This window comes from Alphaproteobacteria bacterium 33-17 (assembly GCA_001897445.1).
Lineage (GTDB): Bacteria > Pseudomonadota > Alphaproteobacteria > Rickettsiales > 33-17 > 33-17.
On record MKSX01000015.1, the window covers coordinates 1 to 57671 of the forward strand.

Annotated in this window: 54 protein-coding genes (1 of these 54 running past the window's edge); 26 read left to right on the forward strand and 28 right to left on the reverse strand. The window is 33.0% G+C overall.

Features of this window, described 5'->3' with window-relative positions:
* Positions 1 to 112 precede the first annotated feature (112 nt).
* Genes BGO27_01495 through BGO27_01510 form a run of 4 tightly spaced genes read right to left on the reverse strand, consistent with a single transcriptional unit; the run spans position 113 to position 4323 of the window.
* Positions 113 to 622, reverse strand: a complete 510-nt coding sequence (locus BGO27_01495) for a translation initiation factor IF-3 (GenBank protein OJV14155.1) — start codon at positions 620 to 622, stop codon at positions 113 to 115.
* Positions 623 to 642: 20 nt separating this feature from the next.
* Positions 643 to 2559, reverse strand: a complete 1917-nt coding sequence (locus tag BGO27_01500) for a threonine--tRNA ligase (protein OJV14156.1) — start codon at positions 2557 to 2559, stop codon at positions 643 to 645.
* The gene (locus tag BGO27_01505) at positions 2559 to 3365 is read right to left on the reverse strand and encodes a hypothetical protein (GenBank protein ID OJV14157.1); all 807 of its coding nucleotides are present in this window, start codon (positions 3363 to 3365) and stop codon (positions 2559 to 2561) included. Before BGO27_01505 ends, BGO27_01500 begins: the two co-directional genes overlap by 1 nt.
* The gene (locus tag BGO27_01510; protein OJV14158.1) at positions 3355 to 4323 is read right to left on the reverse strand and encodes a dTDP-glucose 4,6-dehydratase; all 969 of its coding nucleotides are present in this window, start codon (positions 4321 to 4323) and stop codon (positions 3355 to 3357) included. The genes BGO27_01505 and BGO27_01510 overlap by 11 nt, the downstream gene beginning before the upstream one ends.
* Positions 4324 to 4337: 14 nt before the next feature.
* Between BGO27_01510 and BGO27_01515 the strand changes: the two genes are divergently transcribed.
* Positions 4338 to 4973, forward strand: a complete 636-nt coding sequence (locus BGO27_01515) for a hypothetical protein (GenBank protein OJV14159.1) — start codon at positions 4338 to 4340, stop codon at positions 4971 to 4973.
* Between the two features lie 53 nt (positions 4974 to 5026).
* On the forward strand, positions 5027 to 7036 hold the full coding sequence (locus BGO27_01520; GenBank protein ID OJV14160.1) for a hypothetical protein: 2010 nt from the start codon (positions 5027 to 5029) through the stop codon (positions 7034 to 7036).
* A 59-nt stretch (positions 7037 to 7095) separates the two neighbouring features.
* Here BGO27_01520 and BGO27_01525 read toward each other — a convergent pair whose 3' ends face one another.
* The 4 genes from BGO27_01525 to ubiE are packed head-to-tail and all read right to left on the reverse strand — an operon-like array spanning position 7096 to position 11584.
* Positions 7096 to 8811 (reverse strand): 30S ribosomal protein S1, encoded by a 1716-nt coding sequence (locus BGO27_01525; GenBank protein OJV14161.1) that lies wholly within the window; start codon positions 8809 to 8811, stop codon positions 7096 to 7098.
* Positions 8812 to 8869: 58 nt separating this feature from the next.
* Complete coding sequence (locus BGO27_01530; protein OJV14162.1) at positions 8870 to 9505, reverse strand: cytidylate kinase; 636 nt, start codon at positions 9503 to 9505, stop codon at positions 8870 to 8872.
* Complete coding sequence (locus BGO27_01535) at positions 9492 to 10832, reverse strand: 2-polyprenylphenol 6-hydroxylase (protein ID OJV14163.1); 1341 nt, start codon at positions 10830 to 10832, stop codon at positions 9492 to 9494. Before BGO27_01535 ends, BGO27_01530 begins: the two co-directional genes overlap by 14 nt.
* Positions 10829 to 11584: a bifunctional demethylmenaquinone methyltransferase/2-methoxy-6-polyprenyl-1,4-benzoquinol methylase gene (gene ubiE / locus BGO27_01540; GenBank protein OJV14164.1), complete on the reverse strand. Its 756-nt coding sequence runs from the start codon at positions 11582 to 11584 to the stop codon at positions 10829 to 10831. The genes BGO27_01535 and ubiE overlap by 4 nt, the downstream gene beginning before the upstream one ends.
* Positions 11585 to 11592: 8 nt before the next feature.
* Between ubiE and BGO27_01545 the strand changes: the two genes are divergently transcribed.
* Positions 11593 to 12411: a DNA-formamidopyrimidine glycosylase gene (locus BGO27_01545; GenBank protein ID OJV14165.1), complete on the forward strand. Its 819-nt coding sequence runs from the start codon at positions 11593 to 11595 to the stop codon at positions 12409 to 12411.
* 8 nt (positions 12412 to 12419) lie between these two features.
* Here BGO27_01545 and BGO27_01550 read toward each other — a convergent pair whose 3' ends face one another.
* The 6 genes from BGO27_01550 to BGO27_01575 all read right to left on the reverse strand — a co-directional run bounded on the left by BGO27_01550 (position 12420) and on the right by BGO27_01575 (position 18156).
* Positions 12420 to 13343: a hypothetical protein gene (locus BGO27_01550; GenBank protein ID OJV14166.1), complete on the reverse strand. Its 924-nt coding sequence runs from the start codon at positions 13341 to 13343 to the stop codon at positions 12420 to 12422.
* Between the two features lie 69 nt (positions 13344 to 13412).
* Positions 13413 to 13889: a cytoplasmic protein gene (locus BGO27_01555; GenBank protein OJV14167.1), complete on the reverse strand. Its 477-nt coding sequence runs from the start codon at positions 13887 to 13889 to the stop codon at positions 13413 to 13415.
* A gap of 67 nt (positions 13890 to 13956) precedes the next feature.
* Positions 13957 to 14445: a hypothetical protein gene (locus BGO27_01560; protein OJV14168.1), complete on the reverse strand. Its 489-nt coding sequence runs from the start codon at positions 14443 to 14445 to the stop codon at positions 13957 to 13959.
* A gap of 207 nt (positions 14446 to 14652) precedes the next feature.
* Positions 14653 to 15675, reverse strand: coding sequence for a hypothetical protein (locus tag BGO27_01565; protein ID OJV14169.1), 1023 nt, complete (start codon positions 15673 to 15675; stop codon positions 14653 to 14655).
* Positions 15676 to 15806: 131 nt separating this feature from the next.
* Positions 15807 to 16763: a hypothetical protein gene (locus tag BGO27_01570; protein OJV14170.1), complete on the reverse strand. Its 957-nt coding sequence runs from the start codon at positions 16761 to 16763 to the stop codon at positions 15807 to 15809.
* Positions 16741 to 18156: a hypothetical protein gene (locus BGO27_01575; protein ID OJV14171.1), complete on the reverse strand. Its 1416-nt coding sequence runs from the start codon at positions 18154 to 18156 to the stop codon at positions 16741 to 16743. The genes BGO27_01570 and BGO27_01575 overlap by 23 nt, the downstream gene beginning before the upstream one ends.
* A 181-nt stretch (positions 18157 to 18337) precedes the next feature.
* Here BGO27_01575 and BGO27_01580 point away from each other — a divergent pair, with 181 nt between their 5' ends.
* The 9 genes from BGO27_01580 (at position 18338) to BGO27_01620 (ending at position 27567) form a co-directional block, all read left to right on the forward strand.
* Positions 18338 to 19261, forward strand: coding sequence for a hydroxymethylbilane synthase (locus BGO27_01580; GenBank protein ID OJV14172.1), 924 nt, complete (start codon positions 18338 to 18340; stop codon positions 19259 to 19261).
* An 88-nt stretch (positions 19262 to 19349) separates the two neighbouring features.
* Complete coding sequence (locus BGO27_01585; GenBank protein OJV14173.1) at positions 19350 to 19877, forward strand: ubiquinol-cytochrome c reductase iron-sulfur subunit; 528 nt, start codon at positions 19350 to 19352, stop codon at positions 19875 to 19877.
* Between the two features lie 3 nt (positions 19878 to 19880).
* Entirely contained in the window at positions 19881 to 21101 is a 1221-nt protein-coding gene (locus BGO27_01590; protein OJV14174.1) for a cytochrome b, read from the forward strand.
* Between the two features lies 1 nt (position 21102).
* Positions 21103 to 21861 (forward strand): cytochrome c1, encoded by a 759-nt coding sequence (locus tag BGO27_01595; protein OJV14175.1) that lies wholly within the window; start codon positions 21103 to 21105, stop codon positions 21859 to 21861.
* A 537-nt stretch (positions 21862 to 22398) separates the two neighbouring features.
* Entirely contained in the window at positions 22399 to 23967 is a 1569-nt protein-coding gene (locus BGO27_01600) for a hypothetical protein (GenBank protein ID OJV14176.1), read from the forward strand.
* A 19-nt stretch (positions 23968 to 23986) separates the two neighbouring features.
* A complete protein-coding gene (locus BGO27_01605; protein ID OJV14177.1) occupies positions 23987 to 24190 on the forward strand; it encodes a hypothetical protein in 204 nt (67 codons plus the stop codon).
* A 284-nt stretch (positions 24191 to 24474) separates the two neighbouring features.
* Positions 24475 to 25662, forward strand: a complete 1188-nt coding sequence (locus tag BGO27_01610; protein ID OJV14178.1) for a hypothetical protein — start codon at positions 24475 to 24477, stop codon at positions 25660 to 25662.
* Positions 25663 to 25811: 149 nt separating this feature from the next.
* Positions 25812 to 27095, forward strand: a complete 1284-nt coding sequence (locus tag BGO27_01615; protein ID OJV14179.1) for a hypothetical protein — start codon at positions 25812 to 25814, stop codon at positions 27093 to 27095.
* Positions 27067 to 27567, forward strand: coding sequence for a hypothetical protein (locus BGO27_01620; GenBank protein ID OJV14180.1), 501 nt, complete (start codon positions 27067 to 27069; stop codon positions 27565 to 27567). Before BGO27_01615 ends, BGO27_01620 begins: the two co-directional genes overlap by 29 nt.
* 120 nt (positions 27568 to 27687) lie before the next feature.
* On the opposite strand, the gene BGO27_01625 is transcribed toward BGO27_01620, so the two are convergent.
* The 6 genes from BGO27_01625 to BGO27_01650 all read right to left on the reverse strand — a co-directional run bounded on the left by BGO27_01625 (position 27688) and on the right by BGO27_01650 (position 35115).
* On the reverse strand, positions 27688 to 29457 hold the full coding sequence (locus tag BGO27_01625; GenBank protein ID OJV14181.1) for a multidrug ABC transporter: 1770 nt from the start codon (positions 29455 to 29457) through the stop codon (positions 27688 to 27690).
* Between the two features lie 123 nt (positions 29458 to 29580).
* Positions 29581 to 31026 carry a hypothetical protein gene (locus BGO27_01630; GenBank protein OJV14182.1) on the reverse strand — a complete coding sequence of 482 codons (1446 nt, stop codon included), beginning with the start codon at positions 31024 to 31026 and terminating at the stop codon, positions 29581 to 29583.
* 9 nt (positions 31027 to 31035) lie between these two features.
* Complete coding sequence (locus BGO27_01635) at positions 31036 to 31890, reverse strand: hypothetical protein (protein ID OJV14183.1); 855 nt, start codon at positions 31888 to 31890, stop codon at positions 31036 to 31038.
* A 9-nt stretch (positions 31891 to 31899) separates the two neighbouring features.
* Complete coding sequence (locus BGO27_01640) at positions 31900 to 33027, reverse strand: HflK protein (protein ID OJV14184.1); 1128 nt, start codon at positions 33025 to 33027, stop codon at positions 31900 to 31902.
* A 94-nt stretch (positions 33028 to 33121) separates the two neighbouring features.
* On the reverse strand, positions 33122 to 34132 hold the full coding sequence (locus BGO27_01645) for a ferrochelatase (protein OJV14185.1): 1011 nt from the start codon (positions 34130 to 34132) through the stop codon (positions 33122 to 33124).
* Complete coding sequence (locus BGO27_01650; protein ID OJV14186.1) at positions 34129 to 35115, reverse strand: uroporphyrinogen decarboxylase; 987 nt, start codon at positions 35113 to 35115, stop codon at positions 34129 to 34131. The genes BGO27_01645 and BGO27_01650 overlap by 4 nt, the downstream gene beginning before the upstream one ends.
* 337 nt (positions 35116 to 35452) lie before the next feature.
* On the opposite strand from BGO27_01650, the gene BGO27_01655 reads away from it, so the two are divergent.
* From BGO27_01655 to BGO27_01695, 9 genes are all read left to right on the forward strand, one after another.
* Entirely contained in the window at positions 35453 to 36280 is an 828-nt protein-coding gene (locus tag BGO27_01655; protein ID OJV14187.1) for a hypothetical protein, read from the forward strand.
* Positions 36261 to 37103 carry a hypothetical protein gene (locus BGO27_01660; GenBank protein OJV14188.1) on the forward strand — a complete coding sequence of 281 codons (843 nt, stop codon included), beginning with the start codon at positions 36261 to 36263 and terminating at the stop codon, positions 37101 to 37103. Before BGO27_01655 ends, BGO27_01660 begins: the two co-directional genes overlap by 20 nt.
* A gap of 76 nt (positions 37104 to 37179) precedes the next feature.
* A complete protein-coding gene (locus tag BGO27_01665) occupies positions 37180 to 38301 on the forward strand; it encodes a hypothetical protein (GenBank protein ID OJV14189.1) in 1122 nt (373 codons plus the stop codon).
* Positions 38301 to 40088, forward strand: a complete 1788-nt coding sequence (locus tag BGO27_01670) for a glutamine--fructose-6-phosphate transaminase (isomerizing) (GenBank protein OJV14190.1) — start codon at positions 38301 to 38303, stop codon at positions 40086 to 40088. The genes BGO27_01665 and BGO27_01670 overlap by 1 nt, the downstream gene beginning before the upstream one ends.
* Positions 40089 to 40091: 3 nt before the next feature.
* Entirely contained in the window at positions 40092 to 40658 is a 567-nt protein-coding gene (locus BGO27_01675; GenBank protein ID OJV14191.1) for a hypothetical protein, read from the forward strand.
* A complete protein-coding gene (locus BGO27_01680; protein ID OJV14192.1) occupies positions 40648 to 41463 on the forward strand; it encodes a chromosome partitioning protein ParA in 816 nt (271 codons plus the stop codon). Before BGO27_01675 ends, BGO27_01680 begins: the two co-directional genes overlap by 11 nt.
* Complete coding sequence (locus BGO27_01685; protein ID OJV14193.1) at positions 41447 to 42364, forward strand: hypothetical protein; 918 nt, start codon at positions 41447 to 41449, stop codon at positions 42362 to 42364. The genes BGO27_01680 and BGO27_01685 overlap by 17 nt, the downstream gene beginning before the upstream one ends.
* A gap of 1 nt (position 42365) precedes the next feature.
* The gene (locus BGO27_01690; GenBank protein OJV14194.1) at positions 42366 to 42752 is read left to right on the forward strand and encodes a holo-[acyl-carrier-protein] synthase; all 387 of its coding nucleotides are present in this window, start codon (positions 42366 to 42368) and stop codon (positions 42750 to 42752) included.
* Positions 42753 to 42879: 127 nt separating this feature from the next.
* On the forward strand, positions 42880 to 43950 hold the full coding sequence (locus BGO27_01695) for a hypothetical protein (protein ID OJV14195.1): 1071 nt from the start codon (positions 42880 to 42882) through the stop codon (positions 43948 to 43950).
* Positions 43951 to 43994: 44 nt separating this feature from the next.
* Here the strand turns inward: BGO27_01695 and BGO27_01700 are convergent, their stop codons facing one another.
* From BGO27_01700 to BGO27_01735, 8 genes are all read right to left on the reverse strand, one after another.
* Positions 43995 to 45020 carry a hypothetical protein gene (locus tag BGO27_01700; GenBank protein ID OJV14196.1) on the reverse strand — a complete coding sequence of 342 codons (1026 nt, stop codon included), beginning with the start codon at positions 45018 to 45020 and terminating at the stop codon, positions 43995 to 43997.
* 244 nt (positions 45021 to 45264) lie between these two features.
* Positions 45265 to 45621 carry a hypothetical protein gene (locus BGO27_01705; protein ID OJV14197.1) on the reverse strand — a complete coding sequence of 119 codons (357 nt, stop codon included), beginning with the start codon at positions 45619 to 45621 and terminating at the stop codon, positions 45265 to 45267.
* A gap of 14 nt (positions 45622 to 45635) precedes the next feature.
* Entirely contained in the window at positions 45636 to 46193 is a 558-nt protein-coding gene (locus BGO27_01710; protein OJV14198.1) for a hypothetical protein, read from the reverse strand.
* Position 46194: 1 nt separating this feature from the next.
* Positions 46195 to 46977 (reverse strand): succinate dehydrogenase iron-sulfur subunit, encoded by a 783-nt coding sequence (locus BGO27_01715; GenBank protein OJV14199.1) that lies wholly within the window; start codon positions 46975 to 46977, stop codon positions 46195 to 46197.
* 55 nt (positions 46978 to 47032) lie between these two features.
* Complete coding sequence (locus BGO27_01720; GenBank protein ID OJV14200.1) at positions 47033 to 48826, reverse strand: succinate dehydrogenase flavoprotein subunit; 1794 nt, start codon at positions 48824 to 48826, stop codon at positions 47033 to 47035.
* Positions 48827 to 48830: 4 nt separating this feature from the next.
* Complete coding sequence (locus BGO27_01725; protein OJV14201.1) at positions 48831 to 49244, reverse strand: succinate dehydrogenase, hydrophobic membrane anchor protein; 414 nt, start codon at positions 49242 to 49244, stop codon at positions 48831 to 48833.
* 9 nt (positions 49245 to 49253) lie between these two features.
* Positions 49254 to 49655 (reverse strand): succinate dehydrogenase, cytochrome b556 subunit, encoded by a 402-nt coding sequence (locus BGO27_01730; protein ID OJV14202.1) that lies wholly within the window; start codon positions 49653 to 49655, stop codon positions 49254 to 49256.
* A gap of 108 nt (positions 49656 to 49763) precedes the next feature.
* Positions 49764 to 51041, reverse strand: coding sequence for a hypothetical protein (locus BGO27_01735; GenBank protein OJV14203.1), 1278 nt, complete (start codon positions 51039 to 51041; stop codon positions 49764 to 49766).
* Positions 51042 to 51061: 20 nt separating this feature from the next.
* Between BGO27_01735 and BGO27_01740 the strand changes: the two genes are divergently transcribed.
* The 5 genes from BGO27_01740 to BGO27_01760 all read left to right on the forward strand — a co-directional run.
* Positions 51062 to 51862, forward strand: coding sequence for a hypothetical protein (locus BGO27_01740; protein OJV14204.1), 801 nt, complete (start codon positions 51062 to 51064; stop codon positions 51860 to 51862).
* An 85-nt stretch (positions 51863 to 51947) separates the two neighbouring features.
* Entirely contained in the window at positions 51948 to 52244 is a 297-nt protein-coding gene (locus tag BGO27_01745) for a hypothetical protein (GenBank protein OJV14205.1), read from the forward strand.
* 6 nt (positions 52245 to 52250) lie between these two features.
* Complete coding sequence (locus BGO27_01750; GenBank protein OJV14206.1) at positions 52251 to 54683, forward strand: type IV secretion system protein VirB4; 2433 nt, start codon at positions 52251 to 52253, stop codon at positions 54681 to 54683.
* Between the two features lie 2 nt (positions 54684 to 54685).
* The gene (locus BGO27_01755) at positions 54686 to 56596 is read left to right on the forward strand and encodes a hypothetical protein (protein ID OJV14207.1); all 1911 of its coding nucleotides are present in this window, start codon (positions 54686 to 54688) and stop codon (positions 56594 to 56596) included.
* 26 nt (positions 56597 to 56622) lie between these two features.
* Positions 56623 to 57671: the beginning of a hypothetical protein gene (locus BGO27_01760; GenBank protein ID OJV14208.1), read on the forward strand. Its footprint extends 2593 nt past the window's final position; 1049 of the gene's 3642 nt are visible here — the first part of the coding sequence; it begins with the start codon at positions 56623 to 56625; its stop codon lies off the right edge, out of view.

Genomic DNA, 57671 nt, shown 5'->3' on the forward strand with positions numbered 1-57671 from the left:
AAATTAATCCCTAACTTATTAATAAATCGTTGCACTACTATCTAGAATGTACCAAGTTTTACAATAGGGACACACTACTTAGGCGAGTCCCTATTTTTAATAATAATAGACACTAAACTGGGACTAAAACCATAAGTATCTGTTTTCCTTCCATTTTTGGCTCGATCTCTGCTTTTGCAAATTCAGCAGTATCTTCTTTTAGCTTACGCATAAGATCCATGCCGATATCGTCATGGGCGATCTCTCTACCTCTAAATTTTAAAGTAACTTTTACCTTATCACCATCTTCTATAAAGCCTTTAATGCTACGAAGTTTAACGTCATAATCACCCTTACCAATATTTGGTCTAAGTTTGATTTCTTTGATTTCAATAACTTTTTGCTTTTTCTTAGCTTCATTTGCTTTCTTTTGGATTTCGTATTTGTACTTACCAAAATCAATAACTTTACATACTGGTGGCTCTGCATTTGGTGAAACTTCCACCAAATCAAGCCCTCTATCTGTCGCTATTTTCAAAGCCTCATGAAGGCTAACAACCCCAACCATTGATCCATCTGCATCAATAAGTCTTACTTCTTTAGCTTTAATTTCTTTATTAGCTTTAGGGAAAGATGTTTTCATATTACTTATGTTAAGTCTCCTTATCTATAATTATTTTGTTCCTCTGAAATAAATGAAACAAGTTCATCTATTGTCATTGTTTTTTGCTCTGGGTCGTTTCCAATTCTCACCGAAACCGTACCATTTTCTGCTTCGCTTTTACCAGCAACCACTAAAAATGGAATTTTCTCCAGTACATATTTCCTAATTTTATAATTAATTTTATCATTTAGTAAATCCAATTTTACACGGATACCATTTCTTTCAAGTATTTCAGATACTTGCTGGGTATATTCATCAACTTCATTAGTTATGCTCATCACAACTGCCTGAATAGGAGAAAGCCAAACCGGCATTCTGCCGCTATGGTTTTCAATTAAAATACCAATGAACCTTTCAAGGGAGCCTAATATTGCTCTGTGAAGCATTACAGGGCGTTGTTTTGAACCATCAGCAGCAATATAGCTTGCATCTAACCTTTCGGGAAGAACAAAATCTGCCTGAAGTGTTCCGCACTGCCAGTCTCTTCCGATAGCATCTTTTAACACAAATTCAAGCTTAGGACCATAAAACGCGCCTTCACCTGGATTTAATGTATATTCTAATCCTGCTTCTTCAACAGCTTCTTTAAGCGCAGCTTCTGCTTTATCCCAAATTTCATCGCTTCCTGCTCTTTTTTCAGGTCTGTCGGAGAATTTTACTCTAATTTCAGTAAATCCAAAGTCTTTATATACTTCTTTGAGAAGCCTACAAAATTCTACAGTTTCGCTGGTGATTTGGTCTTCAGTACAGAAAATGTGGGCATCATCTTGTGTAAAACCCCTAACCCTCATAAGACCATGAAGTGATCCTGTAGGCTCATTTCTATGGCATGTTCCAAATTCTGCCATACGAAGCGGCAGATCTTTATAAGACTTAAGTCCATGGTTAAAAATCTGAATATGACATGGACAGTTCATAGGCTTAAGCGCTAAAACAGAATCTTCGTCATCCTGACTTACAAACATATTCTCACGGAATTTTTCCCAATGTCCTGATTTTTCCCATAAAATACGGTCTACTAAAATAGGTGTTTTAACTTCAGTATAGCCATTTTGCCTAATTTTATTGCGTACATATTCTTCGACTAAGCGGTAAATTGTCCAGCCTTTATCATGCCAGAACACCATTCCTTGAGCTTCTTCCTGAATATGAAACAGATTTAGCTCTTTTCCAAGTTTTCTGTGATCTCTTTTTTCAGCTTCCTCAAGCATTTTGATATAATTATCAAGGTCTTGCTTATTGGTCCATGCTGTTGCATAAATCCTTTGCAGCATCTTATTTTTAGAATCACCTCTCCAGTAAGCACCTGCAACTTTCATTAGTTTGAAAGCCTTAACTTTGCTTGTAGATGGTGAGTGAGGACCACGGCATAGATCAATAAAGTCACCTTGTCTATAAAGCGATATATCTTCGCTTGCTGGCAGGTCTGCAATAATTTCAGCTTTATAATGCTCACCAATTGATTTAAAAAACTCTACAGCTTTATCACGCTCCCAGACTTCCCTTGTAATGGGATAGTTTTTGCGGACAATTTCTTCCATTTTAGACTCAATTTTTCTAAAATCATCTGTTGAAATTTTATAATCTAAATCAATATCATAATAAAAGCCGTTTTCAATAACAGGACCAATTGTAATTTGCGCACTTGGATAAAGCTCTTTTATCGCCTGAGCTAATATATGAGCTGCATCGTGCCTGATAATTTCAAGTCCTTCTGGACTTTCTGGCGTGATAATTTCTATAGAATTATTAGTACCCGTAAGTATAATGGACAGATCTTTTGCTTCACCATTGACTTTAATAGCTATGGCAGCTTTTGCTAAGCTTTTGCTAATTGACTCGGCTATTTCCATTCCAGAAATGCTGCTTTGTTCATAAGATCTGACGCTACCGTCAGGTAAGCTAACTTTAACCATTAGAAACCTTTAATAATATAATTTGTTATTCCTACTGCTCTATAAAATACCAGTTTAAAAAGCATATTAATCTTGATCAAAATATCTTTAAGTCTATGTATTTTAGAGCTTTTTTGGTGCGCATTTTGAGACCCGTAAATCTCTTTTACTCTTTGCGCTGCCTTAGTATAATGAATTTTAATAATTTTTCTACGTGAAAAATACTTTTTTAATGAAAAAGGAACATAATATATTGCGCTTCCTATATTTGAATAGGCTAAATTTATATGTTTCAAATATTTAGCCCACAGCACCCAATCTTCCAGCGCATCTAGATCGGTATCAAAACCACCATAATTTGTAAACAGCGACTTAGGGAACAAAACAGCATTTATCGGCAGGATATTTTTATATAGAATATCCTGTTTATTATACTTACCGTACAAAGTATAGCGTGGAGTTTTTATTTTGCCCCTTTCAGACTCACCCACTTCATAAACTAGACTTGCAGCAATAGTGGTTTCGTTTACAATATTGCACAAGCTTTCCAGGTGATTTGGTAAAAACTCATCATCATCATCTAAAAATATTAGGTACTTCCCATTTGCCATAGCCATACCTAAATTTCCTGCAGCTGATCTGCCTATTTTTTCACTACTAGAAAAATACCTGATATTTAAATTTGTATGAATTTTATCCTGTAATATATCAGAACCATCTTCAACAACTATTATTTCGAAATCTTTAAATGTTTGGTTCTCCAGGCTTTTAATTGCCCTAAATATTACATCCCTGCCGATACTTCTGATAATAACACTAATTAGCATATGCTCTCATATACCATTTTATGGTGCTAGCTATACCTTCCTGGAAAGATACCGATGGCTTAAATCCAAGTTTTAGCTGTGACTCTGTATTATCAATTGCATATCTTAAATCATGACCTGGTCTGTCTGTAACGTAAGTTATAAGGCTATGATAATCAAAACCAGAATTTTCCTGTTTTATTATATCTAAAATAATGTTTACAACCTCAATATTTGAGATCTCGTTATTTCCGCCAAATAAATAGCTATTGCCTTTTATACCTCTATTAAGCGCAAGCATAATACCGCGACAATGATCTTCTACATATATCCAGTCTCTAACATTCTTTCCATTACCATATACTGTAATAGGTTTTTTTTCTAAAGCATTAGTGATGGTTTTCGGGATAAGTTTTTCTATATGCTGGTTAGCGCCGTAATTATTACTACAGTTTGTTATAATAGCATCAATGCCGTATGTATGAACCCAAGCTCTAACTAAATGATCGCTTGCAGCTTTACTTGCGGAATATGGAGAACTCGGCTTATAAGATGAGCTATTAGAGAATTTGTCATTTGTATCAAGCTCTAAGCTTCCAAATACCTCATCTGTAGATACATGCACCAGTCTAATACTGGGATAGTAATTTTTAATCACATCTAAAATTGTGTATGTGCCAATGATATTAGTATCTATAAACGCTTTAGGTGAATTAATAGAATTATCTACGTGCGATTCAGCTGCAAAATTAACAATTGCGTCTATCTTATGTTGCTCGATAATGTTTTTGATTAAATTAGCATCACAAATATCACCTATAACTACTTCACATTTAGTATCAGGTAATATATTGCTACGTGATGCAGCATAAGTAAGCTTATCTAGAATAATAATATTGAATTCTGAATGGAAAAGGTTTACAAAGTTACTACCGATAAATCCAAGTCCACCAGTGACTAAAATATTTTGATATTTCATGTTGAGAGGGTACCATGCAAATTGTTTTGCTTATAATATCTATTTTTTTATTTTCATGTCAAAGTCTAAGTAGCCTTAATTCAACAAAAAATCAGGAAAAGTTAAATATAGCAAGAGAAGCAGCAATAAAATCTAACTTTGATCTAGCAATTGAAAACTACAAAAAAGCTATAAACGCGAATAGCAGTCTAGATGAAGTTTTAGAATTTGCCAAAGTTCTTCGTGCTGCTAAGAAAACAGATGAAGCTATAATATTATTAGAATCCCACTATAATAAATCTGATGAAGCAAAAATTAATAGCGAAATTAACCAAGAACTTGGCAACAGCTATATGGAAATAGGCAACCTTAAAAAAGCAGAAGAGTACCTAAACAGAACTTTAGACATAGATGCAACTAACTGGAAAGCAGCAGCAAGCTTAGGGCTAATAAATGGTCTTCAGGAAGATTTCAAAGAATCCCGCCATTATTTTGAAATCGCCCTATCACTAGGCGGCGAAAACTACAGTATTCTTAATAACTATGCTAACATTGAAAGATTAAGTGGAAATAATAAAAAAGCCAAAAAACTTTATAAAAGAGCTCTCAAACAAAATCTGCCTCGCAGCATCAAACAATCTATTGAAAAGCAAATTAAAGAAATTAAGTAAAAATTTTAAAAATTTGTGTATAATAAATATTTGAAACTATTTCGGTATTTACTATGTCCAAGTCTAATTTTTCAAGCTTTGCAAAAGATAAACAAGATTTAATTGATTCTATAAATAATTACACTAAGAAAAATTTTGAACTTAGTGAGCCCAACTGGAATATTGAAATCGCTGAAAAAATTTCTACTTTACAAAATATGTTAGAAAATGAAAACATCGATTACACAAGATTTATTGAAAACCTAGAAGTTTTACATGATTTAAAACAGCACATAAAGCAAACACTGGATAGCGACAGAAACATGCTCATAAGAGATGCAAGATTTGCTATTCCTTATGATTCTAAAACAGGTGATATCAGCAGCTACATAGAAAATTTTGCTAACCATACTGAGGCTGCCAAAGAGATTTTAAGAATTGAAAATAGGCTAACTCCTGACCTAGAGAAAGAACTTGATAGCGAGTTTAAAAACTTTGCAAGACAGATGCTACTAAACCAGGAAGGTAAAAAATTATCTGAACTTGACTTAAGAGAAATTTCAGATAGTAAATTACTGATTCTTACAGACAAACTTGCTGAATATGGTGTTGAAAATATTCACCCAAAAATGGCTGCTGCAAGGGATTTTCAGAATTTCAATCATCGTCAGTATAATTTTGCGACCATCACAAAAGTTGAAGGCAATTTATATGTTGAAGCTGAAACAGGCTTAAGACAAATGACAGACGAGCAAAAAAAGCTTTATGAAAATCGTAAAAATGAGACATGGTATAAAGCTAACCCGCCTTTTACCCAATCTCTTATTGACTTATACACTGATAAGCTTACATCTGGGCAGTTTGTTCTTCCTACGCAGCTTAGAGGTCTTGTTGGCGTTAGGAACGCTGCCGAAACCATGGTTGCTAATATCGATGCTGCAGGCAGTATGAAAATACTTACTACATCAAAGCATACTGGAGGGGTTGCTACTAATTTAAAAGATAAAAAAGCGCAGGAACAAATTACTCCAAGTAATATAAGGCAAGTTAAGGAATGGGTAGGAACAAATAAAAAACTCCATATAAACTCTTTAAACTCTCCTAATAATGTATTTAATAAGTTTGATAGAATGTTAGTTGCCCAGACTAAAAAAGAAACCAAAGAAATGGGGATAGCTTATACAAACACTGCCTTTAACGTTATGAGAAAAATACCGAATGCCAGCTTTGTTAGCGGCATTGATCAGGTATTCGATAATTTCTCTCAAAAATTATCTGAAAAATTTGGCAGCAACCCTGATAATCAAGAACATTTAGATACTATAAACAATCATTTACAAGCCAAGCTTAGCTTTTTTCAAATTTTATTGTCAGTAATTGCCGCTCCATTTTTTATGGGAGATAAAGTTAGAAACTATTTTCACGGTAAGAATACCGAAAAGGCTTTAGCGGCAAGTACCAAACTAGGCGCAAATCCCGATGAACTAAAAGCCATTCAGGATATGATCATAGCAGGTAAACGCTCCCACAACTTAAGAGGATCTTTCTTAAATGCCGCACTTTCTAGTCGCAACCATAGCCTTGATACTTCAACAGCATTATCTACGGCTCTACATAGCTGTAATCAGGTGGGGCTTACAGACTATGACTCTATTAAGTTCTGCGCAAGTGGTAAGGACAGAACAGGGCTTGCTCTTCATAATGATGCAGCAAGAAGCATTCAACAAAACCTTAAATCAAAAGGCAAATCCAATATACATGTAGATGAAATAGACACTCAATTATTAAAAGGTGGACATCAGGCTCATAAACCTGGTAGCGCATTATTTGGTGGGGGTACTATTTCCGCTTTTGGAACTAAAGCCGAAAACTATGCAGGAATGCCAAAAAAGAGAGCAAACGCACTTAATCCTATCGTACAAATTTCGTCTAAAAATAACTCAGTAAAGTATAAAGCTGATAGCAAAGCACATGGTCAAAGAATTCAAAAAATATCAAATAAGTACGGAGTAGATATTGCTTCTACATCGACTTCAGTTCCAAATGCTGCTAATAAGCCTCAGGGTATGTCGAAAAAACACTAAATATAAAAAAAGAGCGAGAAACCCCGCCCTTTCTTTATATAAACAATAAACTTGAAAGCTTACTTTCTATTCATCGCATTACCTAGGATATCACCTAATGTAGTACCTGAATCTTGAGACTTAAGATCAGCAAGTGCTTGCTTTTGATCTTCAATTTCAAGGGCTTTAATAGAAAGTGCAAGTTTACGATCTTTCTTATCCATAGAAACAACTTTCGCCTCTACTTTATCGCCAACGCTGTATCTATCAGTTCTTTGTTCGTTTTTATCACTTGAAAGATCTTGCTTTCTGATAATGCATTCTAAGCCTTCAGAGATTTCTACCGAAATGCTATCGTCATTTACAGCAATAACAGTAGCTTCTACTCTGTCGCCTCTTTTAACACCAGAAACAGCACCTTCAAATGGATCGCTTTCTAATTGCTTTAAGCCTAAGCTAATTCTTTCTTTTTCAACGTCAATAGCAAGAACAACTGCTTGAATTTGCTGACCTTTAGAAAGAGATTTTAAAGCTTCTTGTTGGTTATCCCAAGCAATATCTTCAACGTGAATTAATCCTTCGATTCCGCCTTCAAATTCAACGAAAGCACCGAAATCAACGATATTTTTCACTGTACCTGTAGCGATTGATGCAAGCTCATGCTTATCAGAGAATGCTTGCCATGGATTTTCTTCACATTGCTTCATACCAAGGCTGATTCTGTGTTTAGATGCGTCAACATCAAGAACAACACACTCAACTTCCTGACCTAAGCTTAAGAACTTCTTAGGGTTAGCATTGCTTTTAATCCAGCTCATTTCTGAAACGTGTACCAAGCCTTCAATACCAGGCTCAAGTTCAATAAATGCACCATAATCAGCAATATTGCTTACTTTACCTTGAACTTTTGAACCTCTTGGGTATCTAGCTTCAATATCGCCCCATGGATTTTCTTCAAGTTGCTTCATACCGAGTGATACACGCTTTGTTTCTGCGTTGTATTTGATCACCATTACTTTAACTTGTTGACCTAAAGATAATACTTCTGATGGGTGATTGATTCTTGACCAAGAAATATCTGTGAGGTGTAATAAACCATCAAAGCTACCTAAATCAATGAACGCACCGTAGTCTGTGATATTCTTAACGATACCATCGAGTACAACACCTTCTTTAATGTTAGCAAGAACTTCGTCTCTTTCTTCCATTCTGCTTTCTTCAAGAATAGCTCTACGAGAAATAACGATGTTAGCTTGTTTCCGGTCGATTTTAAGAATTTTGAACGGCTGTGTAACGTTCATAAGCGGTGTAATGTCTTTAATTGGACGAATATCAACCTGGCTTCCAGGTAAGAACGCAATAACGCCTTGTAAGTCAACAGTGAAACCACCTTTAACTTTACCACAAATGAAACCTGTAACTGTTTTGCCTTCTGCAAGCGCGCTTTCAATATTACCCCAAGCAGCTTCTCTAACAGCCTTTTCTCTTGAAATAACAGCCTTACCGCTTTTGTTTTCAATTTTTTCTAAATAAACATCAACGATGTCACCTACAGAAATTGTTTCGTGATCACCTGTGATCTCGAATTCTTTCATTGGTACAACGCCTTCTGTTTTTAGACCTAAGTCAATATGTACTAAATCTTTTTCAAATCCGATTACTTCACCTTTAACTACGTTTCCTTCTCTTAAAGAAACAGAAGATAAAGACTCCTGGAATAGATCTGCAAAGCTCTCATCTGTATGGAAATCAGATTCAATTACAAGCCTTTTTGATTTTGTAAATTTATTTACCATGTTTTACCTATTTGTGGAACTTAAAGCAGTACCACGAAAAAAATTGTTAAAAAGTTAATTAGCTAAGTATTAAATCAATAATTATAGTCGCGGCTTCTTCTGCAGGCATTGTCGTAGTATCTATAGTAATAGCACCTTCTGCCGCCTTTAAAGGCGCGCAATCTCTGCTTGAGTCGCGATTATCTCTATTAATCAAATCTTGAACAACCTGATCGTATATAACATTTTTATTTAATAACTGCAACTCTTTAAAACGCCTGTCTGCTCTAACACCTACACCTGCTGTTACAAAAAACTTAAAATCTGCATCAGGAAAAACAACAGTACCCATGTCTCTACCATCGGCAACAATTCCTGATGGCGAATCTTCATAAAATTTTCTTTGAATATCAAGTAAGTTTTTTCTAATTTCAGTTACCGCTGCCGCCTTAGAAGCAATACTACCAATTTCTTCGGTTTTTAACTCTTTTATATGATTGTTAATTTGACCAAGATCTAAGTTTTTAGAAAGTTCAATCCAGTCAGTCTCTAAAGTAAAATTCTTCTGAGTAATCTGATATGCAAGCTCACGATAAATTAGTCCTGAATCTAAGTAACCAAGACCAAGCTTACTAGCTACAAGCTTAGCGACAGTACCTTTACCAGAAGCCGAAGGACCATCTATTGTTATAAGTAATTTTTTATTTTTTTTCATATTTATCAATAAAATGCTGTAAGTAATTTGGCAGTAATTCTGCTGCTTTTAAAAGTTTTTTGGCAGTTTTTAGCATTTTTGCTTCAATGCCTATATTTTGAATATACCATTTTTCTATCCATGGCTCAGCCAGGTACCATAAATTTACCTCTGGGTCAAGCATAGCCCCCACCCCTTCTAACATTACAGTATTTTTCTGAAGCAATAAAAGTTGTGGCTGAGTTTCCATACTAAATTCTTCTGTAATATCAAGTAGTTGCGAAAGTAACTTACCAACCGAAATTTTATTTGCAGGAAGACCAACTATAGGCTCACCTATTGATCTGCAAGCTTGAGCGAACAACTCAACACTCTTGTCCTTAGGTACATAACCTGCTTCAAAATGAATTTTAGCCACAAGGTTATAATCCCTGCTTAAAAAACCCCTTAAAATTTCAGCAACAAAATATCTTGTATCTTTATTAAGTCGCCCCATAATACCAAAGTCAACCATGGCAATATTATGGTTTTCATCTACAAATAAATTACCAGGGTGCAAATCTGCATGGAAGAAACCATCTCTATATGCCTGATTAAAGAAGCATACAGATAAGTTAGACGCAATCCTTTTAAGATCATAACCTCTTTCTTTAAGCAGCTCTACATTACTTATAGAAATACCTTCAATCCATTCCATGGTGATAACATTTCTGGAAGTTACCTCCCATTTTATTTCAGGAATTACAATACCCTGATCTTTTATCATGTTTTCTCTTAGCTCAGAAGCTGCTGATGCTTCCATCCTTAAATCCAGCTCAAGCTTTATGCCTTCAGCAAATATATCCACAACCTCAACTGGCTTTAGTCTTCGTGATTTGACGGAAAAGAACTTTAGCAGTTTTGCTATTAAATAAAAAAACCTTATATCTTTTTCTATTTTTTTAGCAATTCCAGGTCTTAGCACCTTTACCGCATATTTTTTGCCATCATGACCTACGGCATAATGCACCTGAGCCACAGAAGCTGCGGCTATTGCATTGTGATTAATCTCTTTGAAATATACATCAGGGGAGCATCCAAAATCATGAGCAAACACTTCCTCCACATACTTATAATTAAATGGATCTAATTTATCCTGAAGCTTCTCTAAAGCTCTTGCAATATCCCTTCCAATAATATCTGGTCTTGTCGATAATGTTTGCCCAAGCTTAATATAAGAAGGACCCATAGCCTCAAGGCTACTTGCAAAGCTAAGCCCAAAAATATAGCTTCGGTTGTAAAACCCACGCCATAATCTGTATCTTACAATAACGTAGATTAACTTAATAAAAGTTATAATATTTCTCATACTTTATGCCCTGTATGAATTGCAACTATTCCAAAGCTTAAGTTTTTATAGTTTACAGATGAAAACCCCGCATTCTGAATCATTGATTTAAATTCTTCCTGACTAGGAAATTTTCTAATACTTTCAACAAGATATTGATAAGCTTCTTCATTTTTAGCGACGTACTTGCCGATCTTAGGAATTACAATATCTGAGAATTTATCATATGCAAACTTTACAGGATCCATAGGTCTTGAAAATTCCATACACATGAATCTACCTGTTGGTTTTAGAACCCGGTATATTTCTTCTATACCTTTTTCTAAATATGTAAAATTTCTTATACCAAATGAGATAGTCACAACATCAAAACTATTATCTTCAAACGGCAATTCCTCACCTTTTGCTATTACATAGCTTATATTGTCTGCAACAATACCGTTATTTAAGAAGTTTTCTTTAGCAAGCACTAGCATATCTGGGTTTATATCAGATAAAACAAGCTTAGACTCATTGCCTATAAGCTTCTGATTTTTATATATTTTTAGCGCAATATCACCAGATCCACTAGCAAGATCAAGTATACTTCCTTTTGTTTTAGGAACCATACTTACAAATTCTTTTTTCCAGAGTCTGTGAACTCCAAAACTCATGAGATCGTTCATAATATCGTAATGTTTTGCTACAGATGAAAAAACGTCGTTGACTAAAGTTGTTTTTTCATTATGACTTACAGTACGAGATCCAAAGTGAGTTTTATCATTATTATCCATATATTGCCATGCCAGAATTAGCTGAAGTTGAAACAATTGCCCAAGAGCTTAAAAACGTCATAATAGACAATAAAATTACTTTCGCAAAGACTTTCCGTAAAGACCTTCGCATTCCATTTCCAGATAATTTATGCGATCTATTAATAGATTCAACTATTTTATCAGTATGGCGCAGGTCAAAATATATAATAATAGACCTTAGCAATAAAAAAAGCTTAATAGTACATCTTGGCATGAGCGGCAGATTTTATGCACAAAGCAACTTAACCATTGAAAAACACACTCATTTTTACATTGAAACTAACAAAGGCAGCTTTTTAAACTTTATAGATCCCAGAAGGTTTGGACTAATAACATTAGTAGATACTGATAAACTTAGTGAATCTCCTTTATTTAGCCACTTAGGTCCTGAGCCATTTTCAAATGGATTTACAGTAAAGTATTTTGCCCAAAAGCTTTCTAAAACTACAAGACCAATTAAAAATGTCATAATGGATCAGGAAATTGTGGTAGGTGTTGGCAATATTTATGCGGCTGAAAGCTTATTTAGATCAAAAATCCACCCAGAGCGTCCTGCTAATAGCTTATCTTTAGCTGAAGTTTCTATATTACGTGATAAAATTATAGAAATACTTAAACTGGCTATAGAAAGCGGCGGATCTTCTTTACGAGATTACAGAAAAGCTGATGGAGAGAAAGGCGGATTTCAGGAGCTATTTTTAGTTTATGGTAAAAAAGGACATGCTTGTAAAACATGTGGTAGCTTAATTGACAGGATTGTGCAATCGGGCAGATCTTCATTTTTCTGCCCTAATTGCCAGAAATAATTATCAGCTTAGGAAATTACACATCCTTTCTTAGACTTGGATTTATGTTTTCTCTCATCATGATCATCTCTATGAGACTTTTTCTGTTTTGATGACTTTTTTATTTTTTCGTCATTTTTAAAGTCAAACTTTCTTCCAGCATTTATATATGCATCTGCCTGGTTTGCTATGTATGGCTCTAGGCTTTCAGGAAAATTATACCTCATGCACACAATTTTTGCAGCAATTTCAACAGGAAGTTCCTGAGACATAAAAATTGGACTTTTAATAGCGTTTTTAACTTTATCCAATAAATCTAAATTTATTTCAAAACCCTTTTGATATAGCGCTTTAATAAGCTTAAAATTATCCTCTATATAAGTTGCTATTGCTGCATTATTCATCGCTGATTGGATATTGAAATAATCACCACTACCTTTATCTTTCTTTTTGTTAGGATCGGCATTATTTTTCTTTAAATGAATTTCAAACACTAGGTCAGTTAAATCAAGATTATATTTCATCTGATAATTTTCTATAAGTGTCATTAAATTAGATGCATAACCACCTTGAAAAAAGTCTGATTTTTTCTTTTCTTGGGTTATTATCTTTGCAACAGCTTTATCCTGCTCATATAACCAAATTAATTTAAATAATGACATATTATCTAATATCTCATTATCCTCAAAACTTACATACTTGCGACAAATTTTACCTATCATATTTTTTTGCAAATTTTCGGGTGCTACTTGGTATAGCCATTTGACTTTTTCAAATTGATCTTTTGAATGGCTTTCAAAATTCCACAGTCTTATAATATGTTCACCGTGGTTTTCATTAATAAGCTCAGTAGGAATCGTATAACCACCTTCAGGGTTGACAAAGAGTAATTTAAACTCTTCTAAAGTACTTACAGTATGCACAACTTCTTTAATTTCGTTCCATGTCTTCATGATATAACCTTATGTTAAAATTACAGAAATATTAACATAAGGTTAATTATTTGTCAATGTATTGTTGCCTTAACCATATTTCTCTTTCCATTCAAGTTTCATTTTTGCATATTTTTCAAAGCTCTCTGCCTCTTTCCACTTTTTAAAGAATATATTGGCACTGATAGCTTTTTGTGGATCACCAGTACCCTTTTCTAACAGATGATAATCTTCGCCATTATATTTTTTACCGCCTTTGTAGTTGGTATATCTTCGCGCTCTGGTAAATCCCATCTGCAGGAACTTTCGCGCCATATCAGCCCCTATAAAATCATCCTGATCAAGATAACTTTGAAATATTTTATAAATTGCGGAACTACTTTCTTCAGCTATTTCAGGTGTTTTAAAGCGCCAGAACTTTACTATTTCGCTTTTATATGGCTCACAGGTTAGAACTCCCTGCTCTCCTTTTCCGACTTTATATTTTTCAGGATTTTTACGGTAGTCAATACCTTGTTTCCAGTGATAATTTTCATAGTCAAAGTCTATGTAACTTGGTTTTTGCATATATTACCTGCTTACAAAAACCTTCCGTGCAATATGAATCTAGCGACTTTGTACGATAAAGTAAATACTACAAATGCACTACTTTATTAGAAACCAGAGCTTCTTCAATTTTCCTATGGTTTATTTGAACATCATTTGCAATGTCTATAACTTCAGTACTTACTTTAATATTATTTTCTTGTTTATGCTCTTCCTTACTGAAAGCAAAATATGCTGCTGCTTCTACGCTTTTATACACACCGTATATACTAGAATACATACCAGATGCAGCACTTGCACCTAAAATACCTGAAACAAAAGCACCTGCTTTAGATTTATTAATTATTATAGTTGGAACCATCTTAGGAACCCACGCACCTTTATCATAAACATATGAAACCCCAGCAGTTCCTGCTTTCATATAAATAGCAAGACCACCAATGTAACTTGAAACACTATTTGTCATAGGCAAAGCTACTGGCATTATATATGGAAGTGCAGCCCCTATTACCCCCCCCGCTATAGCAAGGCACGAAAGTTTTAAAATAAAGCTTTTAAATGTTGAGGTTTTTTTCATAGCATACCCCTGATATAGTTATATAAATACAATTATACCACCAAAAGTTGTACCTAACAACGATTTTAGACCTTTCGCAAAAACCATTGGTTATTTTACTATAAATATCAAAGATAAAAAAAGGGTGGGTTTATAAAAACTGCCTTTTTTGAAATATATGAAAGAATTCTATATTTATGTGTTGAATTTATATTTCTTAAATAAAATTTAATCAACCAAGGAAATTTCGACTCGTCTACTACCAGGCTCTCTAATTCCGTCAGATGATTCAATAGCATTATCAGACTCACCGAAAGCAAATATTACTATTTTTTCTTTTGGAATTCCAAGTGATGCCAAGAAGTTTTTAACAGAAGTTGCCCTTTTCTTGGATAAAGCCAGGTTATATTCCTCAACGCCAGCTCTGTCCGTATAGCCATTTAGTATAATTTCTTCAGGCATTGGCTTCATTTTCTTCACTTCTTCTGCTATTGATTTAAGGGTGTTTTTTGACCCTAAAGTAAGATTAGCACTATCAAATTCGAAAAATATTCTATATGAGAAAAATTCTTTAGCATTTACCAGTATTTTTTCCTGAACGTCAGGCTCTTCGGCTGGTTTTACTGGGGCTGCGATTATAGGTCTGGTTTCGTTCTTTACAACATCTTTAACCTCTGGCGCCTTAACAGGCTCAGCTTTAGCTTTTCCAATTTCTGGCAATTTCTCAGGCAAAGGTTCAATTTGGCGCTCTTCATACACTAATCTTTTAGGACTCATGGCTATATCAAGTGCATTTAATGTGGTATCAAGCATAACTCTACATGCAGCAATATCTTCCGTCTGCCATTCTTCCTCTAGCTCCTCTAACAAGCAGTCAAATGCATATTGTGCTTTTGCAAGCTCTTTAGGATGCGACCTGTATAAAGTATCGTTTTTAAGCAAGTTCATGAGATGAGCGCGTTTTGCTTCTAACTCTGGAATCATACTTTTATTAACTTTCCAGTTGCTTATAATTTCAGGAGCAACTCTTTTACCATATGCTATAAGCATGGCTTTATCTATAAAATACTGAGAGTCTAGCCAGTCATATTGTTCAGCTTCTTTTTCTGCAAATTGTTTATAACGGTTAAAAAGCTCAATATTAAAGTCGTCAGCTTTTATTTTAGTCTTTTTTAGGGTTTCAATTGATGTGCATGAAGTTGTTAGAAAAGCTAACATTATAATATGTAAAATAATAAACCGCATAGTCATACACACTGAAAGTTTATAACCTTATAACTAATCTATAAAGCCTTAGTTATATTTTTATAATATTTGAATTTTTTAACAAAGCAATAAAAAATTCAAATATTTCAGCAGTTTATTACAATTTTTAGTAGATATTAATCTATTGCTACTGGGAATATAATATTTACAGTGTGCTGGTTAGCTGCACCATTCTGGGAAATATAAGCTCCTGTTGACACTGCAGCAAATTCAAGCATTGCAACTAATGATTTTAGAGTTGTGTTAGAAGCCATATTCATTGCAAGTGATACCACAAGGTAATTATTAGATTTAGAAAGCAAGTTTTCACTTTTTACAAAAACTTCTGTGTTTTGTTCTGCGCAGTGCTGCATCATACATGCAACTATTAAAGAATATAATTCTAAATGCGCCTCAATCTTAAGCTTTGAATTCTCAAATACCAGATTCATCATATGCATTAAATTATTCGGTATCATTTTTTTAACTTTTTCAAAAAAATCTTCTAAAGATAAAACCTCTGGCTTTTGATACTCGCCAAGCTTTAGAATACTACCTTTCTTTTCTGATGTTGTAAGCATAAACCTTATTTTATCACAAAGCTCAATTAGTTTATCGCTTTTTTCATGAAGTGCAATAGCAGAAATATGCTCAAGAGCCTTAGAACATTTTGTTATCTTTTCCATATCTCCTGAGTCTACTGCTGTCATGCTATTACGCATAATCACAATTTTTGATACAGCCGAATTAATAGATGCAAGTAATATATCAAAATCTACTGGCTTAATTAAATAATCTTCTATACCACTATTTTTGCTTAAAATAATATCATTCTTGTGATCTCTTGCGGTTAAAAAAATCACAGGAATGCTATTAGTCATTTTATTTTGTTTAAGCTTATGAAGCACATCAAAACCATTTGTGCTTGGCATGTTAATATCACATACAATGACATCCGGCATTTGACTCATTGCAAAATCAACGCCGTCTTTCCCACTGTAAGCTTTAATAGTGTTAAAACCCTCAATTTCCAGGATTTGAGCTATATTGTCGCAGTAATCCTTTTCATCATCAATGCACAATACTTTTTTCATGACCTTCGTCTCCATTTATATTATTAAATATTTGCTCCCCACCAATTTGATACGTCGCATTGAATGGAAGAATTAAAACAAACTGAGTACCATTTCCTACTTCTGAATGTACTTCTATTTTCATTTCCTGAAGCTCAGCAAGTCTTTTGCATAAATATAGACCTATTCCGCTTCCAGATGTACCTGACGTATTAGTAGCCCTGAAGTACTTAGCAAAAATATTCTCTATTTCATCTTTAGGAATACCAATGCCATTATCTTTTATAACAATTTTGTAAGAGTCGGTGTCTAAAAAACCTTTAATCACGACTTTTGGGTCTGCTGAGTATTTTACAGCGTTAGATACAATGTTATCAAGTATCAATGTTATAAGTTTTTTGTCACCGATATATCGTTCTGGAACATTATTAAACGTTGCAACAATTTCAGCTGAAGGGTGTATATTTGTGTGATAAACAAGCAATGACTCTAAAGTTTCTTTTAAATCAAATACTTTGGGGTGAAATTTAAAATGACCGTTTTCAAACTTTTCTAGAGATAATATAGATTCGGTTACTATTTGCAATCTCGAACTCATTGACTGCATTTTGTTAATTTGAGCCTTAATTATTTCAATACTTATATTACCTTTATCCATCATTTTCTTAAGTAACTCAATAGAAGACTGAAGTATTGCTATCGGAGTTCTCATCTCATGACTTGCGGTAGTAATAAAATTTTGCTGCTCATCTAGTAAAGTTTTTTCCTTAATGAGTTCTAGTTTAAGTTTTTGAACCTTATGCTCGCCAATAATGGTACTTGATACATTTCTTGATACATCTAGCGACTTGTTAATTGCTAGAGCAAAAGCCATATAATTAGAAACTGCTTTTACAAACTCAATATCTTCCTGACTTAATGACTCATCTGTTCCAATAATTATTGCACCATAAAGGCTACCAGAATAATATATACCAAAGTATTGATTAGCCAGAGCGCCATATTTTTTATATAGAATATTACTTTCTTTTCCTCTTTCAAAAACAAATTCTTTATACGGAGCCACTACTGGCAATACTGTTTGAATGTGACTTAATATGTCGTGATATTTTAAAGTTGATTCAGGGCTTATTATATATAATTCAGACTCCCCTGACTTTGGAACAGCCGTATTTAAAAGACAAATATACTTAGCTTCAGGAAAAACACCCAATAAATAAGTTTTAAGTTTTTTAGCAATTACTTCCAGATCCTGATTATTTCTGATAAAATCTAAAATTTCCTTTTGTAAGACATTGTGCTTCCCAAAATTACTTCGCTGTACAAAAAAATTATACCTCTTATACTCTATCAAAGTGAAGTAAAGTACAAAAGCAATAGCTATTAACATAAATATGGCATGATTATCAATCACCGTATACTACCATAAATAGATTTTTGAATATTCATTTTTAATAATACAACATTAAATTGCACAATGAAAATGTTTTTTCTATTTTGAGTTGCCTAATTAAATTATTTTTTTGAAAAAAGTGAAAAAGTCATATATTACAATTATATGTTATAGTTTTATCTTATTTTAAGGGTGATTTTTCTTGAAAAACATACGTTTAGGTACCAGATCCAGTCCATTGGCATTAAGACAGGCAAGTATAGTTAAGAACCTATTAATACAATCTACAGAACTTACTGAAGATAGTATTAATATAATTCCGATTACAACTTCTGGAGATAAATATGTTAATACCAAAATAAGCGACCTTGGAATCAAGGGCGTTTTCACAAAAGAACTTGAAATTGCCTTACTTGAAGACCAGATAGATATTGCAGTCCACTCTTTAAAAGATATGCCAGCTGAAATACACCCACAACTTACAATATCATCATATCTGAAAAGAGACGACGTGCGCGATATCCTTATAGGATTTGACAAAGGCATTGAGTATTTACCAGCAGGCACAAAAATAGGAACCTCCTCATTACGAAGGGAAGCCCAGATAAAAAAATATTCTCAAAATTTACATGTTGTACCTATTAGAGGAAATATAGGAACCAGAATTTCTAAAGTTGGAGATGAAGTTGACGTTATCATTCTAGCAAAAGCAGGAATAGATAGAATGTCCTTTACTCCAGATTGCTATCATATATTTGGAACAGACCAAATGCTCCCCGCTGCTGCTCAGGGCATTATAGCTATCGAAACAAAGTTAGGTAGTCAGGCAGAATCATTTGTAAAAGTACTTAACGATAATGATACAATGTTAGCTGCTGAATGCGAAAGAGCATTTCTAAAAGGATGGGAAGAAGTCAAATTTCATTACACAGGCGAACATAGTAGCAGTTGTCGCATACCTTTAGCAGCGTTATCACAAATCAGCAATCATACAATACATATTAAGGCACTGGTGGAAGATAAAGGCGAACTATTTTTTGAAAATGACGTAGATAACATTGAAAACAGAAATCAACTTGGTCATAGAGTTGCTTTGAAACTTGGAAAAATAATATTTGAAAAATAAAAACGTTTCGCAACCGCTAAGATCTTGTCATTTATAAAAAAATATGCTTTTCTATAATAATAAATCATATAAAAAGTAGATTAAACTCATGAGTAATAATGAAAATACAAAAGAAGTAACAAGAAGAGATTTTCTGACATTAACAGCTACTGCTGTAGCTGGCGTGGGCGCGGCATGTGCTTTATGGCCTCTTGTAGATTCGCTTAATCCATCAGCCGATGTACTTGCTATGTCCTCAACAGAAGTTAACCTTGCAAACATAGCTGAAGGTCAGAGTGTAACAATTATGTGGCGTGGTAAACCTGTTTTTGTAAAACACAGAACAGCGGCTGAGATCGAAGAAGCAAGAAAAGATGATAATGCTACTTTGATTGATCCTCAACTTGATGAGGAAAGAGTAAAAAAGGGCAAAGAGCAGTGGCTTGTTTTAATTGGTATATGTACTCACTTAGGATGCGTACCCTTGTCAAATCAGGGAGATTACAAAGGCTGGTTCTGCCCTTGTCATGGTTCTCACTATGATACTTCAGGACGCATTAGAAAAGGTCCTGCACCCCTTAATCTTGCTATACCAAATTATGAATTTTTAAGCGACACATTAGTTAGAATTGGATAAATCATGAACACAACAGATGAAAACAAAAAACAAACAGTATCCGAATGGATTGAATACAGGCTTCCTGTATTCAGCTTCTTAAAACACTTAAGAGACTATAGAACTCCAAAAAACTTAAGCTATGCTTGGAACTTCGGTTCTCTCGCTGGTATTGCACTTATGGTGCAAATTTTTACTGGTCTGTTTTTAGCAATGCATTATACACCACACGTTTCTCATGCATTTGATAGCGTTGAAAACATCATGCGGAATATTAACTACGGTTGGTTAATAAGATATATGCATGCAGTTGGCGCATCTATGTTTTTTGTGGTTGTTTACGCTCACATTGGCAGAGGCTTATATTATGGCTCATACAAATCACCAAGAGAATTGGTTTGGTTTGTAGGAATTATCATATTCCTGCTTATGATGGCAACAGCATTTATGGGATACGTACTGCCTTGGGGTCAAATGAGCTTTTGGGGTGCAACAGTAATTACCAACCTTTTCTCAGCTATTCCCTTTGTTGGTGAATCAATAGTAACATGGCTTTGGGGTGGTTTCTCGGTAGACAATCCGACACTTAACCGTTTCTTTGCTTTGCATTACTTACTTCCATTTATTATTGCAGCTGTAGCAATTATTCATATTATTGCCCTGCATATGCATGGATCTAATAATCCAACAGGCGTTGAAGTAAAAACCGAAAAAGATACTATACCTTTCCATCCTTACTACACTATTAAAGACTTTTTTGGTTTTGGTATATTTTTCCTAATATTTGCTTACTTCCTATTCTTTTATCCAAATTCTTTAGGTCATCCAGATAACTACATACCTGCAAACCCTTTAGTTACACCTCCACACATTGTACCTGAATGGTACTTCCTGCCGTTCTATGCAATTTTAAGAGCAGTTCCTAGTAAACTAGGCGGTGTACTTGCAATGTTTGCTGCTATTCTGGTGTTATTTGCTTTACCTTGGCTTGACAAATCTAAGGTAAAAAGCGGTGCATACCGTCCTGTATTTAAATGGGTGTACTTAGTATTCATATTAGATGTAATTGCACTTGGTTACATAGGCGGTCAGCCAGCGGAAGAACCTTATATAACAATTGGTAGACTTCTAACCATGGTATACTTTGGTTATTTCTTTGTTGCGCTTCCATTTCTTTCAAAATATGAAAAGACTCTACCTTTACCAGAGTCAATTAGTAGCGCATATTCCAGTAAAGGTAATTAGTATGAAGAAAATATTTAGTACAGTCTTATTTAGCCTTTTAGCTACAAACATAGCTCTTGCCGCTTCAGATGCTAAACATCCTATTCAGCAAGAATGGGCTTTTGATGGTTTTTTTGGTAAGCAGGATGTTCAGTCCATTCAAAGAGGTTTTCAGGTTTATCGTGAAGTATGTAGCGCATGTCACGGAATACATAGAGTTGCCTACAGAAACTTAAAAGAAATTGGGTTTACAGAAGGCGAAATCAAAACTATAGCTCAAAGCTATACAGTTGTTGATGGTCCAAATGACGATGGCGAAATGTTTGAAAGACTGGGTCGCCCTGCTGACTATTTTGTACCTCCATATAAAAATGAAAAAGCAGCAAGAGCAGCAAACAACGGAGCTTATCCTCTAGATTTATCGTTAATTATCAAAGCCCGTGAAGATGGCGCTAATTATGTATACTCGCTTTTAAATGGTTACGATGAAAAAGCTCCTGAAGGTATTGAGCTCGGACAAGGTTTGCATTACAATCCATACATGGCAGGCGGAAAAATTGCTATGACAAAACCTTTGTCTGATGGTCAGGTAACCTATGCAGACGGTACATCAAGCACAGTAGAACAAATGTCTAAAGATGTTGTAAACTTTTTACAATGGACAGCAGAACCTGAAATGAATAAAAGAAAATACATGGGCGTAAGAACCTTTCTGTATCTATTAACATTTACTTTACTATTCTACTTTGTTAAACGCCGTTTATGGTCAAATGTTAAGTAACCTTACTAACAAGTAGAATAAAGGGGGTATATACCCCCTTTATTCTACTTGTTAAGTCTTTATAATTCTGGTATGCGTTATTTCCCCATTCACCTAGGTTTTATTACACTTCGTTCATCATTCCTGTACCATAATTCAAATACCTTAACTATAAATCCCCGCTATATCGATTACCCCAACTCTCTTAAGTTGAACTCCGTATATTTTTGTCCTTTCTTTACATTTATATTCCTAGACTTTCTCCTTCCTTTATAACACTTTCTACCTTCTTTTTTCACAACTATTGCGCTATAATCTAGAATTTAGCATCATAATTCAACTAACTTTAGAGTATAAAAAATATAATTTTAATAACTGTTTCAACGACTACACCTAAGGAAATATATACAAATCATTGATTTATAAGTTTATTACTTTCATCAATTCTATCTTAAATAGAATTTGATATAAAAAAACTCAAAAAAGCACCCTACACACTTGACACCACAATGCAAAAGTATTAATATTTTAATAAAAAACTTTTTACAAAGGTAGCTTATGTCTAGTAATAAGAATGGTGATATCTTAGACCAATCCTGGCAAGTACAAGGGGTTGACGCTTCTGAAAGAGCAAAGATTACAAAGCAAGGTAAATCTAAATTCCAATTAGAAATTCCTACAATAGTTAAACACTCCGAAAACCCTACTAAAATTACCGCAGAACATGTTATACTAACGGGAAGCAATGATATAATAAATGCCGTTAGGTTACCAGCTACCCGAATGGCTAAATATGCCGCTATAGCTATTATTAATTGCAATCTTCAAGTTGAAAAGGAATCTGATTTAAAACCCACTTTTGAAAAATTATATCCTTTTGTACTTGATTACAGCACATCTAAAAATTTCAAAGATAACATGTCTAATCTAGAGAATGAATCAAGAACTCATGCAAAAGATATTGTTAGTAAGGTAATTAATGGCAAAGCTCGCACCAAAGAAGAAAAAGATGCTCAAAAACTTTACGATACGATTAAAAATAATTATAACAAACTTAACAGCCCTAAACTTAAACCTGAGCAATATCTGGAAAACATTCTCTTTGATCAAATTCATATGAAATCAATGGAAAAATTTATAGTCGCTGATTTAGAGCCTAAACTTGTAAACCAAGCTAAGAAAGAAGGATTGCAAACACTTACTCCTAGATCTAACGATAGAACCACTTACTTTTTTGCAGGAGCTCCTGCTTCAGGTAAAGGTACATCTGTATCATTAAGAAGAAGAGAGGCTATCGAAAATGGTAAAAATTGGTCAGATATGGTAAAGATAAATACCGATACACATCGTGATTTTATAATAGATGATAGGCTAACAACACAAAATATAGAGCAAAAAGCTGATTATAATCACGAAGAAGCAAGTCTAATATCAGAAATGTCATATCGATTGTATGAAAAGAAGCTTGACCAAGGATTAGCTGCAGACATGTTGATTGATGCTGTAGCAGTAAAGCAAAATAAACTTGATATGGCTCTCAAAAATGGAGGTCAAGCGAAAATTGACGTAGTTTCTATACCAGCTGAAAAATGTGTTGAGAGAGCTTATGCTAGAGGTTTAGAAGAAAAAAGATTCGTGCCTACAAACTTCATAATATCTGCGAATGCTTCAATTCCAAGAGAATTTCATAATCTTATGAGTAATAATAATGGAAATAATATCGAATACCGAGTATTCGATAATGATGTTGCACGTGGTGATATGCCTATTTTAATTGAAGAAGGTAACCTAAAAACAGGGAACATAGAAGTTCACAGGCCTGACTTATTAAATAAATTTCTAAATAAATCATCTCTTAATACTAAAGCTACAAAGCCGGATGAATTATATACCAAAGATTATAGTAAAGGAAATATCACTAATAATATACATACTGATTTAAAAACTAACAAAACTTTAAAAGTTCAATATAAAAATAACGCAATAAAATTTGACGAGCTAATGCAGGGATCAGAATTTAAAAGGGTAAAAAATTTCTTTCAAGATATAGAGGGCAATGCTAAAGTAACTAAAAATGCAAATAGTATAAATGCTGTTCCTCGCAAGAACCAATCTCCAAAATTATAATTATTAAAAGGGTTATGAAATGAAAAAAGGTTATAAAAATCCACTTATTAGAAAACTAAGTAAAGAAAGTTTAGATTTCGCAGATGCTTATGATAAAAAACATGATATCAATGATGCATTAACTGAAACTTCTAAAGTCAAAGCACAAAATTGGGCTACAGGATACTTAGCTGAAGGGGGAAAAACAAACTTTAAAAAAGATTCATTACCTTCTAAAAAGTAATCACAATATATTTGCATTTATGTATGTCGTTATACTAAATTATGAGCTATATGTAAGTTTCTAACGAATACATAAAGCCTAACAATATTGATATTTTTAACAATTTCATTTACTTCATATTAAAATTAGGATATTATAAAGCAAATTTTGATATTTTATAATGATGCCAAATATCGCTATTACATTTTCATTTTTCTTCTTTTTTGCGCTGTAAAAGCGCGAACCATATTTTACACCCTACTACTTACAATTTAATATAACTAAACTTTACAAAGGAAATTCCTATGAATCAAAGACTTATAGGATCGATTTGCCTTATTGCAGGCACATCGATCGGAGCAGGTATGATAGCACTTCCTATTATGCTTGCAAAAATCGGCTTATTTGAAAGTATTATGCTCATGATTTTAATATGGGCGATAATGTATTATTCCGCTTTAGCTAGTGTTGAATTAAATCTTCGCGCTGGAAAGGGCATTACGCTTGGTGAAGCAGGAGCTATATATAGTGGTCAAATTGCTTCAAAAATTGGTACTATTTCACTGAAAATATTATCATATTCATTACTTTCTGCTTATTTATATGCTGGATGCGATTTAATTAAAACGCTAACTGGATATAACCCTTATATCTTAGAAATATTAGCAGTTTTGCTAATTATTGTACTTACAACAAAAATTAGGCTTATAGAATATATAAACAGGATATTATTCTTAGCAATGCTTTGTGTATTAGGATTGATTATAATATACATGATTCCTGCGTCTTCTTTACATAACTCAGGTACAGAAACCACATTACAATTAAGTACAATTTTAGGTACTATACCTGTAATATTCACTTCTTTCGGATTTCAGGTTATATTCCATACCGTCACAGATTACTGCAATAAAGATGCAAGGCTTATCAGAAAAGCATTTTACTGGGGAAGCCTAATTCCTTTGCTTGTCTATACAATATGGACGTTAGGTATTTTAAATACAATAGCATCACATAACCCAGATCTTTATGTAAATCTAATCAAAGGAAACGTGGAAATAGGTACATTAATTAATGAGCTTTCTATTATACTTAATAAATCTTATCTAAATAATTTGGTATGGGTTATATCTATTTTGGCTATCACAACATCTATGATAGGTGTTAGCGTAGGCTTAAGTGGCTCCATTAGTAACTATTTAAACAGCAAAAATCTAGCGATAGGTAAAAACAATCTAATTGCAGCACTATCTACAGTCCTACCAGGCTATATTGTTGCCAAACTCGCTCCAAACGCGTTTATAGCAGCCCTTGGGTTTGCAGGGATGATTTTAGTTGTTATAGCTATATTTTTACCTATGTATTTATTATATAAGTCAGATAAAGTGTCTGGGACATATTATTATAATTGTTTAAGCATTAAGTCATTGCGTTATATTGCTATAGGCTTTGGTATTTTGGTCACAATAATTGAAGTTAAAAACCTTATATAAAAATGTAAATGCGATAAGTAAAAAAACTTATCGCATTTATTTAGAATACATTTTAACGCATTGATTTTTTTAAGTATGTTCCAAAAAAACCTTAACTATCATCTATAAATATGATAATACTTTCCGCAAATTTAAACCCAAGGATTAAAATGAAGGCAGGAACAAATCATAAGTTGCTTAGCAAAATTGCTGTTGTAATGGGTAATTCTCTAGACTGGTATGATTTTGCTTTATATGGATATTTTGCAGCAGTTTTTGCAAAGCTTTATTTTCCTACTAACAATGAATTTACTTCTGTAATTGCGTCGTTTGCAACATGGGGTATAGGATTTGCTGCAAGACCAATAGGTTCCATATTATTTGGAAGCATCGGAGATAAATATGGAAGAGTGAAAGCCTTTCAAATCGCTTCTAAACTGATTTTCATACCTGTCCTGCTTTTACCAATTATTCCTACTTATGATCAAATAGGTTTATTTGCCCCTATTATTCTTGTTGCCTGCAGATTAATTCAAGGGATTTGTATAGGCGGAGAATTTGCAGGGGGTTTTATCTATCTTTGCGAAACCTCCTCAAAAAATAAAAGATTTTTTATGGGTAGCATAGGAAGCTGTACAGGGCTTATAGGCATACTAACCGCATCTTTTGTTGCAATGCTATGCTATAAAATTTTTACCCCATTACAACTTGAAACATATGGGTTTAGGCTGGCATTTGGTCTAGCCATTATATTTGCATCTATTTCTTATCATTTAAGGAAAAATATCCATGAAACATTAGAATATACGACTGCTAAAACTCTAAACTTACCTTATTTAGGTTTAAAAGATATATTAAAACATCATAAAAAACCTTTACTTCAAGCCTTTGGAATAGTGTTTATGCATGCCAACACATTTTATTTTGTAGTAATGTTTTTAAATACTTACAAAACACAGGTTTTAGGTCTTCAAAATAGCAACGTTCTATCAAATAATACTTTATTGCTTTTAATAAACTTAATTTGTGTTCCTTTTGTAGGAATTTTAGCAGATAAAGTCGGCGGCAAAAAAATTCTAACAATATCAGCACTTCTGTTTATATTTTTATCTTACCCTTTATTTAGAATGATTGAAGTGCCCGAATATACATTTGTTGTAACTTTTATATTTACTTTTATGACAATTTTAGATTCTGGTGTTGTACCAGGTCTTCAGGTCTCTCTCATTCCCGTCCACATAAGATTTACTGGAATGAGCCTTATTTTTAACATTGTTTGGGGAATATTTGGTGGATCTGTACCTCTAATTTGCCTTAGCCTTATACATTACTCCAATAATAAATATATACCTGCGGCATACATAGTATTCTCAGCATTTATTACTTTAATTACACTCATATCAATGAAACCAAAAGGAGAGATACATGGAAAAGAAACATACTGCGCTATATGATTATACTACAAGAACAGAGTTTGAAAAAATCATTAATCATTATAAATTAAATGGCTTTGATTATTTTGCATTTAGTGAACACGATCCTATAACACATGTTAATAGATACATTATGTCAGACAAAGACTGGATGAAAGAATATGACGAGAATTTATATTCCCTGAATGATCCAGTTAGAAATAGCGCTATATCAATAGCTCCCGGAATATCATTGTTTAAAGAGATGCCGGTTGAATCTAAAGAAGCTGAGCATATTATGCAGCGCAGAGATAGATATTCAATTTATAATGGCGTAATAATCATAAAAGATATTAATGACAATAGATTCCAGCTTACTATGGCAACTTCTACTGAAAAATTTAATACATTAAAAGAACTGGATAAATACAAAGAGGAAATACATTTTTTAATGCAAGATCTCGAAAACCTTCCAGGCCTTGCCCTTGATAAAAAGATATTAGTGACTGAGTAAAAGGTGTTTAAAGGCAAATCATGTCTATTTATATATGCGTAAAATTTTAACCATTAACAAACAAAAGACTTTAATTTACATGTAAGTATATTATGGAATATTAGAATCCCAACCTCATTATTATTTTTCGCTTTCTGGCAAAAATCCCCCTGATTGCATATTCCAAAGTTTAGCATAATGCCCATTAGCTTTCATTAAAGTTTTATGATCACCCTCTTCAATTATTTGCCCTTTATAAAAGACTAAAATTCTATCCATCTCAGCAAGTGTTGAAAGTCTATGGGCTATTACTATGGTGGTACGTCCTTGCATCAGATTTTTTAAACTTAATTGAATATAATGCTCAGTAACCGAATCTAGAGCAGATGTAGCTTCGTCTAGAATTAATATAGGAGCATCCTTAAGTATAGCCCTAGCGATTGCAATACGCTGACGCTGACCTCCTGAAAGCTTAACACCTCGCTCTCCTACTAATGAATTATACCCTTCTGGCAAAGCTTTTATAAATTCATCACAGTATGCTTTCTTAGAAGCTTCAATTACATCATTATCAGTTGCATCACGTCTTCCGTAACGAATGTTTTCCATAATACTTCGATGAAATAATGTAGTATCCTGCGGTATCATAGAAATGCTGAGATGCAAAGATTCTTGCGTAACTTCGGCAATGTTTTGATTATCAATTAAAATATTGCCTTCTTGTATATCAAATAATCTAAGAATCAAATTAGCAAAAGTAGTTTTCCCTGAACCTGAAAAGCCAACTAGACCAACTTTACTTCCTTCAGAAATTTCAAGGCTTTTATTCTTGAATATGTTATTATTATTTTCATACTTAAATGTCACATTATCAAATACAATCTTACCCCTTGAAACAACCAGAGGCTTAGCCTTAACAACATCTGTAATTTCGTGAGGAACAGTAATTATACTTAGTGCCTGCGCACATTTTCCTAAATCTTCTGCAAATTGTACGAATTGGTTTGCTAGATTCCACGCATTGTTAAATATATTTATTGCTACAGTCATTACAAATGCAAAATCTCCTATACTTATTTTCTCATGACTATATAAGTAAATTAATCCCCAAAATAGTGAACTAATTAGCGTTATAAATGTTATATCCCACCAAATACGCATTTTCAGGATATATTTCTGAACGTCCCTATCCTTTTTAACTGTGTCATTTACTGCGTTACTCAAATTATCATTTTCAAAAGAATTGCTAGCAAATAACTTTACATTGTTTAGATTAGCCACTACATCAACTATTTTACCTGTAAGCACAGATTTACTTTCAGAGAATTTAGTTGAAAGTAATTTTGTTTTTTTAATAAATAACAAAGTAACGCAATAAAATGCTACTACCCATATAAATAATATTAATGAAAATATAGGATTTATTAGCCACATTGAAGTTATAGCAATTACGAATGCACACAAATTACCAGATGCCTCATCTAGCTTAAAAAATATCGAGGCTGTACTTCCCGCCATATCCATAATTTTATTAGATAAACTTCCAGCGAAATTATTTTGTAAATATCTCATAGAATGCTGATTTAAATAACTAAACATAGAATTAATTATATCACGCCTAATATTTGGAAATACTCTTAGCCTAATCCAGTCTGTTATTCTAAAATTTAAAGCCATCGAACACCATACTAAAATATACCCTATAAAAGGTAATTTTATAGCATCTAAGATATTAGATTTATCTCCTGAATACTCTGCAATTCTATCAATTATTAATTTCAGTAAATATGGATGAAAAACACTTTGTATACCCCAAATAAGTCCAGATAGAAACAATCCACTTATATACCACCTATATTTCTGTATAAAATGCCAAAAAAATGGTATTAATTTATTAGGTAACTGTTCCATATAATTTACTTTATTGGTAAGCCTTAAGATTTTCTATATATGTAATATTGGGCTTTTTTGTTTATATCAAGCCCAATTATCAACTTTAAACTGTAACTTAGCGTCTATAAAATGCGCTATAAACTACCTAAGTCCTACGCCTATCATAATCTTCTGATTTTTACGAAGGATAACAAAAAGTGTACTTGATGCTTTTTTGCTTAAGGCATTATCCAGCACTTTATAAAAGCTATTAGAGTCAGGTGTAGCTTCTTGGTTTACCTCTACAATAACGTCACCTCGCATCATTCCGCTTCTGTGTGCTAAGCTTCCTCTTTTAATATTAGAAATAAATACACCTTTGACATTTTCATTTATGCCAAGCTGATTTTTTATATCTTTATTTAAATCGCTTACAGCAAATCCGAAGGTATTCATAACCTTAGACTGCTTTTCTTTAGGCATAGAGCCTTTATAAGACTCTTTAAGCTCATTATCTGCCTCAGGGTACTCTTCCACCTTCACAGAGATTGTTTTATGCTTGCCGTCTCTTATAAGCTCCACTTCTGCCTTTGACCCGATTGGTGTCTGTACAACCATTCTGGGAAGGCTTCTATTTGAAGTAACTAAAGCATTATTAAACTTCACGATAATATCTTTTTCCTTAATGCCAGCCTTGCTAGCAGGGCCTTTTGGATCAAGCTCAACAACTAAAGCACCATCTTCGCCTTCGTATTTTAATGACTCAGCAATTTCTTTAGTCACTGGCTGAATCACTATACCTAACCAGCCTCTTTTTACCGATCCTGTATCTTTTATCTGCTGAATAATTGGCTCTGCCATTTTTGATGGGATTGCAAAACCTATTCCTACACTACCGCCTGTTGGAGAATATATCGCTGTATTAATACCGATCACTTCACCATCCAAATTAAACATTGGACCACCTGAATTCCCTTTGTTTATAGCAGCATCTGTTTGAATAAAATCATCATAGTTACCCGCGTGAAGATCCCTTCCTCTTGCAGATATAATGCCTGAAGTTACGGTGTTACCAAGTCCAAAAGGATTGCCGATTGTAACTACCCAGTCACCGATTCTAGACTTATCACTATCGCCAAATTTCACGCTTGGGAATTTTTTGCCTTTATTATCCTTGATCTTAAGCAATGCAAGGTCAGTCTTATTATCAGACCCTATAATTTCTGCCTGATACTTAGTATTATCATTTAAAGTTACAGTAATTTCTTCTGAATTTTGGATAACGTGGAAATTAGTTACAATATAGCCTTCGCCATCTACTATAAAGCCTGTACCTAAAGACATTGCGTTACGTGGATTTTCTTCATCGCCTTCCCAGCCAGGAACCATCCCAAAACGTTCAAAAAACTCATTAAACTCTTCAAATGGTGATCCTTGAGGGAACATTGGATTAACTCCCCCACCTTTTGTCATAATCTTTTGTGTTGTGGAAATATTTACCACAGCTGGAATAATTTCTGGCACTAAGTCCGCTATATTAGTAGCAGTTACCGCATAGCTGTTATAAGAAAAAAATAAAGATATAACTAATAACGCAATTTTTTTCATATTATCCGCCTATTTTTTTATTAAATACCTTAAGTAATCACTATCAGGTGTAATAACCATTTTTGTATTCTCTGATGATAAAGAATTTTTATACGACTCTAGCGTTTTATAAAAACTGTAGAACTCGGTATCGCCTGACATCATTTCAGCAATAACTCTGTTAGACTCTTTATCGCCTTCACCGCGTAAAATCTCTGCTTGTTTTTTAGCATCTGCTATGATGTTTCTTGCATTTTTATCTGCCTCAGACTTTATAAGAGCCGCCTCTTCATTACCTTGCGCTCTAAATTCTTTTGCTTCTTTCTCACGGTCAGTTTGCATTCTGCTATAAATAGCAGCGCTGTTTTCTTTAGGCAGATCAGCACGCGAAATTCTAACATCTACAATTTTAATACCAGCTTTCATAGACTTTTCGTTTAGAATCGTAGCAATACGCTTCATTATTTTAGCTCTTTCGTTAGTAAGAAGCGCTGTTAAAGGCTCTTCACCCACTACTTGCCTTATTGATGACTCAAGATCGCTGATAAGCCTTGATTTTGCCTGAGCAGAAGATCTAACAGATTGATAATATTTTAATACATCAACAATTCTATATTTTGCATAAGCATTTACAATAATACGCTTTTGATCTTTAGCTAAAACTTCTTTTTCCGCAGCAGATACGTCTAGGATCATATTTTCAAAGAATGTAACCCTTTGAATAAATGGTACTTTAAAGTGAAGTCCTGCCTCTTCAACAGTTCTTACTGATTCACCAAACTGGATTACCATTGCCTGTTGTCTTTGATCCAATACAAAAATTGAATTAAGCAACAGGAATAATCCGACCAAAAATACTGTAATTTTTAATATACTGTTATTCATAACAATCACCTAATTTTTATTTGTTATTTGGTTTAATGGAAGATATGGCACTAAATTTTTAGCACTTGGATCTATGATAATTTTATCAAGTTTCTTCATTATTGTTTCCATTGATTCAATATAAATTTTATTTTTTACTACATCTCTGGATTTTTTATATTCTTCCAAAATAGCCTTAAATCTGCTTGCTTCACCTTCAGCCCTTGCAATTACTTCGTGTTTATATGCTAAAGCCTCTTGTACAACCTTTTTAGCCTCACCTCTTGCTCTTGGGAGTATGTCGTTGTTAAACGCGTATGCTTGGTTAATTTCTTTTTCTTTATCTGCTCTTGCTGTTTGGACATCGCGGAAAGCATCAATTACCTGCTGAGGTGGATCAAGCTTAAGCATTTGCAGGCTTACAATTGAAATACCTGAATTATAAGAATCTAAAACTTCCTGTAGTAGTTTCATAGATTCGTTTTCAACTTTAGAACGACCCATAGTTTGTGCTTCTGCAAACGGCGTTTTACCGATAATTTCCCTTACGGCACTTTCCGCAGCCATTTTAACTGTTTCTCTAGGGTTTTGAAGATTTAAAACATAGTCTTTAATTTCATCAATTTTCCACTTTACCATGAAGTTAATATCTACAATGTTTTCATCCCCTGTAAGCATTTGGCTTTCTTCTGGAATATTACGAATATCTGCCCTTCTCATACGCACTGTGTCAGTTTGCGCAGATCTATATCCGAATTCTTCCACCTGGTGAATTGTAACTTTATGTTTTATTACTTCTTCTACAGGATATGGAAAATGGTAATTTGGTCCAGGACCTGCAACTCTTGCAAATTTACCAAACTGCAATACCACTGCCTGCTCATCTTCTTCTAAGATATAAAAACCTGATGCAAGCCAGATTGCTACAAATATAGCAGCTATAAAATAAAGAAAATTAAATGATACTGGCGGTGTAAATGAACCGCCTCCATTATTTCCTGAGCCTTTATTGCCATTTTTTTGAATAAATTCTTTTATCTTTTTTTGACTTTCTTTAATTAAATCGTCGATATTTTGGTTTTCATCACCCCAAGGAGATTTGTTTTTTTTAACACCATCGTCCTTTTTATCATTATTTTCCTGTTCGCCCCAAACCATAAACAACCAATTTTTTAAGTTTAATCAAAAAAATATATTAGGTATTAAATTCAAACATTCAAGTAAAATAAATAATAAAAATTTTTATTTACTGTTAATCTTGGTTTATACACCCGCAATATTTTTGTTCACATTTCCGTTTTGGATAAAATTTGGAGTCATTTTTTCCAGCTTTAATAACAATTTCGGCAAGTGATTTTATAAATGCGTCATTTACAGCTTGTGCTGGAACTCTTTCATATCCTTTAGCTCCATTTTCCATTGCTAAGTGATTATATTCCATATCAAGTTCAACTAATGTCTCTGAATGTTCTGATACAAAAGCAATAGGAACAAGAACGATTGTTTTGTTTTCTTTAGATTTTTCAATAATAACATCTTCAGTATAGGGTTTTATCCACTCTAAAGGACCAACTCTTGATTGATAGCAAACAATGTGGTCAATTTTTTTATTTAATTTTTGCATAACAAGTTCGGTGCATTTTTCAACTTGCATTCTGTAGGGATCACCCTGCTCAACAATTTTTTTGGGAAGTCCATGTGCTGAAAATAAAATTGTTATATTTTCAAAATTGTCCTGATATTTATTAAGTTTTTCTTCTAAAATTGCAGCTGTAGCATTAATAAATTTTTCATCATCAAAATAGCAGCATATGTTTTTTGTTTTTGATGCTAATGCTTTTGATGCATATTTATAAAATTCCTCAATAGAAGATTTTGACGTTGTTGTTGAATATTGCGGATATAGCGGTAGTAATATCACCTCGGAATATTTATCAGTTTCTAAGTTTCTTATAATATCATTCATGCGCGGATATGAATATCTCATTGCAATAAATATGTCAAAACCTTCTCCTAATATAGTCTTTAATGCGTTTTGCTGATTTTGTGTATTTTCAAGTATCGGGGAAAACCCACCAATTTGATCGTAAACTTCTGTGGCTTTTTTTCTTCTGGAAGTAGATATTAGAAACGCAATTAATTGCCTAAAGGGGCTTGGAACTGTGATGATATTCTTATCACTGAATAAATTATATAAAAACCCTTTGATTTCAGATCTTTTATTTGGACCACCTAAGTTTAGTAAGACTACAGCTTTTTTCATTTATATTCACCTATTAAGTTTAAAACTTTTTCTACTATATCAATTTTTGTTTCAGGTACTAAACCATGACCTACGTTAAATATGAACTTTCTGTCTTTAAATGAAGTGATTAAATTTTTAACCTCGTCTAAAACAATGTCATTGGGTAATGTTAGTAACATAGGATCTAGATTTCCTTGAAGACAAATTTCATCAGAGATATTTTTTTTGATAAAGTTTATATCTGTAAACTGGTCTATTGCCAAAATATCAGGTTTTACGATACTTGCAAACTCTACGTATTTTTCACCACTTCCTTTAGGTAAACAAATTATTTCCACATCAGGATTTTTTGATTTTAGGGTTGATACAATTTCGTTATTAGGCTCTAAGATGTATTTTTTATATTGCGAATAAGGTAGTATTCCCGCCCATGAATCAAAAATTTTGACTATTTTGCAGCCATTATTAATTTGGTTTTGCAGATGGATTATAGAGTATTTTGTAATGATTTTTATATATTTATCAAACATTTCGTGGTTTTGATAAAGGATTTTTTTAGTATTTTCAAAATCATTTTTTTTAGACCCTTGAGTTAAGTAGCATCCTACTGTAAATGGTCCTCCAATAAATCCTATGAGAGGTACTTTTAAGTTGTTGTTTAAACTTTTTATAGCACTATAAATATTTTCTAGTTTTTTTTCATTAAAGTTTTCTTCAAGAATATTATTTGCATCTTCAATATGAGGGCCTTCGTTTTTTAAAAACGAAACTTTTGCACCTAATGCGTCTAGGATAATAAGAATATCTGAAAATAGTATACCAAAATCTAAATTAAATCTTTCTACAGGTTGTTTTGTAACCTTTACTACGTCTTCAGTTGAATAACAGAAGTCTACAAATGATTCGTATTTTTTCCTGACTTCCATGTATTCTGGTAAATATCTACCCGCTTGTCTCATGAACCATGTTTTGTAAGAATTTATATAATTATATTTTTCCATATTTATTTTGTTTTTTATATATTAGGGGTTTTATAAGTGGATAAAATTTTATACACAATCTTATACACAAAAAACTTATTTGTGGAATACTTTATAAAAAATTCTTATATTACCTTAATTTACAAGGTTTTTACTTTTATGTGGATTGTGTGGATAACTGTGTTTATCCACTTTTCAAATGATTTTTAAAATAAGTTATCCACATGTGAATAAATTGTGTTTTTTTCATGTAGAGAAGTTGATAAATTTGTGTTATAGATTTTTATCTACATAAACTTAAAACTTATTCTGGTAGTTTTAATATTTTCTACAATAATTATCCACACGAGTTATCCACATGGGAACGAATGAACACAAACATATAAATATTTATCTGGTTTCAGATTGTACTGGCGAGACTTTACGTGCCGTTTCACGTGCTGTGATGGATAGATTTGATAATGTTAAGGTAAGCGAAGTCGTTTGCTCGATGATAAGAACAAGAAAACAGATAGACGCATTATTGGCATCTGTAGAAAAACCAGCTGTAATAATGTATACTATTGTTGATGATGCATTAAGAAGTTATCTTAAAGACCTATGCAATGAATATTCCGTTGAATATATTCCTGTACTTTCGCCAATAGTTGTAAAAATGTCAAAAATATTAAATATTTCAACTAATAATCATGTAGGCAGGAAATACGAGCTGGACGAAGATTATTTTGATAAAGTTGAGGCTATTAATTTTGCGTTGCTTCATGATGATGGCAAGGAACTTTCTACTTTAAATAAGGCCGATATTATTTTAACAGGAGTTTCGAGGACTTCTAAGTCACCTACTTGTATATATTTAGCTTATAGAGGCTTTAGAGCTGCAAATGTACCTTTTGTATTAGAGTCTAGTTATACTGATTGTCTTACTCAACTGTCTAATCCAGTAATAATAGGACTTACAATTTCCCCTGAAAGACTCATTGAAATAAGAAGGAATAGACTTATTGCCTTAAATAATGATATATCTAACAATGAATATATAGACCTTGAAAAAATTTACGAAGAAATAGATGCATCGCGTAAATTTTTCTTGAAGAACAACTGGCCAGTAATTGATGTGACAGAAAGGTCTGTAGAAGAAACAGCAGCAAGAATTATAAATATATACAATGACAAATATCCACAATAATACAGTTTTATACGTACTTTCTACTCCAATAGGAAATCTAAAAGATATTACTTTAAGAGCAATTGAAATTTTAAAAGAAGCAGAGGTAGTATTTTGTGAAGATACTAGAAAAACCGCTATACTTCTTAGGCATTATGACCTAGGAAATAAAAAGCTTTTAGTAATTAATAAGGATTCAACAAATAAAGACTTTGCTAAGGCTATTAAAATCCTTGAAAAACAAAGTGCTGTAATTGTATCTGACTCAGGAACCCCAAACTTGTCCGATCCTGCCTCACCATTAATTCAGCTTTGTTATGATAATAATATAGAGGTCATACCCATTCCTGGCGCATCTTCTGTAACGGCATTTATAGCTTCCTTCCCATTTGACGGAAAGTTTTGTTTTTACGGCTTTGTAGATAAAATTAATTCTCAGATTCCCGAAATAATAAATCTAGGTAATTTTATTAAAATGCCTGTAATAATATTTGTTTCGCCATCAAAAACAATTAAGATTTTTGAATATCTAAATTCGTTAGTTCCAGACTGTAAAATATATTTAAGCAAGGAGCTTACAAAGTTAAATGAATTTAAAAAGATTTTTAAAGTTAGTGATTGGAAGGATTTGCTTGAAATACCAGGATTTTTGCTAGACAAAGGTGAATATTGTTTAGCACTAGAGTTCCCTAAAATAATTTATAATGAAGAAGAAATTATTGCCTTTATAAAAGAGAATGATAGCTTTAAAACTAAAGATTTAGCCAAGCTTGTTTCTGCAAAGTTCGATATAGAAAGTACTACTGCATATACAATGATTTTAGAGTATAAAAATGGATTGTAATATTTTATAACATATTTGTACTTGCTTGTAATTAAAAGCTTTTTCATAATCTATTCAAAAAATACAGGAGATCAATTTGAGAGTTGAATATTTTAATATATCTACTAATCATGCTGCAACAGATGATTTTGTTACATATTCGCTTGAGCGAACAAGGTCGCTGCCTTTACTTGATCTTAGATATGAAAATTATATAGATTGCCAATCTAAAGATTTGATTGAGCATATTGCAACAAATTTTGAATATTATTTGATAATCGGTATGGGGGGCGCCTCATTAAATCCTAAGATGTATAAGGCTTTTAAAGACAATCCTAAGGTTTTTGTAATAGATAATCTAGACGCATTTGTAGTAGATAATATTTTATCGCAACTAAATTTATCCAAAACAGCCGTAATATCTATTAGTAAGTCAGGGTATACCTATGAAACTATTTGTCTTACAGAATATGTGATTAATAAGTTTCAAAAATCTGGTGTTATTATTAAAGATAAATTGTTTGCTATTACTAATACTGACACAAAGCTGTATAATATTATTAATTTACACGGCGGAAAATCAATTCCTCATAAAATGAATATTAATGGAAGATTTTGTACTTTTTCGAACGTTGGTTTTTTAATGAGTAAATTAATCGGTTTTGAATATAAAGAGATTTTATTTTATGCTAAAGAATATTATGAAAAGTTATTTGATAAAAGAAATATTGGATTTATAAAAAACTTTTTAAGTTTCCATTCTAACCATGACTCACAGGTTTTATTTACATATGGTAACGTTGTAAATGTTGCTTCCAAATGGTTAGCTCAAATATTTGCGGAGTCTTCTGGAAAAAATGCTAATGGTCTTACGCCTATATGTTCTGAAGGACCAATGGATCAACATAGTCAATTACAATTGTATCTAGAAGGTCCTAAAAACAAGACTTTTCATTTAATGTTAAATTCTCCATATGAAAGCTATCAGGACTTAGCAAGTAGTATGTTTAAAGAATATGATATTTTAGAATCATTATTTGTAGAGGATGGTTATCCTGTAAAAAAAACGTTTATTGATAGAATGTGCGAACAAAGTTTCGCTGAATTTGTAATGTTAAATATTATGGAATGTATTTTGTATTGCTGGTTTGTAGGTAGTAATCCTTTTAGTCAGCCTTCAGTAGATAAAATTAAAAGAATGTCAAAGGAGCTATTATAATGTGCGGGATAGTAGGTATATCATCTGTAGAAAAGATAAAGATAGTTGAGCTTGCATACGATACACTTAAAAAGCTTGAATATAGAGGATATGATTCTTGTGGAATAGCAATCGGAAGTCAAGATTTAAAGCTATTTAAAAAAGCAGGAAATGTAGAAAATTTAAAAAAGCACTTAGATTTTGATGATGAGGCTAGTGTTGCTATAGGTCATACAAGGTGGGCTACACATGGATCAGTAAATGATTCTAACGCACACCCTTTTATATATAAAAATTTTGCTATGGTATTAAATGGTATTGTAGAAAATTATGAGTCAATTAAATCTTATTTAATAGCTAAAAATTATCACTTTACATCTGAAACAGATGCCGAAGCTCTGCTTTTATATATTGCTGATTATTTAAATGATCATTCCCTTGAAGAGTGCATTAAATTCATAAGAGATAATGTTGAAGGAAACTTTTCTTTCTTACTTTTGAACAATAATGATGGAGGCCTTTTTGGAATGAAAAACGGTCTTCAATTGGCGCTTGGTATTGCCCCTGATCTTGTAATGATCGCTTCGGATAAAATGGCTTTTCCTAAGCAAGTTAATGAAGTTATGCAGCTTGAAAATGGAGATGCATTCATAATCAAAGAAAACAATATTACAGTTATTAATCTTGATGATGAAGTGGTTCCACGTAGAACTTTTAAATATGAATTTAATAGTCTTGCTATAGATAAGAATGGCTACGAAACTTTCATGATGAAAGAAATCAATGAACAGGCTTTATGTGGTAGAAGTTTACTCGCTAACTATAATGTAAATAAAAAAGTTTTGTCTACGCTTGATAAAATTAAAAAGCTTAATGTAAAATCGATTCATATTATAGGTTGTGGCAGCTCCTATTATGCAGGCATGCAATTTAAATCGTGGTGTAGAGAGCATTTTGATTATAACGTAGAAGTTTCAATTGCCTCAGAATTTTATTTTTATAAAAATTTTAGCAAAGCAGATTTATATATATTAATTTCTCAATCAGGAGAAACCAAGGACACACTTTTATGTGCTGAAAAGCTGTCCCATGTTAGAGATAAGTTGTTATCGATAGTAAATTCTGAAAATTCTACTTTAGAAAGTTTATGTGAAATGAATTTAGCTATTTACGCTGGAAAAGAAATAGGAGTGGCATCAACAAAAGCATTTTTTAATCAGCTTTTATCGTTATTCTTGATAACAAATAATTTTTTGAAGAGTAAGAATGAAGCTTCTCTAAATTATATGTTAGACAAAGTTGAAATGATTTGTGAAGAAAATCTATATAATAAACAGTTAATATCAGTACTTAAAAAATCCAAGAAAATTATATTATCTTCAAGAGCAACATTGTACCCAATAACATTGGAAATAGCTTTAAAAGTGAAGGAATTGTCATATATATCAGTTGAATCTATACCTTCAGGTGAAATGAAGCATGGATCAATATCATTGATGGATGAGGATACTAGTGTCATATTTTTTATAACATCCGATTGTCCATCTTTTCAGAAAATTTTAATTAATATCAACGAAGTGCATTTAAGAGGGGCTAGAGTTATAATTGTAGGGGATAAAAAATCCATAGAATTGATAGGCAATAAAGCATACGAAAATGTGTGTATTGATATTAAAAATATCGATTTAACTCTGCAGCCTTTTTTATACCTTATAGAAGGTCAAAAGTTATCTTATTATTTAGCTAAAGAATTAGGAAATAATATTGATATGCCTCGAAATTTAGCAAAATCAGTAACGGTTGAGTAAAATATGATAAATACTGTTCCACATGGAACTTTAAACAAAATAAATGAGTTTGTAGATATCGTTTTTAAATTTAACAATGCATACAGATTAGTGGGATCTTTAAACAAAGAAGAATTTAAAAAGTTCCACGTAGAACCAATTTTACTAATGGATAAGTTAATTGATTCTAATAAAATATATGACATTGGTTCAGGAAATGGTGTTCCTGGAATAATTGTTTATATAATAAAAAATGTAGAAATGACGCTTGTAGAAATTGACCGCAACAAAGCATACATATTGAGGGAAATTTCTAAAATGTTGGATCTGGGTATTAATGTTGAAAATAGCGACTACTCTAAGGTTGCGTATGATAAAAATTCTATAGTTCTATCTAAAGGATTGTTAAATGTAGAAGACTGCGTGAAGTTAATGGAAAAAGAAATATCAATAAAGAAAGCTATTTTAGTTAAAGGTAAAAAAGCCTTAGAAGAGAAAAATTCCTTGGAAAATCAGAATTTTACGGTTAATATAATAAAAACGTCCTTATACGAAACAAATTTTGTAGAAATTAATAGAAATGACTCTTAATAGAAATAAAGTAATTGCAATTGTGAACCAAAAAGGTGGAGTTGCTAAAACTACAACAGCAGTTAATCTTGCGACTTCTTTTGCAGCTATAGATCAAAAAACATTGGTTATAGATTTTGATTCTCAAGGTAATGCATCAACTGGTTTTGGTATAGATGCAATTTATAGAAAACAGAAAAATATCTACAAAGTGATAACTGGTCTTACCTCAATAAAAGATGCAATAATACCAACTTCAGTTCCTAAATTAGACATTATACCTGCTACAGTTGATTTAAGTGCAGCGGAAATTGATTTAATTGATTTTCCAGAGCGTGAATTTATTTTAAAAAAATGTCTTAATGAAATTATAAATGATTATGATAGAATAATCATAGACTGCCCCCCTTCTCTGGGTATTTCAACAATCAACGCATTGGCAGCGTGTGAAAGTGTAATTATACCACTTCAGTGTGAGTTTTATGCTCTCGAAGGTTTGGCGCATTTACTTAAAACTGTAGAAAAAGTAAAAAAAAGAATTAATCCTAATCTTGAGATATTAGGTGTACTTCTTACAATGTATGATAAAAGGAACAGGCTTACTGATGAAGTAGAAAAAGATGTTAGGTCATGCCTTAATGAGAAAGTTTTTAAAGTTGTAATTCCGCGTAATGTCAAAATAAGTGAAGCACCATCTCATGGAATTCCTGCGCTTATATATGATCACAGATCGTCAGGATCGCAAGCATATGCATTACTTGCAAGAGAGATTTTACAAAACGAAAAAAGTTTAGAAAAAGCAATGGAGTTTGAATATGAAGAATAGAACATTAGGTAAAGGTTTATCAGCGCTACTTGCTGATGATGAAAGTGATAATTTACAGATGCCTATATCTTCAGCCCAAAATTCAAAATCAATTACAGAGCTTGAAATTGAAAATCTAGTGCCTGGTAAGTATCAGCCAAGACACAATTTTAACGATGAAACAATTTATGAGTTATCATTATCTGTTAAAGACAAAGGAATTTTATCACCTATAATTGTAAGACAATTAAATGATAAATTTGAAATTATTGCTGGTGAAAGAAGATGGCGTGCAGCAAAAATGGCGGGACTTGAGACTGTTCCTGTGATTATAAAAAACGTTGAAGATAGCGTTGCTCTTGAAATTGCTATCTTAGAGAATTTACAACGTGAATCCCTCACCCCAATTGAAGAAGCGGCAGCATATAAAAAATTAGCAGAAGAGTTTAGTTATAGCCACGAACAACTTTCTAAAGCTGTGGGCAAAAGTAGAAGTCATGTTACAAACATGTTAAGACTTTTATCAATGGCGCCATTTGTGCAAAAAATGGTTGATGTTGGTGCTTTAACAGTAGGACATGCTAAAGTTATTATGCCCCTTTCCTTTGAAGAGCAAGAGGAAATAGCTAAAAAGGTAGGTACTGACGGTATGTCGGTAAGAGATCTTGAAGGATACTTAAGTAGCGGCAAAAATATGCGTTCTTCTCGGAAAGAATATTCAGGCAGAAAGGAAAAGGAATTTAATCAGTTTGAAGATGATAACCACCCTCTGGATGATGATTTAGATTACATACAAAAAAGTCTTTCTGAAAACCTGGGTATGAGAGTTATGGTTCAGGAAACTGGTGATGGTGGAAGAATGGTGATTCATTTTTCGTCACTTGAACAACTTGATAAATTAATCCAGCTTTTAAGTAATTAAAATGATTTACGGCTTAGGAAATGATGTTTTAGAAATAGATCGTTTCCTAAAAATTACTTCAAAATATACGGATGAGCAATTATTACGTATATTTACCCCAAAAGAAATAGAACTAGCAAATCAAAAACCTTTATATAAGAATAAATTCTTAGCAGGAAGATTTGCCGCAAAAGAAGCTTTTTCTAAGGCAGTTGGTACAGGTATAGGCGAGCATATTAAACTAAATGAAATAGAGACATTAAGGGACGATAAGGGCAAGCCATTTATAAAACTTCATAATCAAACAAAAATATATGCTGAAAATATTTTTCCTAGTTTATCTACGCATATCTCAATAACAAATACTGGAGATTTAGTATTTGTTACAGTTATTTTATCAAAAGTATAGTTGTTTCAATTTATAATTATTTTGACAAAGGTTAGTATTGTTATAACGTGAATATAAACCTAGTATTTAATTTAATTATTATATTAAAGCTAAGATATATTAACTTGAAAACCCAGGAGATAATAATATGAGCAAAAAATCAGATGAGCGTAAGAAACTAATAGATACCTTTCCATTGATTGACTTACCTTTTAATATTGCGATATTAAATTCAGTTTCTCATGTAAATAATCCTCTAAGATGGCCTAGCGTTCTGCTGGCTCTTCCTAAGTCATATAATGTTTTTAAGGTATTTAATGAAATTGGAAGTGCATTAAAAATATTAAGTGAAGAAGAAATCATTAAGCTAAGTTGTAATGAATTTGAAGATAATAATACCCATATAAGTACTATTATATGCAGTAAATTAGTTCGTAATTTAATAGATGATAAAGTTTTAAATAAAATGACAGACAATAGTAATGATAGATTTATTATTGCTTGTGCAAATCTACAATCATATTATTCAGTTCAATTTGCAAAAATTTCGCTAAAATATAAAGAAATGCAAAATCAAAAAGTGGATCTTTTAGAACTTGCAAAAATTAGAGATGAAATAAGAAATGTTTCAGATAAAATGGTAAATATTCTTTCGGCAATTCTTTCACAAAAAGTATGGAATAAAATCGAAATCGATAAAACAGATTTGAAAGCAGAAGAATTTTATAATTTAGTAGAAAATACATACGGCGAAAACTTTGCAAATCTTATGGCGTTTACTAGAAGAAATTCAGAAAAATATATAAGAAAAGATATTGAGGAAGAAAAAAGATTTGGAAAAATTTCAGGAAATCCGTTTTTGTCAAATTTTGAAAAACAGGGTATATCTATATCTGAAGTATATAGCGGGTACGTTGAAGATAATAAAGATAGATATTCTGAACTTAAAGAAGTTTTCAGCACTGAAAAATTAAAAACAAAGGCTGAAGAGTTTAGTAGAGTGAATAGAGAAAGAGCATTAACTTTTGCGGCTAAGGCTGGTTTCTATTTTAAAAATATTTTATTTCCTTTATATATGGTAAGAGATGAATTTGTAGGTATAGCTCCAGCTGAAAGTGATAAAAAATTTGAAGCAAATATAGTTTTGCCAGATTTAAATCCAAAAATTAGAGAAATGGTTGAAGAAAGAATGAATATTATACAATCTATACAAAAGTAAAAATAAAAGGGAGGAGGAATTACTTGCTCCTCCCTAAACCTTCATTACTTAGCTAAAGCCTCTGTATAGCTAACCTCAAGTTTTGTATCTTCTTTAAATATATTGTATAAACTAGATATAGTCTTTTTATTTTTTGTTATAATGCCTAATTCTCTTTGCACAGAAATGGCTTGATGCCATAAATTGCATGAACCTACATAAGCACGCGCGTTTGAGGTTTGTGGGTCAATTAAAACAGTTTTTGCATGTATATATAGTTTGTAGCTTGGTAAAAAATAAATTTTACCTCCTGCGTCAGAAATCAAAGTATGGTTTACACGGTTAAAATCCATTCCTCCAAATGGGGCAGCTGACATAATAACCTCAACTCTAACGCCTTCTTTCGCCTTTTTATTTAATAATAAGCCAATTTCAGGGTCTGAAAGATCCTGCATGTAAATATGAATCGATTTGTTGGCAGATTTAATTAATTCTTCTAGAATTTTTCTTTGTCCATTTGGCCCCAAAACAATGCCATGGTTTTTGAATAAAGCTGGTGCATTTTGATCATTTATTTCAGGTTTATCGTTAAAGTCATTATCAAATATTTCACGGTATTTTTGAACTAATTTAGGGGAGTCTTCAGAGATAATGAAGTTTCGAGAGTTATAATTTCCTTCATCAAAGTTTAAGGTAGAAATTAGTGACAATTTATCATCTATGTTAATAAATTTATAATGAGACAACAGATATTTATGATCTGCCAAATAACTAACAGATATTCCAGCTTTTAAAAGAATTTCTACTGCTTCATTATTTTGTGAATTGGCAAATGGTGGATGATAAAGGTCAGGTTTATGAAGAAGCACCCTTACCTTTATTCCTTTCCGATTTTTAGAAGATAATATATTGATAATCTCTTTATCTTCCAAACGATACATAGCAAAATCAATAGATTTTTCAGCTGAATTAAGAGCTTTTACAATTTGCTCTTTAGAATGATCGCTAGGGAAAATTAAAAGCTCTTCAGCTAGTGATTGATTCAATGTATTTAAACAAAATAGTAAAGCTAAAATAATAAATCTAAACATGACATATATTCCTAGATAAGTTATATGGGATTTTTCATAGCATAAATATTGCGTATAGGAAAGTAGGTTATTTAACATTTATATAACAATGAATATTATATAAATTATGACCAGGGGGCGAGTTTTTTGAAAAAAACGAGGGGAATAATTTATATCTTCGATTCAAGCCCCCTATTCTTTATTGAAGAAAAAATTACTTCCCGGGGGTGGTCAGTCATTTTTTGATTTTAAATATAACATTTCATTACTCAGGCATTTCATCGCCAAGAATTTTGCCGCCTATAATGTGCACATGAAAATGAAACACGGTTTGACCGCTATCTTTACCAGTATTTGCAACTATCCTGTACCCATTGGGTAGATCTAACATATCTACAGTTTTTCTAACAGATTTAAAGAAATTACCTATATATTCTGGGTCATTGCCAGCGCAAAACTCATGAAATGAAACGGCTTCAACCTTAGGAATTACTAAAACATGAACGGGTGCTTTCGGTTCAAGCGTATAAAATGATAAAACATAGTCATCTTCATATACTTTTTTACAAGGAAGTTCTTTTCTAAGTATTTTGGCAAATACATTATTAGGGTCGTACAGCATATAATTACCTTTCTCTAGATATCTTTGTAATAGAAAATACCTCCAATATATTTTCCGTCAACAAATTCATATCTGTCTAAAGATCCCCACTTAATAAAGCCATATGCTTCATAAAGTTTAATTGCAGCGCTTCTAGTAGATCTTACGCTTACTTTCATCATAGAAAAGCCTAAATATCTTGCCTCTTCTTCTACGGCTTCTAAAAGCTTTCTTGCGATACCATGACCTCTTGCCCACGGCGCTACGAAGTGATTATCAACAGAGCAAGCAAAAGCCATTGTTTCATATGAAGGATGCTGCTTTAACATCTGTATTGAGCCTGCAATAAGACCGTTATAATATGCAATGAACAGTGTTCTTTCCGGTATAGCCAAAACACCAGTAAAGTACTGAGCAATAGAGTCTGTGTCATAGCTATATCTTCTTGAGAAACCAATATTAAAGCCGTTATTATGCTTGATAGTCTCTAAAGTTGCCTCACATAATTCATGCATGGATTTTTTATCAAGTTTTGTTGCTTTTGCAACCTCTATTGAAGCTGCATTTGTAGAACTTATAGCTTGAGATAACACCCTAACCCTTCCTTTCTACCATCATTTGCTTAATATTACCTATTGCTTCAGCCGGATTTAAGCCTTTAGGGCAGGTATTTGCACAGTTCATAATAGTGTGGCATCTGTAAAGTTTAAATGGATCTTCTAACTGATCTAAACGTTCACCTGTAGCATCATCACGTGAATCTGCAAGCCATCTATATGCCTGAAGTAATATAGCAGGACCTAAATATTTATCACCATTCCACCAGTAGCTTGGGCAGCTTGTAGAACAGCAAGCGCAAAGGATACATTCATAAAGACCGTCAAGTTTAGCTCTATCTTCAGGTGATTGTAGTCTTTCTTTGTTTGTCTGAACAGGCGTATCAGATTTAAGCCATGGTTCAATTGATTTATGCTGAGCATAAAAATGACTAAGATCAGGTACTAAGTCTTTGATTACTGGCATATGAGGGAGCGGATATATATTAATATCACCTTTAATATCATCAATAGATTTAGTACAAGCGAGAGTATTTGTACCATCAATATTCATTGCGCAGCTTCCGCAAATACCTTCCCTGCAAGACCTTCTAAAAGTCAGTGAGCTATCTTCTTCACCTTTAAGCTTGATAAGCGCATCAAGTACCATAGGACCGCATTTTTCAAGGTCTAACTCAAATGTGTCAACTGATGGATTTTCTCCTTTATCTGGATCATATCTGTAAATATTGACTTTTTTAACTTTAGAAGCTTTGTAGTTAAGCTTATGAGCCTTTCCCTTTTTAACTTTAGAATTTTTAGGTAATGCCAGTTCAACCATTTTTAATAACCTATTTTGTATGTATTACATATTTATTATAAAATTATTCTTTGTTTTAATAAACTCTTTTCTTAGGAGGTACAACTTTAGCTTCGTCAGTAAGAGTTTGCATGATAACAGGTCTGTAATCAATTGTGGTTTTCCCTTTATCGTCAATATGACAAAGAGTATGTTTCATCCAGTTTTGGTCGTCTCTGTCAGGGTAATCTTCTCTTGCATGCGCACCCCTGCTCTCTTTACGATTATAAGCGCTGTGCATTGTAATAACAGCCTGAGATCTTAAATTATCAAGCTCTAAAGCTTCAATAAGGTCAGAGTTCCAAATGAGTGACCTGTCTGCAATTTTTAAACTTTCAAATTTGTTGAAGGTTTGATCAATTTTCTCACAGCCTTCTTTTAGGCTTTCTTCAGTTCTAAATACCGCAGCATGGTTTTGCATTACTCTTTGCATCTCAAGTCTTAGTTCGGCTGTTGAAGTAGTGCCGTTTGCATTTCTGATTTTATCAAGTCTTGCTACTGCAAAGTCACCATCGTTTTGCTTAAATGGTGCATGTTTTGTTCCAGGTTTTACTAGTTCTTTTGCGCGGTGAGCTGCTGCTCTTCCAAATACTACTAAATCTAAAAGTGAGTTTGATCCTAAACGATTTGCACCATGCACTGATACGCATGCTGCTTCACCTATTGCCATAAGACCGTTTACAACATGGTTAGGATCATTAGCTTTTGGATTTAATACTTCTGTTTTATAATTTGTTGGTACGCCGCCCATATTATAGTGTACTGTAGGAAGTACAGGAATTGGCTGTTTTGTTACATCAACGCCTGCGAAGATCTTAGCTGTTTCAGAAATACCAGGAAGTCTCTCATGAATGATATTGCTATCTAAGTGATCGAGATGTAAATAAATGTGGTCTTTGTTAGTACCGCAGCCTCTTCCCTCTCTTATTTCAACTGTCATTGCCCTGCTTACTACGTCACGCGATGCTAAGTCTTTTACAGATGGAGCGTATCTTTCCATAAATCTTTCACCATTTGCATTTACCAAATAACCACCCTCGCCCCTTACGCCTTCAGTTATAAGGCAACCTGCGCCATATACTCCTGTTGGATGGAACTGAACAAATTCCATATCCTGAAGTGGTATTCCTGCTCTGGTACACATTGCATTACCATCGCCTGTACAAGTATGAGCAGATGTTGCAGAAAAATATGCTCTTCCATATCCGCCCGTAGCTAAGGCTACAATATGACCTTTGAAACGGTGTAAAGTCCCATCAGCTAAATTTAATGCAACTACCCCTTTGCAATCACCTTTCTCATCCATAATTAAATCAATAGCAAAATACTCAATGAAGAATTCAGCGTTAAATTTAAGGGATTGTTGGTATAATGTATGTAAAATAGCGTGTCCTGTTCTATCAGCTGCTGCACATGTTCTTTGTGCAGGCTTACCCTCACCATACTGAGTTGTCATTCCGCCAAATGGACGTTGATAAATTTTACCTTCTTTGGTACGTGAAAACGGTACGCCATAATGCTCAAGTTCAATAATCGCAGGAATTGCTTCTTGGCACATATATTGGATTGCATCCTGGTCACCTAGCCAGTCAGATCCTTTAATAGTATCATACATATGCCAGCGCCAGTCGTCTTCACCCATATTGCCAAGAGCCGCTGAAATACCGCCTTGAGCTGCAACTGTGTGGCTTCTGGTTGGGAAAACCTTACTTATACAGGCAGTTTTGAGACCAGCTTCAGCCATACCAAATGTAGCTCTAAGCCCTGCCCCGCCAGCACCTACAACTACTACATCAAATTCGTGATCAATAAATTTATACGCTTGTGTCATAATACTAACTCAATAAAGTTGTTTGTAGGAAAAATTTAATATGGATGCTTATAATGCTAACCACAGCTATAGCCATTGTAAGATAGCAAGATAAGTACAAAACCATAAAAGAAAGTGTTTTTGTCTTTTCTGAGTAGACATAATCTTCAATTATTACCTTTACGCCTAGCATACCGTGATATAAACCCACTACCGCAAAATAAATAGCAAAAATAGTATTGATCGGTCTTGAGATAAAGCCAAATATTGAAACCCCATCTAGTTGAGGATAAATATATATTGAATATACAGCCCAAATTACAGCTGGAATTAGTAACAATGCACTAAAACGCTGATGGATGTAATGATTGGTGCCAGATTTGACGCTACCTAAATTTCGAGCTTTTGCTATATCAGATTTAAATTCATTTAATGCCATTGATGCTACCTAAAATAAGTATGGATAAGATAAAAATGCTGTAATAAGTATGCTTAAAGCTATAACAATACTGCCAGTACAGGTAGCAAGTTTGATATTGTAGCCGTATCCAGCATCCCATGCTAAATGTCTAATGCCATTTAAAAAATGATAACTTGTTGAAAATAGTACGCCTACTAAGCATGCTTTAAATGTATAGCATAGCCAGGTGCATTCCCTTAGCATCTCATCAATGTTTGTTGCTGAATAGCTACAATATAACATAACAGCAAGTAACCATATAAGTCCTATTAGAGATATATATAATGCAAAGCCTGTTATGCGGTGAAATATAGAGGTTATTGAAGAAATTTGGGGTTTATAAATTGATATGTGCGGCGAGAGAGGTCTATTGGAAATTCCATTAGTCATTCGTGTTACCTAAAATTAAATTTATAAAACAAAGATTAACCTTGAGTTGCGCTAAAGTCAATAATATATAGTAAGGTTAGGTAATATTAATCTGTAAAGAACTAAGTGCTACTTATCCTGATTATTCATGTTCAGTTCGATAGGAATGCCTGATTGTGCAGGAGCAAAGTAATTGCCTTGTAAATAGTTACATCCAAGCTCGATTAACGTTTTAGTTATATTGCCATTTTCAACGTATTCAGCAATAGTTTTAATACCCAGTTTATGGCACATGTCAATAAAGGCTGATACTAATATGACGTTATCGGATGCTGACGCTAGATCTTTAATAAATGATCCGTCAATTTTAACGTAATCAGCAGATAAAGCCTTAATTTGTCTGAACGACGTATAACCTGCCCCAAAATCATCTATAGCAACTCTGCAGCCTAAATTCTGAAGCTGAGCTACAAACATCGCTGCCTTACCAAGGTTCTTAATAACAGATGTTTCAGTAATCTCTACTATAAGCCGTGGTAATACTTTCTGATGTAAATTTAAATAAGATAAAATGTTTTCAAAAGCAGCTTCGCTTTCAAAGCTTAAACTTGAAATATTAAAACCCATACATAATTCTGAGTGCTTATATAGCATATCAATAGTCATTTCCATGGATATATTGTCTATCAAATTGATAAATCCATATTTTTCAGCAGTAGTTATGTAAGGTCCGATTGAAATTAGCTCGCCCTTATCATTCTTAAGTCTTAATAAAGCTTCGTAATAATGAATGTCACCTGTAATGCTGTCCACTATAGGCTGAAAAGCTAAACTATAATTTTTAAAATGTAATGATTTATGAACAAAGTTTGCTTGCTGTATTTCTTTTTGTAGTTCTTGCCTTATAGCTAGTACCTGTTTGAAACTACAAAAATTTTCCTGAGAGTTTTTAGCGTGATCAAGTGCTATAATACATTTGTTTATTACATCCTGAGAATATTGATTATCTTCGTAGTTAGTGTGATAAAACCCTATAACTGAATGGAAGTAAAAATGAGCGTTATTTTTATTAAAACCAAACTCATGCATTTTAGCAAATATCTCGTATGCAATAGATAAAATTTCTTTATCATCTTTATACTCATTAATAATGCACAAGTAGTGGTTATGGTTTATAACCTCGACTCTCAAAGAATCAGTCTGAATAGCAACACCTAAATTTTCCACCATTTTATAGGTGTCCTGATTTCCATATAAAAATAAAAGGTTATTGAAGTTTTTAATTTCAACAAGAAAATAACAAGAACGTTTGTTAAATTTGATATTTTGATCTATAATATCAAGTATTCTAGAGGCATAAAAATCTGTGATTGTATGATAAGTCTTGGGATTAATTTTTTTATCCATTTAAAGTAACCAATAAACCAATGAATTATAGCCACAAATATCATGCGGGTAATTTTGCAGACATAGTAAAGCATTATACCCTAATTAGTACAATAGAGTATTACAAAAATAAAAATAAACCAATCATTTTTTTTGATAGTCATGCAGGTTACGGATTATATGATCTAAATTCACCTGAGGCAAATCGTAGTGGTGAAGCGAGCTTTGGTGTTAAAAGTGTGTTTGATAAATTAGAAGAAACAGCTCCAGTTTACTATAATATTATAAAAAATTATAACGAAAATAAGTTACGTTATTATCCAGGATCATCTTTAATAATAAGTCATTTGATGAGAGAAATTGACAGGGCTTTTTTTATTGATAGTCATAAACCAGCCATAGATAATTTAATACAATATAAGAAGCCAAATATCATTTTACATAATAGAGACGGTTTTGAAGCTATAAAGGCTTTGTTACCAACCACAGAAAAAAGGGGTGTCATTATTATTGATCCTGCTTTTGAAAAACATAAAGATTTTGAAAGTATAAAGTCATCGGTTAGTTATCTTCTTAAATCATTCAGTAACAGCACTATTATTATATGGTATCCAGTTAAAGAAATTGATATAAAAGACGAATTAATAAAAATTACCGAGACTAATAAAAAACAATATTTAAACATCAGAACAAAAATTATGCATCCTGATTTTCAATTTGGAATGAATTTGTGTGATACTTTTGTCATAAATCCAACTATGCATTTAAAAAATGATATGACAAATTTAAAGGAAACGTTAATCAATTGCTTCTATGATTTAGACATCAAAGGAAATTGTTAACTCATATTTCTATATAGTTCAATTGTTTATTGAAATGTATAGAGAATAGGTTTATTATAATATTAATAAATAAATTTTGGTAGATATGTCTGAAGGGAAAATAGAAAGTGATCCTCTTTTTGTAGGCTTAACACGTCCACCTATGCTTGGTGGCGTGCCTCAAACATATTTAGTAGTGAATGTTATGGTTGGGGTTTTGATGTTCATTAACTTTGAAGCTAAAATCAAGTCAATGATTGCCATGGCACTTGCGCATTTAGTTGGGTATTTAATTTCTTTTAGAGAACCAAGGTTTATGGATTTGTTTTTTGTTAAAACGCAAAAATGCAATAAATGTAGAAATAAATTGTTTCATGGGGCTAATTCCTATGATCCATATTAAAATGGTATGTTAATGTTTAACATGTTCACAAAAAAATCTAAATATTCAAAATATGCAGATCGTGAAACATCTATGCAGGAATTTATACCTTATAAATGTCACTGGAATAGAAAGACATTGCTTACTAAAAAAGATGAAATGATCCAGGTGATAAAAATTAATGGATTTTCTTTTGAAACAGCTGACGATGAAGATCTGGATATTAAAAAGAATGTTAGAAATATGCTTTTCAAAGGTTTGGCTACAGGTAACCTTGCATTATATTTTCATATTGTTAGAAGAAAGCAAAGTGTTTATACGGCTAAAGAAGAAGCTATAGATCCAAACATTAAGCTTGAAGAAGATTTTTCTACTTATGTAGATAAAGAATGGAAAAAGAAGACCCAAAACCAACACGCTTTTACAAATGACTTATATATTACTGTTATAAGAAAAGCAGATACAAAAGGTGCTGCTATTATTGAGCATTTATTCAAAAGTGTTCAGCAAAAAACCGATAAAAAAGCCTGGGAACGCAATATGCGTGAATTCTATGAGCAATTAGAAGAAGCAGTGAGCAGGGTGGTTACAAGTTTAAGTGAATATAGTCCAAAAGTTTTAAGTATTGTTGAAACACCAGAAGGTACGTATTCAGAAATTTTAGAGTTTATGTCTAAAATTATTAACTGGTCATGGACAGAAGATGAGAAAGTTCATGTTCCTACTTCAAGAATTGATAGGTACTTAGGAAAAGTTAGGCATTTCTTTGGTGCAAAGTCTATAGAGTTAAGAGGCCCTCATTCAAGTAAATATGCTGGAATGATAAGTATTAAGGAATATGGCCCTAAAACATCTGCAGGACTTTTAGATGGCTTTTTACAAATGCCATTTGAATTTGTAATAACTCAGTCATTTTATTTCATTAACAGGCAGGTTGCTATTGAAAGTATGCAAATGCAGCAAAATCGTATGGCAAACTCTGGAGATAAAGCTGTATCACAAATCGCAGAAATTACAGATGCATTAGATATGGCAATGAGTGGAAACATAGGATTTGGTGAGCATCACTTATCTGTTATGTGTATAGAAGACTCTATAAAGCTTCTTGATAATGCTATTGCTATGGCAGTTGTTGAGCTATCTAATACAGGTATGATGGCTGTACGTGAAAAAATGAATATGGAGCCAGCATTTTGGGCGCAATTACCAGGTAACTATGATTTTGTAGCTAGAAAATCCCAGATAAATACATTAAACTTATCAGGGTTTAATTCAATGCATAATTATCCTGTTGGCAAAAAATACGGTAATCATTGGGGTGAATATGTTACAGTGCTAGACACCACATCAGGAACCCCTTACTATTTTAATTTCCATTTAAGAGATGTAGGGCATACTTTAATAATAGGACCTACAGGGGCTGGTAAAACTGTTCTTATGAACTTTTTATGCGCTCAGGCACAAAAGTATAAATGCCGCATGTTCTTTTTTGATAAAGATAGAGGTGCTGAGATTTTTATCAGAGCTTTGGGCGGCGTATATAATATGATTAATAGCGGTACAAAATGTAACTTTAATCCATGTCAGCTACCAGATAGCCCTGCAAACAGGAACTTTTTAATTGAACTTATAAAATTACTGGTGACAACTAATAATGAACAACTTTCTGCTGAGGATATAGCTTTGATCAGCGATGCTGTTAATGGCAATTATAAATTAAAGCCTGAAGATCGCAGACTTTCAAATATAGCGCCATTCCTAGGGATAGCTTCGCCTGGGAGCATAGCCTCAAGGCTTACAATGTGGTATGGCTCAGGAAATAGAGCGCAGGTATTTGATAATGATACGGATAGCCTGAATTTTGATAATTCAAAAATATTTGGCTTTGAAATGGGAGAGCTTTTGAAAGATTCTTTATGCTTATCTCCAATACTCACATATTTATTTCATAGAATTAATATATCACTCGACGGTACGCCAACAATGATTGTGCTTGATGAAGCATGGGCATTAATTGATAATCCTGTATTTGCCCCTAAAATTAAAGACTGGCTAAAGGTACTCAGAAAACTAAATACGTTTGTTATATTTGCTACTCAAAGTGTTGAGGATGCTAGTAAAAGCCAAATTAGCGATACACTTATACAGCAAACAGCGACTCAAATATTCCTTCCAAATTTAAAAGCAACTGAAGTTTACAGAACTTCATTTATGCTGTCCGCAAGGGAATTTACACTCATTAAAACAACAGATCCAAGTAGCCGTTATTTCCTAGTTAAACAAGGAAATGATGCGGTGGTAGCAAGGATAAATTTAGCAGGTATGACAAATATTATAAATGTTTTGTCGGGAAGATCGGATACAGTATTATTACTTGATGAAATAAGAAATGAAGTCGGAAATGATCCGAAAAAATGGTTACCAATATTTTATGAAAGAGTAGGCAAGAAAGCAGGGTAAATATGTTTAAATTTATTACAACAATATTTTTGATTTTATCAATTAGTTTCTCAGCCTTTGCTGAAGATGATGGCAGACTGGATGGAGTATTCGATATTCCAAACGAAAGAAAGGATGACTCGTGTATTCAAATGTATTCTTTTGACAGGCTAATCAATATATTAGCAACTCTTGGTATATATTACTGGTTTTCTAATGATTTTAGAATGATACATCCAGAGGGTGAGACTGAAACATCGTGTACTAATCCAGTAAAAAACGGTGATGATATTTCAGAAGAAGATCGTGAGGGTATTAAATATGTCTATATTCCTTCATTTTTTGGTCTGTTTGATGTTGGTCCAGTTTATAAGCCGAATGGTAAGGGTTTAAAAGATGGTGAAACAATAAGCCACGGTCTCATCTCTTTAAGAGGTAAAAATGTTGGTGATATGCTTTGTGTTCAATGGGCCATGACACTTGGGTACAGAACAGTTGGTTGTAAATATAGACAGATGCCAAAATATGAAGGTTCAGGGGGTGGAAAATGTTATGTGAGTACCCAGCTATGTTCTAATCGTGTTCTTGAAGATTCTAAGTCATTTTTACCAGTAACAGCACCACTTGTCGAGTGCGTGCATCAGGCAGTCAAAACTTTTTTCCTTGGTGATGGAACGGAAAATTGTAAAACAGCTTTAGCGGCATTTCAGGAAAATTTAAGAAATATTGTGATGATGCTTCTTACATTATATATAATATTTTTTGGTATAAAATTAACACTGGTTAGAGAGGTTAGCAAAGGAGAGGCGTTTTTATTCCTGATGAAAATGCTACTTGTAATATATTTCTCTGTTGGATTTAGAACAAGTGGTGGATATAGTCATGGTGTAGAAGAAATCTTTAATTTCTTTATAGGCGCTGCTATACAATTATCGCAAATAGCCGTGACCGCTGGAAATGAGGGCGGTTTGTGTATGTATCCAATGGAAAGCTATTCCAATAAAATGATTATGGCGTGGGATTACTTAGATTGTAGAATGGGATATTATCTCGGTATTAATTCGGTAGCAAGAACAGGCGCTAATATATTAGGATCAATTGCAACTTTATTAGGTTTAATGTTCAACCCGTTATTCTTATTAATCGCATTAATTACATTGCTATTTGCATGTTTCTTTATAGGAATAATAATTCACGTTGTACATTCGTTTATGATATCTCTTATTGTGATAACTATAATAACATTCTTAGCACCTATATTTGTACCTATGGCGCTATTTAATCAAACCAAACAAATGTATGAGGGCTGGCTGAAAACTTTAATAGGAAACACGGTTCAGCCGATTATTTTAATGTCATTTCTAGCATTCATGTTTGCAATTATGGATGATATTATTTTTCCAACTCCAGGTTGTAAGTGGCAGCAGGCAAATGATCAAAGCACAACGATGACAAACTTTATGAATACTATGTTTGGCAGCAGTATGGGCAATAGAACCTGGACAATGTGGGAACTGAAAATCAATGATGAGGCTACCTCACAAGAGCAAGCAGATTGTAAAACAAGTTTTGGGTTTTTAATGCAATGTATTGGATCTAGTGGTACCGAGGGCTGTCCTAAAGATGATGAATTTTGGCAAGCATGTGCTAATGCAATGGATAGTGTCTTGCAGTCATTGCTATTTATGTTCCTATTCTTCTTCTTTATAGGAATGGTAGAGTCAATCGCTGCCGATATTTCTGGTGTACAATCTATGGGTGGAGCCGTAAGTCCGATGGCATTATTTAATAAAGCTATGGAATATACGCAACAAGCCGCAGGTAAAGGTGCTGCCAAGGTATCTAAAGCTATACAGAGTAAAACTAGCAGAGGCGGTGGTAAAGGAGGTGGTGCTGGAGGAGCTGGCGGCGCTGGTGGTGGTGGCACACCATAAAAGTTGGTTATTAGATTTAGGAAGGAATGCAATATATAGAGAAAGTTATGCTAAAAGTAATAGATAATATATTTAGGAAAAATATGATAGCAATGATAGCAGTATTGCTGCTATCGGGGTGCTATCCACCGATTCCTTTTATGGAGACATGGTGCATTCCGCCTATTACTGATGAAGATTTTGATGATGGTGGGAAAGTTAAGACAAGTACACAGGTTGGTCATACTATACAGGCTAACGGTGTTTATAATTATGGAACCACAACTGTTTATGATGATCAGGGCAGACCTTACGAAATAAGCATTCCTCAAGTCAGTGATCCAATTTTTTATACAACCCCCGGTGTAGAGGCCGCTGCCAAAACTAATATAACAATAAAAAATATTATCGGTCAGTATTATAAAGGACCAAGTCATTTTATTGCCCCTAAAAACGGTAATTATCAAAAAGCTGTTGCTACAGGAGAATTCGATACTTCTTCGGGTAAATATATTGGTAAAAAATTTAGAATCAAAAATGGTCAAGCTTTTGATGTTGTAGATGACAAGGGTCAATGTGTCTATGTTCATGGTCTTAAAACAGATCCAGAGGCATCTGATAAAATATTAATTACGATTTCTCCTGCAGATAAAACATACTATGATGATGCTAGTAAAATTAATAGTATGACCACAAAACTTAATATATCCAAAAAATGGGTAGAAAGAGATAAACTAGATGAAGATGCTAAAAACCACGGTTTAGAAGGTCAGGAAGATAAATGGTATAAGCAAAAGCTTGCTAGCAAAATATATTTTAGAGTGGGAGCTGTACAGCATAAAATTGTAGGATACGGTAACGTTCCCAATCCTATTGGCGAAGAAGATGAAAAAAATAATGAAGCCGATATGAATATGGAATATAGCCAGACTAGAGAGAAAACGGCATTCGTGGATGGATGTTTAGGACTTGAAGTTGCAGCTGATAAAGAAAATGATGGTGAAGTAGATGTTAACATATTTGTCCAGGTTTATAAGTCAAAAGTAGGGTCTGGAATAGTTGAGCTACCATTATCTATGATGGTTGTGAAGTGTTC

Bases quoted from the DNA above. Each gene is read 5' to 3' on its own strand.
- BGO27_01610 (OJV14178.1), top strand. From the start codon at position 24,475: ATGAATCAAAGACTTATAGGATCGATTTGCCTTATTGCAGGCACATCG.
- BGO27_01660 (OJV14188.1), top strand. From the start codon at position 36,261: ATGACAAATATCCACAATAATACAGTTTTATACGTACTTTCTACTCCA.
- BGO27_01725 (OJV14201.1), bottom strand. From the start codon at position 49,244: ATGGCATTAAATGAATTTAAATCTGATATAGCAAAAGCTCGAAATTTA.
- BGO27_01640 (OJV14184.1), bottom strand. From the start codon at position 33,027: ATGGTTTGGGGCGAACAGGAAAATAATGATAAAAAGGACGATGGTGTT.
- BGO27_01520 (OJV14160.1), top strand. From the start codon at position 5,027: ATGTCCAAGTCTAATTTTTCAAGCTTTGCAAAAGATAAACAAGATTTA.
- BGO27_01680 (OJV14192.1), top strand. From the start codon at position 40,648: ATGACTCTTAATAGAAATAAAGTAATTGCAATTGTGAACCAAAAAGGT.
- BGO27_01625 (OJV14181.1), bottom strand. From the start codon at position 29,457: ATGGAACAGTTACCTAATAAATTAATACCATTTTTTTGGCATTTTATA.
- BGO27_01505 (OJV14157.1), bottom strand. From the start codon at position 3,365: ATGCTAATTAGTGTTATTATCAGAAGTATCGGCAGGGATGTAATATTT.
- BGO27_01655 (OJV14187.1), top strand. From the start codon at position 35,453: ATGGGAACGAATGAACACAAACATATAAATATTTATCTGGTTTCAGAT.
- BGO27_01695 (OJV14195.1), top strand. From the start codon at position 42,880: ATGAGCAAAAAATCAGATGAGCGTAAGAAACTAATAGATACCTTTCCA.
- BGO27_01645 (OJV14185.1), bottom strand. From the start codon at position 34,132: ATGAAAAAAGCTGTAGTCTTACTAAACTTAGGTGGTCCAAATAAAAGA.
- BGO27_01500 (OJV14156.1), bottom strand. From the start codon at position 2,559: ATGGTTAAAGTTAGCTTACCTGACGGTAGCGTCAGATCTTATGAACAA.
- BGO27_01570 (OJV14170.1), bottom strand. From the start codon at position 16,763: ATGAAAAAAGTATTGTGCATTGATGATGAAAAGGATTACTGCGACAAT.
- BGO27_01755 (OJV14207.1), top strand. From the start codon at position 54,686: ATGTTTAAATTTATTACAACAATATTTTTGATTTTATCAATTAGTTTC.
- BGO27_01740 (OJV14204.1), top strand. From the start codon at position 51,062: ATGAATTATAGCCACAAATATCATGCGGGTAATTTTGCAGACATAGTA.
- BGO27_01745 (OJV14205.1), top strand. From the start codon at position 51,948: ATGTCTGAAGGGAAAATAGAAAGTGATCCTCTTTTTGTAGGCTTAACA.
- BGO27_01600 (OJV14176.1), top strand. From the start codon at position 22,399: ATGTCTAGTAATAAGAATGGTGATATCTTAGACCAATCCTGGCAAGTA.
- BGO27_01635 (OJV14183.1), bottom strand. From the start codon at position 31,890: ATGAATAACAGTATATTAAAAATTACAGTATTTTTGGTCGGATTATTC.
- BGO27_01585 (OJV14173.1), top strand. From the start codon at position 19,350: ATGAGTAATAATGAAAATACAAAAGAAGTAACAAGAAGAGATTTTCTG.
- BGO27_01700 (OJV14196.1), bottom strand. From the start codon at position 45,020: ATGTTTAGATTTATTATTTTAGCTTTACTATTTTGTTTAAATACATTG.
- BGO27_01675 (OJV14191.1), top strand. From the start codon at position 40,092: ATGATAAATACTGTTCCACATGGAACTTTAAACAAAATAAATGAGTTT.
- BGO27_01565 (OJV14169.1), bottom strand. From the start codon at position 15,675: ATGACTATGCGGTTTATTATTTTACATATTATAATGTTAGCTTTTCTA.
- BGO27_01515 (OJV14159.1), top strand. From the start codon at position 4,338: ATGCAAATTGTTTTGCTTATAATATCTATTTTTTTATTTTCATGTCAA.
- BGO27_01720 (OJV14200.1), bottom strand. From the start codon at position 48,826: ATGACACAAGCGTATAAATTTATTGATCACGAATTTGATGTAGTAGTT.
- BGO27_01750 (OJV14206.1), top strand. From the start codon at position 52,251: ATGTTAATGTTTAACATGTTCACAAAAAAATCTAAATATTCAAAATAT.
- BGO27_01510 (OJV14158.1), bottom strand. From the start codon at position 4,323: ATGAAATATCAAAATATTTTAGTCACTGGTGGACTTGGATTTATCGGT.
- BGO27_01590 (OJV14174.1), top strand. From the start codon at position 19,881: ATGAACACAACAGATGAAAACAAAAAACAAACAGTATCCGAATGGATT.
- BGO27_01735 (OJV14203.1), bottom strand. From the start codon at position 51,041: ATGGATAAAAAAATTAATCCCAAGACTTATCATACAATCACAGATTTT.
- BGO27_01545 (OJV14165.1), top strand. From the start codon at position 11,593: ATGCCAGAATTAGCTGAAGTTGAAACAATTGCCCAAGAGCTTAAAAAC.
- BGO27_01535 (OJV14163.1), bottom strand. From the start codon at position 10,832: ATGAGAAATATTATAACTTTTATTAAGTTAATCTACGTTATTGTAAGA.
- BGO27_01595 (OJV14175.1), top strand. From the start codon at position 21,103: ATGAAGAAAATATTTAGTACAGTCTTATTTAGCCTTTTAGCTACAAAC.
- BGO27_01715 (OJV14199.1), bottom strand. From the start codon at position 46,977: ATGGTTGAACTGGCATTACCTAAAAATTCTAAAGTTAAAAAGGGAAAG.
- BGO27_01605 (OJV14177.1), top strand. From the start codon at position 23,987: ATGAAAAAAGGTTATAAAAATCCACTTATTAGAAAACTAAGTAAAGAA.
- BGO27_01530 (OJV14162.1), bottom strand. From the start codon at position 9,505: ATGAAAAAAAATAAAAAATTACTTATAACAATAGATGGTCCTTCGGCT.
- BGO27_01495 (OJV14155.1), bottom strand. From the start codon at position 622: ATGAAAACATCTTTCCCTAAAGCTAATAAAGAAATTAAAGCTAAAGAA.
- BGO27_01555 (OJV14167.1), bottom strand. From the start codon at position 13,889: ATGCAAAAACCAAGTTACATAGACTTTGACTATGAAAATTATCACTGG.
- BGO27_01560 (OJV14168.1), bottom strand. From the start codon at position 14,445: ATGAAAAAAACCTCAACATTTAAAAGCTTTATTTTAAAACTTTCGTGC.
- BGO27_01705 (OJV14197.1), bottom strand. From the start codon at position 45,621: ATGCTGTACGACCCTAATAATGTATTTGCCAAAATACTTAGAAAAGAA.
- BGO27_01550 (OJV14166.1), bottom strand. From the start codon at position 13,343: ATGAAGACATGGAACGAAATTAAAGAAGTTGTGCATACTGTAAGTACT.
- BGO27_01525 (OJV14161.1), bottom strand. From the start codon at position 8,811: ATGGTAAATAAATTTACAAAATCAAAAAGGCTTGTAATTGAATCTGAT.
- BGO27_01630 (OJV14182.1), bottom strand. From the start codon at position 31,026: ATGAAAAAAATTGCGTTATTAGTTATATCTTTATTTTTTTCTTATAAC.
- BGO27_01620 (OJV14180.1), top strand. From the start codon at position 27,067: ATGGAAAAGAAACATACTGCGCTATATGATTATACTACAAGAACAGAG.
- BGO27_01615 (OJV14179.1), top strand. From the start codon at position 25,812: ATGAAGGCAGGAACAAATCATAAGTTGCTTAGCAAAATTGCTGTTGTA.
- BGO27_01670 (OJV14190.1), top strand. From the start codon at position 38,301: ATGTGCGGGATAGTAGGTATATCATCTGTAGAAAAGATAAAGATAGTT.
- BGO27_01690 (OJV14194.1), top strand. From the start codon at position 42,366: ATGATTTACGGCTTAGGAAATGATGTTTTAGAAATAGATCGTTTCCTA.
- BGO27_01730 (OJV14202.1), bottom strand. From the start codon at position 49,655: ATGACTAATGGAATTTCCAATAGACCTCTCTCGCCGCACATATCAATT.
- BGO27_01650 (OJV14186.1), bottom strand. From the start codon at position 35,115: ATGGAAAAATATAATTATATAAATTCTTACAAAACATGGTTCATGAGA.
- ubiE (OJV14164.1), bottom strand. From the start codon at position 11,584: ATGGATAATAATGATAAAACTCACTTTGGATCTCGTACTGTAAGTCAT.